The organism is Stenotrophomonas sp. NRRL B-14846 (assembly GCF_050473585.1).
Lineage (GTDB): Bacteria > Pseudomonadota > Gammaproteobacteria > Xanthomonadales > Xanthomonadaceae > Stenotrophomonas.
Genome location: NZ_JBFLUN010000022.1, coordinates 1,361,151 through 1,418,292, shown reverse-complemented (window position 1 = coordinate 1,418,292; position 57,142 = coordinate 1,361,151). Strand labels below are relative to the sequence as shown.

Here is a 57,142-nt window from a genome sequence, read left to right as displayed (position 1 = left end):
CACCGGTGCGCCGAGGTCGCCTTCCGGCAGCTGGCCGAAGCGCGCCCAGGCGGTGGTCGAATCCAGGTACAGATCGAACTCGGGGATGTAGGTGATGGCGTGGTTGAAGCGGCCCAGCACCGGAATCTTCGGCAGCGTCGGGCCACCGCCGGCACCGATCAGCACCGGCGAGCTGGCGATGCCCTTGGCCGCCAGCAGCGCCTCCAGGATCGTCACATGGTCCTTGCAGTCACCATAGTGGTTGTCGAGGATGCTCTGCGCGCTGTTCGGCTCCAGGCCACCATTGCCCAGGTACACCGCCACATAGCGGATGTTCTGCGCGACCCAGCGGTACAGCGCATCGGCCTGTTCGCGGCGGTCGCTGATGCCGGCGGTGATCTGGTCGGCCAGCGCCTGCAGTTCCGGCGTGACCTGCGCAGCCGGGCCGGCCTTGAGCTGGTAGGCGCGACCCATCTGCGACCAGTCACGATAGGTGCTGGCCATGATGTTGGGGCCGAACTCCCAGCCCGCCGCCGACCAGTTCTGTGCCGGCATGGCTTCGCGCCGCTGGTAGCGCCAGCGCCACTGTGCCTGGCCGTTCTTCACCGTCGGGCGATCGCTGCCCTGCACGCCGCGGCTGTCGACGAACATCGGCAGGTTGGCTGGCGCACTCAGGGTGACCTCGGCGTCCTCGTACTCGGTGAACACATTGAAGGTCTCCCACAGGCCGAAATAGCCCGGGAAGTACGGCGTGGCCTGGGTGCGGCGCACCTGGTAGAACAGGCGCGTGCCCGGCGCCAGGTTCGGGAACACGATCACCCGCACCTTGCGGTCGGCATACATCGCCGCCGAGGCGCTGGAATAGCTTTCCTGGGTGTAGATGCGGTCGGCCGGCACGTCGCGGCGCTGGCCGTCGGCGGTGATGGTGTAGGCGCCAAGCACTTCCAGCGTTTCCATCTTTTCGCTGTAGCTCAGCCGCACCTGGCTGAACTGCTCGACGGAGGCCTTGGTCTTGAGCAGGACTTCGTAGGTTTCGGTCTGCACATTGCCCGCATCCGGCCGCACCTGGTAATCGGCGCGGTAACGGACAATGCTGAAATTATTGCTGGCTTCGGTATCGCCGCTGGTGGAAGGCGGCGCCGTGGCGGGCGCGGAGGTGGCGGTTTCTGCCAGTGCCGGGCCGGCAGCCATCAGGGCTGCCAGCGCCAGTGCCAGCGCGCTTGGTACGGGGTGAAGCATGCGTCGGTTCCTTGGACGTCGTGGGGGATACGTCGGGCCTTACTTCGGCGGCGGCGGTGCCAGCACCGTGCGGTCGCCGTTGTGCTCGGGCGGGCTGACCACGCCGGCCGCTTCCATGGCCTCGATCAGTCGCGCTGCACGGTTGTAGCCGATCTTCAGCCGGCGCTGCACGCCGGAAATGGAAGCGCGGCGGGTCTCGGTGACCACCCGCAGCGCTTCGTCATACAACGGGTCGGACTCATCGCCGGCAGAGCTGTTCTCGGGCAGGCCGGTGGCACCGACGACCACGCCGTCGCCCATCGTCTGCACTTCGTCCAGCACGCCGTCGACATAGTCGGCCGGGCCCATCGCCTTGAGGTGTTCGACCACGCGGTGCACTTCCTCGTCGGAGACGAAGGCGCCGTGCACGCGCTCGGGCATGGCGGTACCCGGCGGCAGGTACAGCATGTCGCCGTGGCCCAGCAGGGTTTCCGCACCCGACTGGTCGAGGATGGTGCGCGAGTCGATCTTGGAGCTGACCTGGAAGGCGATGCGGGTCGGGATGTTGGCCTTGATCAGGCCGGTGATCACGTCCACCGACGGGCGCTGCGTGGCCAGGATCAGGTGGATGCCGGCCGCGCGCGCCTTCTGTGCCAGGCGCGCGATCAGTTCTTCCACCTTCTTGCCGACGATCATCATCATGTCGGCGAATTCGTCGATGAAGATGACGATGAACGGCAGCGTCTCCAGCGGACGCGGCGCCTCGCCCAGTTCCGGGTTCGGCTTGAACAGCGGGTCCATCAGCGGCTGGCCAGCGTCCTGCGCTTCCTTCACCTTCTTGTTGAAGCCGGCCAGGTTGCGCACGCCCACCGCGCTCATCAGCTTGTAGCGGCGCTCCATCTCGGCCACGCACCAGCGCAGGCCGTTGGCGGCCTCCTTCATGTCGGTGACCACCGGCGCCAGCAGGTGCGGGATGCCCTGGTAGACGCTCAGTTCGAGCATCTTCGGGTCGATCATCAGCATCCGCAGGTCTTTCGGCGAGGCCTTGAACAGCAGGCTCAGCACCATCGCATTGACCGCCACCGACTTGCCCGAACCGGTGGTACCGGCCACCAGCAGGTGCGGCATGCGCGCCAGGTCGGCCACGGTGGAGCGGCCGGCGATGTCCTTGCCCAACGCCAGGGTCAGCACGCTGGCCGACTTGTCGTATTCCTTCGAGCGCAGCAGCTCGGACAGGTAGATCATCTCGCGGGTGACGTTGGGAATTTCCAGGCCGATCACCGATTTGCCCGGAATCACGTCGACCACGCGCACCGACTTCACCGACAGGCCGCGCGCGATGTCCTTGTCCAGCGAACTGATCTGGCTGACCTTGATGCCCGGCGCAGGCTCGATCTCGAAACGGGTGATGACCGGGCCCGGGTTGGCGCCGACCACCTGGGCGTCGATGCGGAAGTCCTTCAGCTTGAACTCGATCTGCCGCGACAGCGCGTCCAGGGTTTCCTTGTCGTAGCCCACCGGCTGCGGCTTGGGGTCGTCCAGCAGGGCCAGCGGCGGCAGGTCCGAGCCGTCGCCGTTGACGCCACGGAACATCGGGATCTGCGTGTCGCGCTTGGCCCGGTCACTCTTCTCGATCACCGGCTCCGGGCGCGGCTCGATCTTCACCGGCTCGCGCTTGGCGCGTACCTCGGCATCGGCCTTGCGCACTTCCTGGCGCTCCTCGCGCATCACCCGGGTCTGCTGCCACTCGGTGACTTCTTCCTTCTTGCGCGCCAGCAACGGCGCCAGCGACATCACACCGCGACCGATCTTCTCCATCACCGTGAACCAGGACAGCCCGGTGGCCAGGGTGATCGAGGCCAGCAGCAGCACCAGCACGAACAGGTTCGCGCCCAGCGCGCCGAAGCCCACCGTGAGCGAATTGCCGACCAGCTTGCCGAGGATGCCGCCGGCGCTGGAGACGTCGCCACTGAACAGGCGCACATGCAGGAAGCCGGTGCCGGCGATCAGGAAACCGACCAGGCCGACCAGGCGCAGCGCCGGGTCCAGGTCGTTCTCGCCCTTGCTCTCGCGCTTGAGGCCAAACATGGCGATCCACGCCAGCGCGCCCAGCACCACCGGCAACAGGAAGGCGATGTAGCCGAAAAGCTGCAGCAGCACATCGGCGATCCAGGCCCCGGCGCGGCCACCGAGGTTGTGCACCGGCGCGACCACGCTGCCGGTATGCGACCAGCCCGGATCCGTGGCTGAATACGTGAAAAGACTGGCCGCCAGGTACAGCAGGGCCGGCGCGATCGCGATCAGGCCCAGATCGCGCCAGAGGCGCTGGCGGCGTGGATTGTCGGTCGTCGCCGCCGCGGCCGTGCGACGTGACGCCTTGCTGTCGTCGGACTTGGAGCGTTCGGGGACCTGCTTCGCCACCTTAGACCATACCTTTGGAATGCGCTGTTAGTGATTGATAATAAATGAGACGGCGTCAGTTTTCAGTTATGCGACATCTGACAGGGCAATCGGAGGGCCGGAACCACCGCTGGATGACGGCGTTCTGTTCATCGGCTTGAATCGCCCTGCCCCAGCCGCCACTCTATGACCAGCCACGGATGCTGCGCAAACATCGCCAGCGCCTTGTCCCATCTACCTTTTCGCGAGTCTACATGAGCACCAGCCTGCCCTCCCGCCACCAGCGCCTCGTCATCCTCGGTTCCGGCCCGGCCGGTTGGACCGCCGCCGTCTACGCCGCCCGCGCCAACCTGAAGCCGGTCGTCATCACCGGCCTGCAGCAGGGCGGCCAGCTGATGACCACCACCGAGGTGGACAACTGGCCGGGCGACGCCCACGGCCTGATGGGCCCGGACCTGATGGCGCGCATGCAGGCCCACGCCGAGCGCTTCGAGACCGAGGTCATCTTCGACCACATCCACACCGCCGATGTGTCGCAGCGCCCGTTCAAGCTGATCGGCGACAGCCACGAGTACACCTGCGATGCCCTGATCATCGCCACCGGCGCCACCGCCAAGTACCTGGGCATCCCGACCGAGGACGAGTTCAAGGGCCGCGGCGTGTCCGCCTGCGCCACCTGTGACGGCTTCTTCTACCGCGACCAGGACGTGGTCGTGGTCGGCGGCGGCAATACCGCCGTGGAAGAGGCGCTGTACCTGTCCAACATCGCCCGCAAGGTCTACCTGGTCCACCGCCGCGACACCCTGAAGGCGGAAAAGATCATGCAGGACAAGCTGTTCAAGAAGGTGGCCGAAGGCAAGATCGAGACCGTCTGGCACCACCAGGTGGAGGAAGTGCTGGGCAACGACGCCGGCGTGACCGGCGTGCGCGTGAAGTCCACCCTGGACGGCAGCACCCGCGACATTGACGCCCACGGCTTCTTCGTGGCCATCGGCCACCACCCGAACACCACCCTGTTCGACGGCCAGCTGGCGATGAACAACGGCTACCTGGAAATCCGTTCGGGCCTGGGCGGCAATGCCACCCAGACCTCGGTGGAAGGCGTGTTCGCCGCCGGCGACGTGGCCGACCAGCACTACCGCCAGGCGATCACCTCGGCCGGCTTCGGCTGCATGGCCGCTCTGGACGCCGAGCGCTACCTGGACGCGCAGGGCAAGGCCAGCTGAGTCGAGCCATGCTCGATCCAGACCAAAGGCCGGCGCGAAAGCGCCGGCCTTTGTGCTTTCAGTAGTGCCAGGCCATGCCCGGCAGACCGAAGCCTGCCCTCACGCTCGCACGCACGCCTGCGAGAACTCGACGGGTGTCGTGGCAACCCCATCCGCATCGCGCAGCACAACACTCCAGCGCGCGGCGCCTGGACTTGGGCCATTGCAGGCGAGATTGATGGTCAGCGGCTTGGCGGGGTCATCGAATGTCGTCGCCCAGGGCGTGCATGCGCCTGCCTCCGAACAGGATGCCAGCGAGAGCTCCACAGACAACGGATACTGAGGATTCCCGGCATAACCCAGTTCAACGTCCCGGGCCGCCTGAATCGGGACATCGATATCCGGGATCGGATGCAGGGCCAGCGGCTCGCACGTCTTTCCAGTTGCCCATAGCCGATAGCCCTTCTCCACGCCTTTCATCGACGCCGAGCGGAAGACGGGGTCCTGCAAGGCAGCCACATCGTCAGGATTGGAGTGGTAGGCGGTTTCGACGATCACCGAGGGCATCTTCCCAATGCGGTTCTCGCCGTGCCTGGCCGAGGTCGAACTCTCGCGAATCGGGAAATCCCGATAGCCCGGTTGCGCTCGGATGATTTCACGCATCCCACAGAGAATGCTATCCGCCAGCGCCTTGTCCTGCGGTTTGTCCTGATGATAGTAGACCTCGGTTCCACGCAGGCTGGCTGAATCGCTGCCATTGGTGTGCAGGCTCAGCATCACATCCACACCCAGATGGTTTGCGTAGTTGGGGCGAGCCCGTATGTCCTCTTCCTTTTCGCGAGCAGACTCTGGGCTGTTCGGAAACTCATTCCACATGTCGGTGCGTGCGGGGAAAAGCGCCTTGAGGTGGTAGCGGGATGACATGTGCTCCCATGGCTTCCCGGACTCCGGATGGAGTTCCGTGGAGCGGCTGCGTGCCCGGTGCACCGTCAAACCGCTACGTTGTTCGATCAATCCTTGCAGTTCGTCACCAAACAGTGGACTCAGCGTGTCTTCCTGGATGCCGAGAGGCGCTGGGCGCTGGAACTTCCATTCTCTGCTGGGATGCAAGCTGATGTAGCCATGGCTTGCTGACACCAAAGCTGATGTATGCGTCGACTTCTCTTTCTTCTTCGGCGGAACGGCCAGATCCTCGGGGTAGTATTCCTCAAGGGTTTTTCCGTCAAACAGGAAGTCAATATCATTCACATCCAGTCCCGACTTCTCGGCGTAGTACCTCAACGTAGACGCCATCGGAATCAGGAAGAGCTCGTCATAACCGCGATCCGGGCCGGGAAGGTATCCAGGCCCAAAGCTGATCACCATCGACCTTGCCTTCACATCCAGACGGATGCTGACGCTGATTTGTCGCAGCTCACCCCTGTCCTGCAAATGACGCGTCAGCTGGTTCGCAGCTTCACGCTCCAACAGCGCAACCGCCTCCGCGTAGGCACCTGGATCCTCAAGCACTTTTGCCGGCTGATCTCCAGAAGCCAACACGGGCGGCGCAAAGATCAGGCTGCACGCGACCGCGGCAGTTGCAAGCTTCAATCCCTTCATCGTTGATTTCTCCATGTGGTGGGATGCGCGCCGCTCATGCAGCGCCCCGCCACCCTGCCGCCCCGTGCGCCGGTGATTCCGCACCCAGCGCACACGGATGGAGATTTCAAACTTCCCTCACCCCCAACCGGAACAAACCAACCCAGCCCCGCCAACACCGTTCGCGATCCACCTGGCCTATCCTTGCCAACCATGTCCTCAGCCCGCTTCCTCGACTCCCTGCAGTCCATTCCCGCCACCGACTGGGATGCCCTGCACGACGGCCAGAACCCGTTCGTCAGCCATGCCTTCCTTTCCGGGCTTGAACAGCACGGTTGCCTGCGCGAGGACTGGGGCTGGCAGCCCCGGCACTTCACGCTGTGGGAGGGTGACACCTTGGTCGGCGCCATTCCGGGCTACCTGAAGACCAATTCGCACGGCGAATTCGTGTTCGACCATGCCTGGGCCAACGCGTATGCCCGTCATGGCCGCGACTACTATCCGAAGTGGCTGGGCGCGGTGCCGTACTCGCCGGTCACCGGCCCGCGCCTATTGGCCCGTCACGATTCAGAGCGCACCGCATTGCTGTCGGCGTTGCGTGCTGCGCTGCCGGCACTGGACGTGTCGTCGGCCCATATCAACTTCCACACCGCAGCGGACGAAGCGCTGTTCGGCGAGGACTGGCTGCTGCGCGAGGACGTGCAGTTCCAGTGGCAGAACCCGGGTGACTGGGCGACCTTCGATCAGTTCCTCGGTGCGATGGACCACAAGCACCGCAAGAACATCCGCCAGGAACGTGCCAAGGTCACCCGCCAGGGCATCACGTTCCGCGTGGTGCATGGCGACGAGGCCAGCCGCGCCGACCTGCAGGCCATGTACCGCTTCTACCTGCAGACGTTCCTCGAATACGGCAATGCCCCGGCGCTGACCGAGGCCTTCCTGCGCCATCTGGCCATTTCATTGGGGCGCGGGCTGGTGCTGTTCCTGGCCGAGCAGGAGGGCCAGCCGATTGCCGGTGCACTTTGCCTGCGTGGCGGTGACACGCTGTATGGCCGCTACTGGGGTGGCGCCACCCTGCCCGGCCTGCACTTCGAGGCCTGCTATTACCAGGGCATCGAGTACTGCCTGCGCGAAGGGCTGACCCGTTTCGAGCCCGGCGCGCAGGGCGAGCACAAGCTGGCGCGCGGATTCCTGCCTGCACTGGTGCGCAGCCGGCACTGGGTAGCCGACCCGGAGTTCGCCGAGGCACTGCAGCAGTGGTGCCGGCAGGAGCGGCGCGATGTGCGGCGTTACCAGCAGGAGCTGCAGGGGCATGGGCCGTTCCGCGCAGAGCCGTAGCGGAAAAGCGTGCCAACCAAGGTTGGCACCTACCAGGGCATCTGACCGAGGCAGGATTGGCACCCACCAGGGCATTGGGCGGGGGCGAGGTTGGCACCGCCCAGGGCGCTGGGCCAACCAAGGTTGGCGTCTACCAGCGCGATGGCGCGCGTACTGCGCTCAGGTGCACTGCCAGAAATGCCCACTCACCCGGCAGGTCGCGCACCAGAACGTATAGAGCATGCCGCCACTGCCCCACAGCAGCGTGCCCTCGCCCGTGGTCGGCAGCGTCGAATCCAGCTGCATCACGAACGGCATCTCCTCGCCGCAATCGATGCACGCCGGGTACCAGGCGCTTTGAACCCAGCTCGGCGCACCGCCCACGCGCGACAGGTTCTGCCGATGGTTGGACTGCCCCCAGTCCTGTTGCTGCCAGCGCACGCTTTCCAGGGCCACAAGACCCACCTCGGCCTGCATCAGGTCGCCGCTGTCGGTGGGCGTGTTCGGCACCTCGCGGTACTGGCTGGGATGGCAGTTGGGCAGACCGCCGGCATCGTGGCGATAGAAGCGCACCGGCGGCTCCTCCCAGCCGCAGCAGTCCAGGCAGAGCCCCAGCGTAACCTCGCCACCCGCGCCGGCCTGCAGTGCGGCAGCATCGGTCTGCAGCAGGCGCTGCAGCGGTGCGTGACAACCACCGCACTGCGCGTCCAACAGCCCACCCATGCGCCCCGTGTGATGCACCTGTCCGCCATTCCAGGTCGGATGCAGGCGCCAGATGCGCTTGCGCCAGCTTGGCTCGTCGGCCAACTGCGCGCGGTGCTGCTCCCGGCCGAAGCGGATGTGCAACGGCCTCTCGCCGTGCAGGCGACGCGGCTGCGGACCGTTGGCCACGCCAGCCCAGTGCGCCCAGACCTCGGCATCCAGCCGGCCCCAGTCGACGAGGTAGCCCCGGGCAACGGCGTAGGTTTCGGGCTGAGCAGCAAGCAGCAGTGCCCTCGCGCGCGCCATCTCCCGATCATCCCCGGCCTCGGCCAGCCTCTGCGCCCAGTGCGCAGCGGTCGCGGCGGGCAGGCCCTGCCAGACCTGCGAGGCCAACTGCACCTCATCCTCGTGGGCCACCACCAGCAACGCCTCCCAATCTTCCTGCAGCACCTGCGGCGCCTGGTAGCTGGCGAACTCCATTACGCTGGCCAGCAGCTCGCCTCGCTCGCCCTCGCGATAGCGGCGCCATGCATCGGCCGCGACCGCGGGCACCGCCTCGTCCGGCAACAGGTCCAGCGCCATGTCGAGGAAGGCCGAGCCGGGCGAGCGTCGCGCCACGGCCTGCAGCATCAACTCACCCAGCTGGCGCGGATGCTCGGCGGCCAGCGACAGCAGCATGCCCTGGCTGTCGTTGCGCGTGCGCGGGGTGTCATGCAGGTCGAGGATGGCTGAGATCGGGTCGCTCATTCGCAGGCTCCTTGCCGGTGAAGCGTGATGGTGCCAGACATCACCCATCACCACGGCGAATACAATGGCAGCATGACCCGCCAGCTGCCCTGGCGCCTGGCCGACGCGCCGGACGCCCCCTTCCCGCCGGCCGAGACCGCACTGCGCCAGCCCGACGGCCTGCTGGCAGTGGGCGGCGATCTGCATCCGGCACGCCTGCTCAATGCCTACGCCGGCGGCATCTTTCCATGGTTCAGCGAGGGCGAGCCGATCCTGTGGTGGTCGCCCGACCCGCGCATGGTGTTCCGTACCGATGGCGTGCATCTGTCCAGCCGCTTCCGGCGCCAGTTGCGCGGCAGCACATGGGAGGTCACCGCCGATACTGCCTTCAGCCGGGTGATGCGCGCCTGTGCGGCGGCACCTCGCCCTGGCCAGGACGGCACCTGGATCAGCCCCGACATGGTCGAGGCCTACAGCCAGTTGCACGACCTCGGCTTTGCCCATTCCTTCGAGGTCTGGGACCGGCAGACGCTGGTCGGCGGCATCTACGGGGTGGCGATCGGAACGATGTTCTTCGGCGAGAGCATGTTCAGTGGCGCCAGCGGCGGCTCCAAGATCGCCCTGGCCGCGCTGGCATCCACGCTTCACGGCTGGGGCTGGGCGCTGATCGATGCCCAGGTGGAGAATCCGCACCTGCTGCGGATGGGCGCCGAACACCTGCCGCGCGCGGCGTTTCTGGAGCACGTCCGCCACGCGGTGCGCCATGACGGCCGTGAAGGCCCGTGGACACAGGCGGTCGGACGCTTGCCGGCACGGCGTTTGGCCGGGGGTTAACACAAACTTTGCAAGCTGGGCCCGTCACGCGTAAAATACCGCGCCTTAGGCCCAGCGTGGCCGTTTTCTGAACCGCACAGGACTACATGTCGAAAGACGATTCCATCGAGTTCGAGGGCACCGTCAGCGAGACGCTGCCGAACACCACTTTCCGCGTTCGTCTGGAAAATGGGCACGAAATCATCGCCCACATCTCCGGCCGCATGCGCAAGAACTACATCCGCATCCTCACCGGTGACCGGGTCAAGGTTGAAATGACCCCGTACGACCTGACCAAGGGTCGTATCACCTACCGCATGAAGTAAGCGGTCGGCGCGCTGCGCCACTTCGACAAGGCCAGCCCTGGTTGCTGGCCTTTTGTCATGCCTGCAATCCGGCCCTGCCGGAGGTCATCGTGACCGAACTCACCGTGACGTCGGTCAGCCCTGCTTGCGGCAGATTCGCCCCTGCACGCATGGCGGCATCGTGAGACCCGATCCAGTCCGGATCGCCATCCCCCTGCCCCGCCATGAACATGCTCCCGCTGACCGCTCTGCTCGTCGCCGTTGCCGCGTCCGCCAGCGCACCGCCTGCGCGCGCCGCCGATACCCCCTCCACCACCAGCGACTGCGTCCAGCTGGGCAGCGACCAGCAGATCGTGCGCGCCGGCGTCTCGCGCAACATCCTGCTGCGCAATGGCCAGGACCACTATGTCGTGCACTTCCAGAACGACTGCTCCACTGCGGGCTATTCGCGGAAGCTGAGCTTCTTTACGGAGGGCCAGCCGGGCCTGCTGTGCGACGCTGGCCGCAGCCAGCTGCGCACCGACTCCGACCATTGCAGGGTGGCGCAGATCGAACCGATCGACGCGGCCACCTTCAACAAGAAGGCCCGCCAGCGCAGCCACTGACAGCGCATATGACAAGGGCGGCCGAAGCCGCCCTTGTCATTTCAGGTCCACCGGGCCGGGCCCGGCGTCAGCTCACTCCACGGTGACCGGCAGCAGGCGCTCCGGCTCGGCCTGGGTCTCGACCACCAGTTCGTCGTCGCGGACATCGATGTTCACCTTGCCACCGTTGACCAGCTTGCCGAACAGCAGCTCGTCGGCCAGCGGACGCTTGATCTTGTCCTGGATCACGCGGGCCATCGGGCGCGCACCCATCAGCGGGTCGAAGCCGTGGTGGGCCAGCCAGTCGCGCGCGGTCGGGGTGGCCGACAGGCTGACGTGCTTGTCCTGCAGCAGCATCTCCAGCTCGATCAGGAACTTGTCGACCACGCGCAGGATGTGCTCGAAGCCCAGCGCCTGGAACTGCACCACCGCGTCGAGGCGGTTGCGGAATTCCGGGGTGAAGCTGCGGCGGATGGTCTCCATCGCGTCGGTGGCGTGGTCCTGCTTGGTGAAGCCGATCGAGCGCCGCGAGGCCTGCGCCGCGCCGGCATTGGTGGTCATCACCAGCACCACGTTCTTGAAGTTGGCCTCACGACCGTTGGTATCGGTCAGCACGCCGCGGTCCATCACCTGCAACAGGATGTTGAAGATGTCCGGGTGCGCCTTCTCGATTTCGTCCAGCAGCAGCACGCAGTGCGGCGTCTTGACGATCTTCTCGGTCAGCAGGCCGCCCTGGTCGAAGCCAACGTAGCCCGGAGGCGCACCGATCAGGCGGCTGATCGAATGCGGCTCCATGTACTCGGACATGTCGAAGCGGACCAGCTCGATGCCCAGCTGCAGCGCCAGCTGCTTGGTCACCTCGGTCTTGCCGACACCGGTCGGGCCGGCGAACAGGAAGTTGCCGATCGGCTTTTCCGGATTGCCCAGGCCGGAGCGTGCCAGCTTGATCGCAGAGGACAGCGTCTCGATGGCCGGGTCCTGGCCGAAGATCACCATCTTCAGGTTGCGCTCCAGGTGCTGCAGCACATCCTTGTCGGTGGCGCTGACCTGCTTGGTCGGGATGCGCGCCATCTTGGCGACGATCGCCTCCACTTCCTCGACGTCGATCAGCTCCTTGCGCTGGCCTTCCGGCAGCAGGCGCTGGCGGGCACCCGCCTCGTCGATCACGTCGATGGCCTTGTCCGGCAGCAGGCGGTCGCCGATGTGCTTCACCGACAGGTCCACGGCAGCCTGCAGCGCCTCGTCGGAATAGGTCACGCCGTGGTGCAGTTCGTACTTGGACTTCAGGCCCTGCAGGATCTCGTAGGTCTCGCCGACAGTCGGCTCGACGATGTCGATCTTCTGGAAGCGGCGGGCCAGCGCCCGATCCTTCTCGAAGATTCCACGGTATTCCTGGAAGGTGGTCGAGCCGATGCAGCGCAGCTCACCGGAGGCCAGCGCCGGCTTGATCAGGTTGGAGGCATCCATGGTGCCTCCCGACGCCGAACCGGCACCGATGATGGTGTGGATCTCGTCGATGAACAGCACCGCATTGGGCACCTTCTTCAGCGCGGTCAGCACGCTCTTCAGGCGCTTCTCGAAGTCGCCACGGTACTTGGTGCCAGCCACCAGCGCGCCCAGGTCGAGCGAATAGATCACCGCGTCGGCCAGCACGTCGGGCACCGAGCCCTCGACGATGCGGCGGGCCAGGCCCTCGGCAATCGCGGTCTTGCCCACGCCGGCCTCACCCACGTACAGCGGGTTGTTCTTGCGGCGGCGGCACAGGACCTGGATGGTGCGCTCGATCTCATCGGCACGGCCGACCAGCGGGTCGATGCGACCGGCCCGGGCCTGTTCGTTGAGGTTGCTGGCGAACTCGGTCAGGGCATCGCCCTTCGGCTCACCCTCCCCGCCTTCCATGCGGCTCTCGCCCTCGGAGGAAGAGGACGGCTGCTCGCCCTCCTCACCCAGCTTGGCGATGCCGTGGGACAGGTAATTGACCACGTCCAGCCGGGTCACGTCCTGCTGGTTGAGGTAATAGACGGCGTGCGAGTCCTTTTCGCCGAAGATGGCGACCAGCACGTTGGCGCCGGTGACCTCCTTCTTGCCCGAGGACTGCACGTGGTACACGGCCCGCTGCAGCACGCGCTGGAAGCCCAGGGTCGGCTGGGTATCGCGGCCGTCATCTTCGGCCAGGCGGGACACGGAAGCCTCGATGGCCTGCTCCAGCTCCTGGCGCAGGCGTTCGGCGTCGGCACCACAGGCCTTCAGTACGGCCTGGGCGGACGGGTTGTCGAGCAGTGCCAACAGCAGGTGTTCGACCGTCATGAACTCATGCCGGGCCTCACGGGCGCGCTTGTAGCACTGGCCGATGGTGTGTTCGAGGTCTTTGCTGAACATGGATTACTCCGGCGGCAGATGGGGACAATATGCGGCCTGACTACGCGATTTCCATCACCCTAGCGGATTGCTGCGTTCAGATGGCGTTAGCAGTGCGAATCGCTTGATCTTCATTCACTCCAGGACAGCCCACCCAGCATGAGCGAACCCTACCTGAGCCGCTGGCGATTGCGGCGTGATGGCCCGGCCATCGAAACGCCCCGGGCCCAGCTCTGGCCGGTGCTGACCGCCGCCGGCGAACCGGCGATGCTGAAGGTCAGCAGCGAAACCGAAGAGCAGAACAGCCATCGCCTGCTGCGCTGGTGGGACGGTGACGGCGCCGCCCGCCTGCTGGCCCGCGAGGGACCGGCGATCCTGATCGAGCGTGCCGGCGGCGACTCGCTGCGGCAACGTTCGATCGACGGCGATGATGACGCCTGCATCACCCTCCTGTGCCAGGTCCTGCAGCGGCTGCACCGGCCACGGAGCGCGCCGCCAGACGACCTGGTCTGCCTGCGTAGATGGTTCGTCGACCTGCTGCAGCCAAGGGCGGCGCTGCCACCACTGCTGGAACAGTGCAGATCGCTGGCGGAAGGCCTGCTGCAGGACGAGCGCGAGATCCGGCCGCTGCACGGCGACCTGCATCACGACAACGTGCTGGATTTCGGCGCGCGTGGCTGGCTGGCGATCGACCCGAAGCGGCTGCTGGGCGACCGCGCGTTCGACTACACGACGATGTTCAGCAATCCGGACCTGTGCGGCCCCGGCATCCATGTGGCCACCCGGCCCGAGCGGTTTGCCGCCCGGCTGGAACAGGTGAGCGCACTGGCCGGCCTGGAGCGCACGCGCCTGCTGCGCTGGATCGCGGCCAGCATGGCGCTGTCGGCAGTGTGGTTCAGGGATGACGGCGACCCGGCCGACGTGGACGAGGCGGTAGCGCGGATGGCGCTGGAGGCGCTGGCGGAGGCGTGAGCCAGCGTTCTGGTAGATGCCCACCTTGGTGGGCACGGCCGCCCGGGATCGATACAGGCCTCATGCCCTGGTAGGTGCCCACCTTGGTGGGCACACCCGGCCGGTGCCGATACGCCCGGGCAGAAAGCAGTCGAGCATGGCTCGACTCTACAGATTTCCGCTTGGAAGGTGCCCACCTTGGTGGACACGCCCATCCGGGAACGATGCGCCTGGACGAAATTCGGCAGCCGCTCAGGCCTTTTCCATCGTGCACAGCAGCGGGTGCTGGTTCATCCGCGAGTACTCGTTGACCTGGGCGACCTTGGTCTCGGCCACTTCGCGGGTGAACACCCCGCAGACGCCGCGGCCGCGGGTATGGACGTGCAGCATCACCTGCGTGGCCTTGTCCAGGTCCATGCTGAAGAACTGCTGCAGCACATCCACCACGAAATCCATCGGGGTGTAGTCGTCGTTGAGCAGCATCACCTGGTAGAACGGCGGCGGCGCCACTTCCGGGCGCGCGGGCTCCACGGCAACGCCGTGCTCGTGCTGGGAATCGGGGGAGGACTCATGGGGCATCCACCCATTATAGAGGCAGCGCCGGGCCTGCGTCGGCCTGCCGCAGATTGGACGGCACGCACGCCCACCGTCACAATTGCACCTTCTTTCAACGTTGCTTCACAGGATCTTCATGAAAAGGACCCTTCTCCCCGCCCTGCTGATCGCCCTGACCGCTGCCGGCTCTGCCGCCGCCGCGACCAGCGCCGACAAGTCCGTGGCCCGCCATCTGGACAAGCTGGGCTACACCTACGAAGTCGACGAGGATGGCGACTACCGCATGGTCTTCGACGTCGAGGGTGACCGCACCCAGATGGTCTACGTGCGCTCGGCGGTGGAAGATTTCGGCAGCCACAACATCCGCGAGATCTGGTCGCCGGCCTACAGCGCCAAGACCAAGCAGTTCCCGGTGGCCGTAGCCAACCGCCTGCTCGAAGATTCGCAGGACGCCAAGATGGGGGGCTGGGTAAAGCAGGACACCACCGCCATGTTCGTGGTGAAGATCGACGCCGATGCCACTGCCGACCAGCTCAGCGACGCCATCGATGCGGCCATCCGCACCGCCGACGCGATGGAGCTGGAACTGACCAAGAAGGACGAGTTCTGAGTTGAACGCCACGCCGGAACCGCGCTGGGCACCGCACGCCACCGTCGCCACGGTGGTGGTCGACGGCGGCCGCGTGCTGCTGGTCGAGGAGACCATCGACGGCCGCCAGGTGCTGAACCAGCCGGCTGGCCACCTCGAGCCGGGCGAAAGCCTGGCCGAGGCGGCCCTGCGCGAGACCCGCGAGGAAACCGGCTGGACCGTGCAGCTGACCCATTTCATCGGCTGCTACCAGTGGACCGCCGGCGACGGCACTGCCTTCCTGCGCTTCTGCTACGCGGCGCGCCCGGTCTCGCATGACCCGGCGCAGCCGCTGGACACCGGCATCGACCGCGCGCTGTGGCTGACCCCGGCCGAGCTGCAGGCCGCCGGCGAGCGCCAGCGCAGCCCGCTGGTCTGGCAGGTGGTGGCTGATTACCTGGGTGGCCAGCGCCATCCGCTTTCGCTGGTCCGGGAGGTCGCATGAGCACTCCGCGTGTAATGGTGGGCGTCTCCGGTGGCGTCGATTCCTCGGTCGCCGCCTGGCGCCTGGTACAGCAGGGCGAGGCCGTGGCCGGCCTGTTCATGCAGAACTGGGCGGACGACGGCAGCGGTGACTGCCGCGCCGAGGATGATCGCCGCGATGCGGTGGCCGTCTGCGGCCTGCTGGGCATCCCGTTCCACTTCCGCGACTTCTCCAGCGAGTACTGGCAGGGCGTGTTCGAGCACTTCCTGGCCGAGTACGCGTCCGGCCGCACCCCGAACCCGGACGTGCTGTGCAACCGCGAAGTGAAGTTCAAGCACTTCCTGGATGCCGCCCGCGAGCTGGGCGCCGAGCGCATCGCCACCGGCCACTATGCGCGGGTGACCCAGCGCGGCCACCAGTGGCTGCTCTTGCGCGCCGCCGACCGCTCCAAGGACCAGAGCTACTTCCTGCACCAGCTGGGCCAGGAACAGCTGGCAGCCACCCTCTTCCCGATCGGCGACCTGGAAAAGACCGACCTGCGCCGGATCGCACGCGACGTCGGCCTGCCGACCCACGCCAAGAAGGATTCCACCGGCATCTGTTTCATCGGTGAGCGGGATTTCCGCGAGTTCCTCGGCCGCTACCTGCCGGCCAAGCCGGGCCAGATCCTCGACCCGGCCGACGGCAGCGTGATTGCCGAGCATCCGGGCGTGTTCTATTTCACTCTGGGCCAGCGCGAGGGTCTGAACATCGGCGGCGTGCGTGGCCGTCCGGCCGCGCCGTGGTACGTGGTCGGCAAGGATGTGGCCAGCAACGTGCTGTACGTGGACCAGGACCGCGACAGCCCATGGATGCTGTCCGAGCGCCTGCGTTCGGAAACCGCGCACTGGATCGCCGGCTCACCGCCGGCACGGCGCTTCGAATGCACCGCCCAGACCCGCTACCGCCAGCCCGACGAGCCGTGTACGGTCGAGGTGCTGGACGACGGCAGCGTGCTGGTCACCTTTGCGCGCCCGCAGCGCGCCGTTACCCCTGGTCAATCGCTGGTGCTGTATGACGGTGATGTGTGCCTGGGCGGCGCGGTGATCGCCGCCACCGATGCGCCGCTGGAACAGCGCCTGCGCACCACCCCTTCCCCTTTTGAGGTAATCGCTGCATGAGTTTCACTGTCGACGACCGCGTCCTGGCTTTGGCCGGCATTGCCCAGGCCCTGCAGCAGGTACGCCGCATCGCCGATACCGGCCATTCCGACGCCGCCGCCGTGCGCACCGCCGTGGACAGCGTGTTCCGCGTCGATGCGTCCTCGCCGCAGGAGGTGTTCGGTGACCGCCATGCACTGAAGGCTGGGCTGCGCCTGCTGCACAACTACTTCCGCAGCCAGGGCCAGGACCCGATCCTGCCCAAGCTGGCCCTGTCGGTGCTGCAGCTGGAGCGCCGCTTCGTGCAGGACGGGGCGACCGTGAACAAGGTCGCCTCGGGCATCGAGCGCGCCCAGCGCCAGGCCGTCGAGCTGGGCGACAGTGGCCACCCGGACGTGCTGGCCAACCTGGGCGGCCTGTATGCCGACACCATCAGCCACCTGAAGCCGCGGGTGATGGTGCAGGGCAACCCGCACTACCTGGGCCAGGCCGGCGTGGTCGCCGAGATCCGCGCCCTGCTGCTGGCCGCGGTGCGTTCGGCGGTGCTGTGGCGCCAGCTGGGCGGCAGCTACTGGGACTTCCTGTTCAGCCGCAAGGCGATGATCGAGGCCGTGGACCGCCAGCTGGCGTGAGGGCGTGGGGTCAGAGCCCTTTTCCGTGGAAAAGGGATCCGACCCCGTCGCTGCCTGCCCAAGGGGTCGAATCCCTTTCCGGCACGGGAAGGGCTCTGACCCCCAAGCCGCCAAGGCGCCGGAAAACCGGCGCATTCAGAATGCACTTCGAGGCACATCGACGTTAAAGAGAAAGGGGGTACGGCCGATACATCCTCCGTGCACCTCCCGAGAACGTCCATGTACTCACGCATTTTCATCCGTCTGGCCGCCCCCCTGGCTCTGACCCTGCTGCTCCCCTTCGCCATCGGTTTCGAATGGCCGGCCGCCCTGCGCTGGGCGATCCTGACCACGATGACGCTGAGCTGGCTCGGCTTTGCGTGGTGGACCACCCGCGCCCAGGCGCATCGCTCCCCGGAACATGCCCGTGTCCTGCGTGAGCAGGACCAGCTGCTGACCGAACTGCGCAGCTTCGTCGGCAACGAGATCGACGGCTCGCGCGGCGAAGTGGAACGCGCCCGTGACCTGATCCGCCAGGCAGTGTCCAGCCTGGGCGGCAGCTTCGATGCGATGAACCGCAAGTCGCGCCAGCAGAGCCAGGCCCTGTCGCGCATCGTCGACCGCGCCGGTGATGAGGGCAATGCCGGCCTCGACGTTGCCCGTTTCGCCCAGCACGCCAGCCACCGCATGGAGCAGCTGGTGGAAGCGCTGGAACAGGTCAGCGGCCAGAGCAGCACCACGGTGCAGCACATCGACCAGATGGCACAGCACCTGGACGGCATCTTCGCGTTGCTGGAAGACGTCAAGTCGATCGCTGACCAGACCAACCTGCTGGCACTGAACGCCGCCATCGAAGCCGCGCGTGCCGGTGAAGCCGGTCGTGGCTTCGCGGTGGTGGCCGACGAAGTGCGCAACCTGTCCGAGCGCTCGACCACCTTCAACGAGCAGATCCGCAAGCTGGCGCACAGCTCCAAGGACGCCATCGCCAAGGTGCGCGAGACGGTCTCGCACATGGCCTCGCGTGACATGGACCGCTCCCGCGAAGCGCGCCAGGAAGCAGCGGCAATGCTCGACAACGTCGCGCAGATCAACGCCTCGCTGGGCGATGGCATGCGCGAAGTCTCCGAGTGCGCCCGTTCGATCGACGGCAGCGTGGCCGAAGCCGTGCGCGCCCTGCAGTTCGAAGACATCGCCACCCAGGCGCTGGGCGGCGTGCACACCCACCTGGACCGCCTGACTGCGATCAACCGCGAAGCGGTGGCCCTGCAGGAACTGCTGCACCGCAATGGTGGCGTGTTCGACGAAGAGATCGCCACTGCCCTGCAGCGCACCGGCAGCCGCCTGCGCGAACTGCGCAGTGAGTGGGAGCGCCCGCCGCACAAGCCGGTCGCCCAGCAGACCATGGGTGCTGGCACGGTCGAGCTGTTCTGATCCTGATGTCCGCTGCCGTTGCCGGCAGCCCGCAAGGCCCCGGTTCGTCCGGGGCCTTTGCCTGTAACCTGCCGTTGGATGCATCCTGTACGCGCACCATGACCCTGATCCGCGCCCTGCCCTCCCTCGCCGACACCGAGCGCCCGCGCAACGCGAGCGTGCGTGAGCAGCTGCAGCAGCTGGAAGAGGTGGCACGCGAGGAGATCCGCGAACTGCAGCAGCTGGCCGATGCGCGGCCTGCCCCGTCGCGGGCGGACGACGCGCTGCTGGGTCTGGCGTGGGACCTGGGCCTGGACGGCAACTCCCTGTAGATCCACGCCATGCGTGGATGGCCTTCACCACCACCCGCTCCAAACCCATGGCATGATCCGCCCATGCCCCCTACGGCTGGACACGGAGTGTCGTCGCATGAGCACCACGTTCATGACCTGGCTGGGATTTGCTGCGATGGTGCTCATCGCGGTCACCTTTACCTGGCGTCCCGCCTACGCCACATTGCGGCCACCCCGGCATCGACCTGTCGCGTTCCTGTTCGGCAGCCTGCTCTTCCTGCTGATGGCCTTTCTATGCGCCTGGATGGCGGCAAGTGCGCTTAATACCGGGCATGTCCATCTAAGCCATCACCGCGCCGGCACCATTGACGTATGGCGGGAGATCGAGCCGGTGACGTATTGGCTGATCATCGTGGCGGCGTATGTGTTCGGACTGCTGATCGCCAGCTATTCGATCGCAGGCATCGCATTGATGAAGCGGTAGATCCACGACTTGCGGGATGGCGTTCATCTGCCGGTGTGGCACCTGGATCTCGCTGCGACATCCACGCATGGCGTGGATGTCGCAGCGTGGCGTAATCGCTGTGGCATGATGCCCCGGTCCCGCTCATGGAAGACCGATGGCCATCGCCCTGATCGCAGTACTTTTGATCGAGACCATCCTTCTGATGGCTTGGGTGGCCGGCTATTTCAGCTGGGGCATCACCCTGTTCAACGAACGCATCGCGGCGCCGCCGGCCATGCAGGCACGGCTCTCGTTGGGCAGCCTGGAACGTGACCTGCCGCAGGACAAATGGCTGCGCCTGGCCTTCCATGCGCTGCCCGACGGCAGCATGGCATTCCGCGAGAGCTTTGCGCCGAGCTTCGGCCTGCGCTACTTCCCGGTGATGCGTGGACGCATCGTACTCAACGCGCGACGGCACGAAGTGCGGGTGATCGGCCTGTGCAGCTGGTTCGTGGCGATCCTGTCGCTGCTGCTGCTGCCGCTGGTGGCGATGCGCCCGATGGTGGCGCCCATGCTGCTCGTGCTGCCGTTGTTCCTGGCCAGCTATCTGGTCCAGAAGCGCCGCTATGCGGCCATCGTCGAGGCGCTGCGCATGCAGTTGAAGACAGAATTTCCGAAGTAGATCCACGCCATGCGTGGATGATCGCGAGGTGCCGGCATCCGTGCCGACCAACGGTCGGCACCCACCAGAGCAGGTGCCTGTATCTGAAGTAGATCCACGCCATGCGTGGATGATCGCGAGGTGCCGGCATCCGTGCCGACCAACGGTCGGCACCCACCAGAGCAGGTGCCTGTATCTGAAGTAGATCCACGCCATGCGTGGATGATCGCGAGCGCGGGCATCAGTGCCGACCAACGGTCGGCACCCACCGGAGTCGGCACCCACCAGAGCCGGGCTACACCAGCGTCCGGCTGTCAGCGCACCAGTACGGCTTCGCCGCTGGCGTCGGTACGCATCGGTGCCGGGTGCTGCTGGCGCAGCCATTGCGCCAGGTCGCGCGGGCTGAGCGGGCGCGAGTACAGGTAGCCCTGGATCTCGTCGCAGCCCTGGCGGCGCAGCATGTCTTCTTCCTGGTGCGTCTCCACGCCCTCGGCCACCACCTTCATGCCCAGCGCGTGGCCCAGGTGCACGATGGCCTGGGTGACTTCGGCCGTGCCAGAGTCATGCAGCATGCCCTGCACGAAACTGCGGTCGATCTTCAGGCGCCCCACCGGGAATCGATTGAGGTAATTGAGGTTCGAGAAGCCGGTACCGAAGTCGTCCACCGCCAGCGGTACGCCATGCCGTTCCAGCACATCGAAGCAATGGCGCAGGATGTCGGTGTCACGGATCAGCGCCGACTCGGTCAGCTCCAGCTCCAACCGCTGCGGCGGCCAGCCGTGGGCATGGCAGATCTCGATCACGCGTTCGGCGAAACCGCGATCACGCAGCTGCACCGCCGATACATTGACCGCGATGCGGTCGAAGCGCAGTCCAGCGCGGTCCCACGCAGTCGCCTGGCGGCAGGCTTCATTCAGCACCCAGTCGCCGATGCGCACGATCTCACCGCACTTCTCGGCAATCGGTATGAACTCGGCCGGGCTGCAGTAGCCGATGCCGGGCCGGTGCCAGCGCAGCAGGGCTTCGATCGCTGGCGGCTCGCCCTGGTGCGCATGCAACAGCGGCTGGTAGGCCAGGCTGAACTCTTCGCGCTCGATCGCACCGTGCAGCGCGTGCTCAAGTTCCAGCTTGCGCTGGATGCGGGCCAGTGCGTCCTGGCTGTAGTACTGATACGTGTTGCGCCCGGCTTCCTTGGCCGCATACATCGCGGCGTCGGCGGCGCGCAGCAGTGAATCGAAATCGGTCTGGGCATCGCCCAGCATCGCGATGCCGACGCTGGCGCCGACCTTCAACGTAGTCTCGCCTCGGCGCAGCGGCTCGGCCAGCGAGGCAATCAGCTTGCGGGCGACATGACCCGCATCTTCAGGCTCGGCCAGGTCGCGCAGCACGACGATGAACTCGTCGCCACTGAAGCGGCCGAACAGGTCGTTGTTGCGCAGGTTCTGGTGCAGGCGGGTGGCCGCGGCCTTCAGCAGCGCATCGCCGGTGGCGTGACCGAAGCTGTCGTTGATGGTCTTGAAGCCGTCCAGGTCGATGAACAGCATCGCCAGCGAGGTACCGCGGTCGCGCGCTTCCTCGATGGCTTCGGCGGTCTGTTCGCCGAGCAGCACACGATTGGGCAGGCCGGTCAGCAGGTCGTAGTGGGCCAGCAGCTCGATGCGCTCGTTGGCCTCGCGCTCGCGGGTGATGTCACGGAACAGCACCACGAAGCGCGGCGGCAGGCCATCACGACGATCCAGCTCGATCAGCACCTGCACCCAGACACGCAGGCCGGACTGGCGGTAGAAGCACAGGTCCAGCTGCTCGGGCAGGCCGCCGCCGGCGATGCGGACCAGCGCTGCTTCGAACGCATCGCGTGAGTCTTCGGTATACAGCGCCATCGCCTGATCGAGGGTGATCGGCTCTTTGCGCAGGCCGTGGATGCGATAGCACTCCTCGGTCCACTGCATGTGCCGGGTCTGTACCTCGATCTCGCAGCCGCCGATGCGGCCCAGCGCGGAAACGCGGTTGAGCAGCTCGGTGCGCCAGCGGATCAACGCGTCGGTCTGGTGCTGCTCGGTGATGTTCTGCACCTGGCCGAGCAGGCGCTTGGGTTGCCCGTCCATGTCCAGCAGCGGCTGCATCCACAGGCGCAGATGCTGCGAAGGTTCATGGCCGCGGGTCAGCTCCAGCTCGAGATTGGCGGCCCGGCCGTCACGCCACAGGCGCCGCCATGCCGCGCGCAGCACTCCTCGGGAACGCGGGTGCAGCTGCTTCAGCCAGCGTCGCTGGCCGGGCACGGCGCCCTGCTCCAGCGCCAGCAGCGAGCGCAGTTCCGGCGACCACCAGAAGTGGCCGCTGTTGGGGTCGAACGACCAGCTGCCCATGCTGGCGATGCGCTGGGCCTCGCTCAGGTGCAGCTGCTGTTCCTGCAGCAGCGATTCGAGCTGCTTCTGCTGCTCGATATCGGTATGTGTACCGACCATGCGCAATGGCTGGCCATCGGCGGTGCGCGCAACCACACGGCCGCGATCCAACACCCAGCGCCACTGCCCGTCGGCCTGGCGGAAGCGGAACTGCGCGCTGTACTGCTCGCTGCGCCCACGCAGGTGCTCGTCCAGCGCGGCACGCACCTGGGCGATGTCCTCGCTGTGCACCCGCGACAGCATTTCGGTGGCGGTCTCGTCACCCAGCGCCGGCGTGCGCGCCACGCGGTCACTGGGAATGTCCCAGTCCCACAGGCTGTGGCCGGCGCTGTCCAGCGCCAGCTCCCAGCGCCCACCACCGTCGACCGGCACCGGCTCGGGAATGCTCAGGGTGAACGCCAGCAGATTGCCGGCGCCGTCGTGCACGGCGCGCAGGTGACCGTCGTAGTGTCCACGCGGGCCACCCGGCAGCGTGCAGGCCACGATGCCGCCATCGGCAGCCATCAGGCGCAGATCTTCCAGCATCGGCGCATAGGCAGCCACGGTGGCCGGCAGGCCATGCTCGCGCGCAGCCGGATTGGCCGCCAGTGGGCGCCCGGTACGGTCGACGATGACCAGCGCCGACGCAAGCGGGTGCTGCAGCAGGCTGGCGATGATCCCTTGGTCCACGCGATCTTGCTCCGGATGACACGCCCGTCAGCGGGGCACGCAGTGGTTAACGGCGCCTGCGGCGGATAATTGAGTGGTCACGGCACGCTGCGGGGTAAGATGACCGGCGCCCCTTTCACCCGCCCCGTCCATGCCCGCAGAACCGACCGGCAACGCCCCAGTTCCCGACCCGCGGATGGCGCAGGCGCTGAGCCGCGACCGGCGCCGGGTGGTGCTGAGCTACCTGGCGATGGCGCTGGCCTGGATGATCTCCACCGACAGCGTGGTGCAGGCGCTGGTGCCGGACCCGCAGCAGGCAGCCCTGTGGCAGGGCCTGAAGGGTTCGTTCTTCGCGCTGGCCAGCGCGGGCCTGCTCTATCTGCTGCTGCGCCCGCTGGCCGAACACGTGCTGCATACCCATGCGCGCCAGCAGGCCTCCGAGCTGCGCCTGCGGCAGATGTTCGAGGGCAACCCCGGCCCGATCCTGGTCTACGACCTGGACACGCTGGCGATCCTCGATGCCAACCCTGCCGCCTGCACCGCTTTTGGCTGGGACCGCGACGAGCTGCTGGAACAGACCATCGATGCCTTGTGGCCGCCTGGCCAGGACCAGGCGCTGCAGACCAAGCTGGAGGCGATCCGCGAGGCACCCGAGGAGCTGTGCATCCTCCGCGCGCAACTGCAGCTGCGTGATGGCTCGCTGCGGCAGATGGAACTGCGCTCCAACGCGATCAGCTACGACGGCCACAACGCCCGCCTGCTGATCGCCATCGACCGCACCGCCGAGGACCTGGCCCAGCTGCGCCGCGACCAGGCGCTGGCCCGGGTGGAGGAAGCCCATGAGCTGGCCCGCATCGGCGCCTGGGAGCTGGACCCGTCCACCGGGCTGGGCCGCTACTCCAACCAGGTCTATCGCCTGCTCGGCCGCCGCCCGCCCGAGGCCCGCCGTTGGCACCGCTTCGACGAGCTGCTGGTGCCGGCCGACCCGGCCACGGCCACCCAGACCGAACAGCTGCTGGCCGAACTGTGCTGCGGCGAGCCGGTACAGGTGGACGTGCTGCTGCCGCTGCTGTCGATGGACGGCCGGGCATTGATGGTGCACCTGCGGGCGGCCAGCGGTATCGATGAAGCCGGCCGAAGCCGCGTGCTGGGCACGCTGCAGGACGTGACCGAGCGCGAGCAGTCGCGGCGCCTGCTGCGCGAGCGCGAGGAACAGTTCCGCGAGCTGGTGCGGGTGCTGCCCGACGGCGTGGTGATCCTCTCCGACGAACATGTGCTGTACGCCAACGCCTGGGCCGCCGGCCTGTTCGGCTACGGCAGCCACACCCTGCTGGGCGAGCCGCTGTCGGCCCTGGTCGCTGCCGCCGACCTGCCACGGGTACGCAGCCAGCTGCGCGCCGGCCAGCCCCACCTGGGGCCGGGCCACAGCAGCGTGGTGGCCATGCAGCGTGGCGACGGCCGCAGCTTCCATGCCGGCCTGGCGGTGGGCGAAGTGCGCTACGGCGGCCGCGACTGCAAGCTGCTGATCGTGCGCGACCTGAGCGATTCCGAACGTACCCGCAGCGCGCTGGAAACCAGCAACCGCGAACTGCAGGCGATGGCCGGCCGGCTGTTCTCGCTGCAGGAGGATGAGCGTCGTGCGATCTCGCGCGACCTGCACGATGACATCGGCCAGGCCATCACCGCGATCAAGCTGTCGGCGCATGCGGCACAGGATGAGGACGATCCGAAGCGCCGTGGCGAGGATCTGGCGCAGATCGTCAGCCTGGCCGACACCACCGTGGCCAAGCTGCGCGACATCTCCACCCTGCTGCGCCCCCCGCAGCTGGATGCACTGGGCTTGGAGGCGGCACTGAGCTGGCAGGCGCGGGTGCTGTTCCGCTCTTCGCCGGTGGAGCTGCTGGCCGAGATCGAGCCGCTGCCGCACCGCCCCGACAACAGCATCGAACAGGCCTGCTTCCGCATCGCCCAGGAAAGCCTGACCAACGCGCTGCGCCATGCGCGCGCCAGCCAGGTCCTGCTGCAGCTGCGCGACGTCGGCCAGCGCGGCCTGCACCTGCAGATCCGCGATGATGGCGAGGGCTTCGATCCGGACGGCCCGCGCGGCCTCGGCCTGATCGTGATGCGCGAGCGCGCACAGAGCGTCGGTGGCCACGTGCGGATCGAGTCCGCGCATGGTGAAGGCACCCTGATCGACGTCCATCTCCCCTACCAGGCGGCCAGCATGGCCGCCGTCGATTCACCGGAATACTGAGCCTATGTGGAATCCCAACCTGCCCCCGGTCAGCATCGATGATGCCCCCGACCGCCTTGGCGCCGGCAACCCCGAGCTGCAGGCGATGGTTGCCGAGGCGGCCTCCGGCGGCGTCGCGCTGATGCTGATGCACGTGGACATCGACCACTTCGCATCGGTCAACGAGAACATGAGTGCCGAAGTGGGCGACCAGGCGCTGGTACTGGTGGCGCAGCGCCTGCAGTCCTACCTGCGCGGGCGCGGCAAGCTGTGGCGGCATGGCAGCGACGAATTCCTGATCGCAGTGCCCCGCACCACCGATCTGCCGCTGCCGGAGGATTTCGCTGAAGAGATTCGCCAGCAGATGGAGCTGCCGCTTTCAGTGCTGCCGTACACGCTGTTCATGACCGGCAAGCTGGGCGTAAGCCTGTGCCCGGAGCATGCCAGCAGCACGTCGCGCCTGCTCGACCATGCCGAGGATGCGCTGTACCAGGCCGCCCGCGAAGGCGGCAATGCCGTGCGCATCCATGCGGTGGACACTCCGCCGAGCGCACACAGCGAGAGCATCATCGCGCGCCAGATCGTCGATGCCATTCCCAATGGCGAACTGAAGCTGCGCTACCAGCCGCTGGTGAGTGCCCGCGACGGCCACGTGGTGGGCATGGAAGCGCTGCTGCGCTGGCAGTCCCCTACCCTGGGCATGCTGGTGCCGGAGCGCTTCATGCGCACCGCCGAGCGGCTGGGCATCATCGTGCAGATCGGCACCTGGGTGCTGGAAGGCGCATTGAAGCAGGCGCGGTTGTGGCGCGACCAGGGCTTCGATGACTTCACCATCGCGGTGAACGTGTCCACCCTGCAGCTGCTCCGGCCGAACTTCTTCGCCGAGGTGATGTCCCTGCTGCAGGCGGCGGGCGTGCCGGCACACATGCTGACGCTGGAGATCAATGAGAGCGCGCTGACCAACAACGTCAATTTCGTCCATGAAACGCTGGCCAACCTGCGCAACGAAGGCATCAGCCTGAGCCTGGACAACTTCGGCACCGGCGATTCCAGCCTCAGCGCGCTGGTGCGCTACCCGGTGGACAAGCTGAAGATCGACCGCAGCTTCATCAAGAGCGCACCGGCCGGCAATCGCGAGGCGGCCATCGCCCGCGCAATCATCGCCATGGGCCACCAGCTGGGCATGACCGTGATCGCCAACGGCGTGGAGTCGCAGGCCCAGCTGGGCTTCCTGCGCCGCAACGACTGCGATGTGTTCCAGGGCTACCTGTTCGGCGAACCGATGTCGGCCGATGCCGCCGGCATGACCCTGCGCCGCCGCTACCTGCGTCCGGAAGCCTTCGCCGAGACGCGCCCGGACCGTACGCTGCTGCTGCTGGACGATGAGGAAAACGTGCTGCGCTCGCTGGTGCGCCTGTTCCGCCGCGACGGCTACCGCATCCTGGCGGCCGGCAACGTACGCGATGCGTTCGATCTGCTGGCGATCAACGACGTGCAGGTGATCCTGTCCGATCAGCGCATGAGCGACATGAGCGGCACCGAGTTCCTGGGCCGGGTGAAGATGCTGTACCCGGATACGATCCGCCTGGTGCTGTCGGGCTATACCGATCTGAACACGGTGACCGACGCGATCAACCGCGGCGCGATCTATCGCTTCCTGACCAAGCCGTGGAACGACGACGAGCTGCGCAAGCACATCCACCAGGCGTTCCGCACCTACGAGGAACAGCGCCGCAGCAATGCCGGGCCGGCGCCGGTGGAAACCGGGGATGGTGGCGAGGATCGGCCGCTGCGGTGATGATCCCTTCCGGTAGAGCCGGCCGCTGGCCGGCTGTTCTGGGGTGTCGGGTTGGATGAGGTTGCCGGCCAGCGGCCGGCACTACCAGATGCGGTCAGCGCGGCTGCTTCACCGGCAGCACCACGCGGAAGCGCGAGCCCACGCCGGGGGTGCTGTCCAGGTCGATGCGGCCGTGGTGCTTGTTGATGATGCTGTAGGAGATCGACAGGCCCAGGCCGGTGCCGCTGCCCACCGGCTTGGTGGTGAAGAACGGGTCGAAGATGCGCTGGCGCAGTTCCGGCGAAATGCCGCCGCCGGTGTCTTCGAATTCAACCCACACGTGATCGCCATCGACGCCGGTGCGCACGGTGATCGTGCCGCGCTCGGCGATGGCATGGCCGGCGTTGAGCAGCAGATTCATGTAGACCTGGTTCAACTCCGACGGCAGGCACTCCACCAGCGGCAACTGGCCAAACTCGCGCACCAGGGTGACCTTGTACTTGAGCTCGTTCCAGATGATGTTGATGGTCGATTCTAGGCCCGCGTGCAGGTCGACCAGCTTCCACGATTCGTCGCGGCCGGAATACGAGAAGTCCTTCAGGTCACGCACGATGCGGGTGACACGCTCGATGCCTTCGCGCGATTCCGCCATCAGCTGCGGCAGGTCGCGGCTGATGAAATCGATGTCCAGGCGGTCACGGATGTCGTCGATTTCCGGAATCAGTGCCTTCGGGTCCGGCGCGCGCAGGGCGCGCTCATAGGCTTCGATCACGGTGAACAGGCTGCGCAGGTACTCCTGCAGGCTGCCCAGGTTGGAGTGCACGTAACCGATCGGGTTGTTGATCTCGTGCGCGACGCCGGCGGCCAGCTGGCCGATCGAGGCCATTTTCTCGGACTGCAGCAGCTTTTCCTGGGTGCCATTGAGGCGCAGGTAGGCCTGGCGCAATTCGGCGTGGCGCTGCTGCAGTTCGCGCTCGTAGTCTTCCTGCCCTTCGATGTGGCGGAACAGCGCAAGGAAATGCCCTTCGCCGACCGGACCATGGTGGTACAGGTGGGCGATGACCACGCCCTCGCCCAGCGGCAGGCTGCCATTCCAGTGGCCGTGCTGGCGGGCCTGTTCCAGTGCATCGGGGGGCAGCAGTTCGCGCAGCCGCTGCGGCGGCGGCAATCCGCCGTCCTCGCCACTGGCCAGCAGATTCTGTGCGGCCGGATTGGCCAGGGCCACCTGCCCGTCATCGGTGAACAGCAGCAGGCCTTCGCGCAGGCGCTCTAGCAGGGCCTGCAGCACCGGCTGCGGCGGAAGGGGGGCGGTAACCAGGGCGTTGGCAGCGGACACGGCGACTCGGGGCGTTCGAACAGGCGCCCAATATACGCGGTCATGCAGCGGGCTTCAGCCCGCCGGGAGGTGTTGTGCGACCGCCGTCGCGTCAGGCGACGGCGAGTGGCCGGCCGATGCTGACCGTGTGCGACTGGCCCTTGGCATCGTAGGCCGAGGCGTCTTCGGTGCGGCCGAGCTGGCGCAGCGCCCAGTTCACCTCGCGGCGGCGGCGCGACAGCAGTACGCCGTTGGCGCGGTTGCGCTCGGCCAGTTCCTGCAGCTGTTCGCCCTCGCCCACCGGTGGCGCGCCTTCCAGCGCACGCAGCGCTTCCAGCTTGGCGCCTGTGGCCCGGATCAGGGCGTGCACGTCGTGCTCGACCAGGGCCTGGCGCTCAACGTCCAGGGCCTGGGCGAGACGCTGCAGCGGCTCGCTCATCGCCGCAGTCATCCGTGCAGCTGCTGGTCCAGATCGAGCATGCGCGATGCGATCGCGTCCGGATTGATCCTGTAGGTGCCGTTCTGCAGCGACTCGCGCACGGCCGCCACGCGCTGGGCGTCGATCGCCGGGGCGGTGGTCAGCTCACGCTCGATGGCCTGCAGATTGGTGGCCTCGCCGGTCAGGCGCAGGCTGTCGGCCGCCTCGACCGGGCGCGCCGCCGCATCGGTGCTGACGCCGGGCTTGCTGGCCGGGGTCGTCACGCTGCGCAGTGCCTGGGGGACCTGCAGGTTGCCGTCGATTTTCTGGCTCATGGGGTGTCCTGGAGTTGCCGTTCACAAGGGATAACGGCCGCAGGGCCGTGATCTTTAGGGATATTTTGCGGTAATTCAACGCGCCACGATTACGTCACCTGCAGCGTCGACCGTGCCCTGCACGATCCGCCGCGAGGACAGGTTCTCGACCGAAACCCGTTCGTTCTCACCGGCATCACCCATCGCACGGCCGGCAATGCGGACCTCGACCGAGCCGCGACGCGACACCAGGGCCACATTGTCTCCTCGCTTGATGAGACGCTGAACCACCAGATCGTTGTTCGACAGCAGGGCTCCGGCCTGCAACGGACGGCGGGCGATGCGGCCGATCGCTGCATTGGGATCGGACAGCACTGCGCCGGCAATCCGGGCAGCGTCACGCTGGGCAGTGGTGATATCGGCGGCAGTGAGGGTTTCTCCAGTGCCGATTCCGCGGTTGAGCACCAGCACGGTCTGGTTGCGCCGCACCTTCACCGGCACGAACAGGCGCCAACCGCCCGCATCGGGGCAGCTGACCTCCACCGTGGTGGTGGCGGTGGGTTGCACCTGCAGCGCGCCGCCACATTTCGGCAGGCGCAGCGCATCGGCCACCTGCGCCTCGCCTTCACTGCCAGCCGGCAGTGTCGACAGCGCTGCTGTGCGGATGCTGGCGACCGGCTGCCAGTCCGCAGCGGTCGCCCACGGCGCGGCCACGGCGAGCACGATGGCGAGTAGGGATGTGACCCGGCGCATGGCGCCTCCTTCAATCGGCAAGACCTGGCCCTGGTGCGTGCAAGGGGTGTGCCAGATCGACGGGGTCGCCGTTTGTAGTGTCGAGCCATGCTCGACTGCTCTTCCCCCGAACAGCCAGTCGAGCATGGCTCGACTCTACAAGAGCCTCGGTCGAGCATGGCTCGACTCTACAAGAGCCTCGGTCAAGCATGGCTCGACGCTACAAAAGCGCTCAAGTTCCGCACCCACCACGCCGATACAGCAGCCATGTCCCATGACCTGCTCAACCGGATCGACCAGCGGACCCGACTGGCCGGCCACAACCGCCTGGCGCTGCTGCTGTTCCGTCTCGGCGGACGTCAGCTTTTTGGCGTCAATGTCTTCAAGGTGCAGGAAGTCCTGCGGCGCCCGGAGCTGTTCCAGGTGCCCGGCCTGCCCAGCCAGTTTTCCGGCGTGGCCGACGTGCGCGGCCGCTCGGTACCGGTGCTGGACCTCGGCCTGGCGATCGGCCACCCCGAGCGCGAGCCCGATGCGGATACCTCGCCGGGCTACCTGGTCGTCACCGAATTCAACCGCTCGATCCAGGGCTTCCTGGTCAGCGGCGTCGAACGCATCGTCAACATCGCGGTGGAAGACATCCACCCGCCGCCGGAGCTGGGCGCCGAGTCGAGCTACCTGACCGCGGTGACCCGCTTCCAGGGTGAGCTGATCCAGGTGATCGACGTTGAGAGCGTGCTGGCCGATATCGCCCAGGTGCGCGGTGAAGCGGTACTCGACCCGGCGATGGCCATGCCCGCCGACGGCCCACAGCTGCAGGTGCTGGTGGTGGACGACTCGCGCGTGGCCCGCCAGCAGATCCGCAGCGTGCTGGACCAGCTGGGCGTGGGTGCCACCCTGCTTTCCGACGGCAAGCAGGCGCTGGACCACCTGCTGCAGGTCCACGCCTCGGGCGAGAACCCGGCCGAGCGCTATGCCATGGTCATCTCGGACATCGAGATGCCGGCCATGGATGGCTACACGCTGACGACGGAAATCCGGCGCCACCCGGGCCTGGCCGGCCTGTACGTGCTGCTGCACACCTCGCTGTCGGGCGTCTTCAACAACGCCATGGTCGAGCGCGTGGGTGCCAATGCCTTCGTCGCCAAGTACTCGCCGCACGAGCTGGCCGATTTCGTGCTGGACCGCCTGCGCAAGGTGGCGCTGGCGGCCTGACGGCCTCCTGATCCGGTAGTGCCGGCCGCTGGCCGGCAACCGCAGGCACAACGGGGAGCCGGCCAGCGGCCGGCACTACCCCCTCGGTTTTGGCACACCCCTTGCAGCTTCCCGGGCAACGTTCCCGTGGGAGTGCACCGTGCGCAACCTGATTACCGACTACCTGGGCGTCCACGCCCAGGCCATGCCGTTGCGCGAACAGCGGATGAAGCTGATCGCCAGCAACCTCGGCAATGCCGACACTCCCGGCTACAAGGCCCAGGACCTGGACTTCGATGCCGCCCTGCGCCACGCCCAGGGGCAGGATGCCAATGGCCTGATGGCCACCACGCATGAGCAGCACTACGAGATCAGTAGTGGCCTGAACCCGTTCCAGATCGCGCGCGAAGGCGTGCAGCCCAGCCTGGACGGCAACACCGTCGACCCCGATGCCGAGCGTGCCGCCTATGGCCGCGCCGCACTGGAATACCGCGCCTCGCTCAGCTTCGTCGAGAGCAAGGTGCGTTCCATGCTGACCGCGATCACGGGGCAATAAGCCATGAGCAACCTGCCGATCTTCGATATCGCCGGCTCCGCGCTGCAGGCGCAGTCGGTGCGCATGAGCACCATCGCCTCCAACCTCTCCAACGCCGACACCGTCGCCGGTTCCGCCGACGCCGTGTACAAGCCGCTGGAACCGATCTTCCAGGCCGTCACCAGCAAGAACGATCCGAACATCACCTCGGTGAAGGTGAAGGAGATCACCCAGAGCGAGGCTGCGCCGATCAAGCGCTACGAGCCGGGCCACCCGCTGGCCGACGCCGATGGCTACATCTACCAGCCCGACGTCGATCCGGTGGCGCAGATGGTCAACCTGATCTCGACCTCGCGCAATTACCAGGCCGGCGTGGAGATGTTGACCACCGCCAAGGAACTGGCCCTGGCCACCCTGACCATGGGCCGCTGAGGCCCGCAGCACCGGATACCGCCATGACCACCGCCGTCAACAACCAGACCAGCCAGGACGTCTATTCCGCGCTGGGCCTGAACGCCCCCAACAGCAACGCCACGAAAAAGAAGAACACGCTCGACCAGGCCGACTTCCTGCGCCTGATGACCGAGCAGCTGCAGCACCAGGATCCGCTGAAGCCGATGGACAACACGCAGATGGTCGCGCAGATGGCGCAGATGTCCACCGTGCAGGGCATCACCGATCTGAACAAGACGGTGAAGGGCTTCCAGGAATCGATGGCCAGCGACCAGGTGCTGCGTGGCGCGGCGCTGGTTGGCCACCAGGTGCTGGTGCCGTCGGAAAAGCTGGTGCTGGAGAAGGAAGGCAATGTCGAAGGCACGGTGGCCGCACCGTCGGCCGGCATCATCACCGTGGACATCACCGACGCCAACGGTGCCAAGGTCACCTCGCTGAGCGTGGAAGCCAAGGCCGCCGGCGAAACCGCCTTCCAGTGGGACGGCAAGGATGCCAACGGCAAGCGCATGGAGCCGGGCAAGTACTCCATCGTCGCCAACCATGTCGACACCGCCGGCAAGAACACCAAGCTGTCCACCTACGTACAGGCGCCGGTGGAGAGCGTGACCGTCGGTTCCGACGGCCTGTACCTGAACCTCAAGGGCCTGGGCACGGCCCCGATCGACTACGTGCTCCGCGTCAGCTGAGCCGCACATTCCGCATCAACCAGGAGCATCCCATGGGCTTCAATGTCTCGCTGTCCGGCATCAATGCCGCCAACACCGACCTGAGCGTCACCGCCAACAACGTCGCCAACGTCAACACCACCGGCTTCAAGCAGTCGCGCGCGGAGTTCGCCGACCTGTTCGCTTCGACCAGCTACGGCCTGTCGAAGAACCAGACCGGCTCGGGCGTGCGCGTTTCCAACGTCGCCCAGCAGTTCATCCAGGGCCACAACGAGCAGACCGGGCGCAGCCTGGACATGGCCATTTCCGGTGAAGGCTTCTTCACCATGAACATGAATGGTTCGCGCGTGTACTCGCGCGCCGGCAACTTCCAGACCGACTCGGCCGGTTACGTGGTCAATCCGCAGGGCGCACGCCTGCAGGTGTTCGCACCGAATGCCGATGGCACCAACTTCGATGCAGGCCGCCTGGTCGACCTGCAGCTGCTGACCACCGACAGCCCGCCGAAGCAGACCAGCGAAGTGAAGGTTGGCTTCACCCTGCCAGCCAACGCCAAGCAGCCGACGGTGGCGACCTTCGACCCGACCGATTCGAACAGCTACAACTACTCCAGCGGTGGCATCACCGTGTACGACTCGCTGGGCGTGAGCCACATCCAGGTCTCGTACTTCGTGAAGGGCGCCAACCCCAACGAATGGACCGTGCGCAACTATGTCGATGGCCAGCCGGCCGGCGCACCGACCCCGGTCACCTTCGACAACAGCGGCAAGCTGGTCGCACCCGCCAACGGCAAGGTCAGCCTCGGCACCTTCACCCCGACCACCGGTGCCGGCCAGTTGAACATGACGCTGGATATCAGCGGTTCGACCCAGTACGGCGAGAAGTTCGCGCTGCGCAACACCCAGCAGGACGGCTATGCCGCCGGCAAGCTCAATGAAGTGACCGTGTCCGAATCCGGCGTGGTCTACGCCCGCTATTCCAACGGCGACGACAAGCCGCTGGGCCAGGTCGCACTGACCACCTTCAACAACACGCAGGGCCTGGAATCGAAGGGCAACAACCTGTGGGTGGAGACCTTCGAATCGGGCACGCCGCGCACCGGCATGCCGGACACCTCCAACCTCGGCAAGATCCAGGCCGGCTCGCTGGAAGCGTCCACCGTCGATCTCACCGAGCAGCTGGTCAACATGATCACCGCGCAGCGCAACTTCCAGGCCAACGCGCAGATGATCACCACGCAGGACCAGATCACCCAGACCGTCATCAACATCCGTTGATGAGCTGCTGACCCTGTCACGGAACTCCCCGCATGGATAAAGCCCTTTACGTGGCGATGACCGGTGCCCGCGCCTCCCTGCAGGCGCAGGGAACGCTCAGCCACAACCTCGCCAACTCGGACACCCCTGGCTTCAAGGAAGCGCTGGCCAACACCGAAGCCTTCCCGATCAAGGGCCCGGGCTTTGCCTCGCGGGTGGATGCGCTGCACGTCGACGCCGGCTTCAACCGCCGGCCCGGCGCGCAGCACATCACCGGCAAGCCGCTGGATCTGGCGCTGCAGAGCGGCACCTGGCTGGCGGTGCAGTCCAGCGATGGCAGCGAAGCCTACACGCGCGGCGCGGCCCTGTCGGTGACCCCGAACGGCCAGCTGGTGACCTCCGGCGGCCGCACGGTACTGGATGACAACAACAACCCGATCGCCATCCCGCCCTACCAGGCGATGGAGATCGGCGGCGACGGCACGATCTCGATCATCCCGCAGGGTGAAGGCCCGCAGACGATGGCGCAGATCGGCCGGATCAAGGTGGTGCAGGCGCCGGACGAGCGCCTCGAGCGCGGCCTGGATGGCCTGTTCCGCAACACCGACCCGCGCCAGCCGTTCGCTCCGGCGCAGGGCACCGCCGTGCACAGCGGCCAGCTGGAAGGCAGCAACGTCGATGCCGCCGGTGCACTGGTGCAGATGATCCAGCTGCAGCGCCAGTACGAAATGCAGGTGCAGGTGATCAAGCACGGCGACGACAACGCGCGCAGTGCCAACAGCCTGCTGCGCCTGGGCAGCTGACGGAATTCCGGCGCCGCCCTTGCATGGCGCTGGCACACCGCTTGCACACCCGATACCAAGGGCCGCATCGCGCGGCCGGCTTCACCCAGACAGGACACCGAAGATGAACCAGGCATTGTGGATCGCGAAAACCGGACTGGATGCGCAGCAGATGCGCATGTCGGTGGTTTCCAACAACCTCGCCAACACCAACACCACCGGCTTCAAGCAGGACCGTGCCAGCTTCGAGGACCTGCTGTACCAGCAGGTACGCCAGCCTGGCGGCTCTTCGTCGGCGCAGACCCAGCTGCCGACCGGCCTGCAGCTGGGTACCGGTGTGCGCGTGGTCGCCACCGCCAAGAATTTCGAACAGGGTGGTCAGCAGCAGACCGGCCGCGCGCTGGACGTGATGGTCAACGGCCGCGGCTTCTTCGAAGTGCAGATGCCGGATGGCAGCTCGGCCTATACCCGTGATGGCTCGTTCAAGATCAACCAGGACAGCGAGCTGGTCACCAACAGCGGCTACCCGGTGCAGCCGGGCATCCAGATTCCCGAGGGTGCGCAGTCGGTGACCATCGGCAGCGACGGCACCATCAGCGTAAAGATGGCCGACAACGCCGCCTCGGTGGAAGTGGGCGCGCTGACCCTGACCGACTTCGTCAATCCGGCCGGCCTGCAGGCACGCGGCGAGAACCTGTTCCTGGAAACCACGGCATCGGGCCCGGCGCAGAACGGCAACCCCGGCCTGAACGGTCTCGGCACCGTGGTGCAGGGCGCGCTGGAAGGCAGCAACGTCAATGTGGTCGAAGAGCTGGTGTCGATGATCGAAACCCAGCGCGCCTACGAAATGAATGCCAAGGCGATCTCCACCACCGACTCCATGCTCGGCTACCTCAACAACAAGATCTGACCGGCCCAACCGGAAAACCGCCATGTCGCCCCTTTCCAGACTCCTCCGCACTGCCCTCGCCTGCACCGTGGTCGCCCTGCTCGGTGGCTGCGTGATCGCCGGCGACGTGCGCCCCTACGCGGCGATGGCGCCGATCCAGCCGATCATGCCGCCGCAGGCCGCGCCGACCGCCGGTGCGATCTACGCCGCCGGCCCGACCCTGCAGCTGTACTCGGACCGCCGCGCACGCGATGTCGGCGACCTGCTGACCATCACCCTGCTGGAAAACACCACCGCGCAGACCAGTGCCAACACCGCCACCAACAAGGAATCCAACCTGAGCCTGGGCACCCCGTCCATCCTCGGCGCGCCGGTCACCCTGGGCGGCAAGGACATCCTCAGTGCCACGGCAGCGGGCAAGCGTGACTTCACTGGCAAGGGCAACAGCGCGCAGAGCAACCGCCTGCAGGGCAGCGTCACGGTCACGGTGATCCAGCGCCTGCCCAACGGCAACCTGGTGGTACAGGGGCAGAAGAACCTGCGGCTGAACCAGGGCGATGAACTGGTGCAGGTGCAGGGCATCGTGCGCCCCGGTGACATCAGCCAGGACAACACCATTCCTTCCAGCCGCGTGGCCGAAGCCCGCATCGTCTACGGCGGCCGCGGCCCGGTCGCGCAGTCCAACGCGATGGGCTGGCTGAGCCGCTTCTTCAACTCCGGCCTGACGCCGTTCTGAGTATGGCCATGAAAATCCTCCTTTCTTCTTCCTGGCAGCGCCGCGCGGCGTCGTTCCTCGCGCTGATGCTGCTGGCCGTGGCTGCGCCTGCCAGCGCCGAGCGCATCAAGGACCTGGCCCAGGTCGGCGGCGTGCGTGGCAATGCCCTGGTGGGCTACGGCCTGGTGGTCGGCCTGGACGGCAGCGGCGACCGCACCAGCCAGGCGCCCTTCACCGTGCAGAGCCTGAAGAACCTGCTCGGCGAGCTGGGCGTGAACGTGCCGGCGAACGTCAATCCGCAGCTGAAGAACGTGGCGGCCGTCGCGATCCATGCCGAACTGCCGCCGTTTGCCAAGCCGGGCCAGCCGATCGACATCACCGTGTCCTCGATCGGCAACGCGGTGTCGCTGCGTGGCGGTTCGCTGCTGATGGCCCCGCTGCGCGGCGCCGACGGCCAGATCTATGCCATCGCGCAGGGCAACCTGATCGTCGGCGGCTTTGGTGCACAGGGCAAGGATGGCTCGCGCGTCTCGGTGAACGTACCCAGCGTCGGCCGCATTCCCAATGGCGCCACGGTTGAACGTGCCCTGCCCGATCCGCTCGCCAATGGCGGTGACATCACCCTGAACCTGCACAACAACGATTTCACCACGGTCTCGCGCATGGTCGCCGCGCTCAACAACGCGTTCGGCGAAGGGGCGGCGCGTGCGGTTGACGGCGTGACCGTGGCCGTGACTGCGCCGACCGATCCGGGCGCACGCATCGGCCTGCTGGCGCGCATCGAGAACCTGGAGCTGACCCCGGGCAGCGCCCCGGCCAAGGTGGTGGTCAATTCGCGTACCGGCACCGTGGTCATCGGCCAGCAGGTGCGGGTCGGCCCGGCGGCGATCGCGCACGGCTCGCTGACAGTGACGATCCAGGAAAACACCAATGTCAGCCAGCCCAATGCCCTGTCCGGCGGCCGCACCGTGGCCAGCCCGCAGTCGACCATCACCGCCACCAACGACGGCAGCCGCATGTTCAAGTTCAGCGGCGGCACCACCCTGGACGAGATCGTGCACGCGGTGAACGCCGTGGGCGCGGCACCGGGCGACCTGATCGCGATCCTGGAAGCCCTGAAGCAGGCCGGCGCACTGAGTGCCGAGCTCGAGGTGATCTGACATGCGCATCAACCCCACATTCGACCTGCACCCGGCGCAACAGAACGACCCGGCCAAGATCGACAAGGTCGCGCGCCAGCTGGAAGGCCAGTTCGCACAGATGCTGGTCAAGAGCATGCGCGATGCCAGCTTCGGCGACTCGCTGTTTCCCGGCGAGAACAAGATGTTCCGCGACATGTACGACCAGAAGATCGCCGAGGCGATGACCCGCGGCAAGGGGCTGGGCCTGTCCGGCATGATCACCCGCCAGCTGTCCGGCCAGGCCGCCGAAGGCCCGGCGCTGGATACCCGCGTGGACCCGGCCAAGGCCAGCCGCGCCTACCAGCTCAACGCACCGGACAAGCCCGCACCCTCGCTGCCGCTGGAAGATGGCAGCCAGGCCGTGCGCATGCTGCAGCAGATGGCGGCCGGCGCGCAGCACGGTGCACAGGCTGCGCTGGCACCGATGGAACAGGCACTGGACCTGATCGCCGGTCGCGAAAGCAGCAGCCTGCACCGCTCGCTGGGCACCGAAGATCCGTACATCGGCAACCTGCAGGGCGAGGACTGGTCCGCCAACAACGACCAGTGGTCGGCGACGGCCAGCAATCGCGGTACGGCCATGAGCCCGGCCGATGCGATGGCTACCCGCACCGCCGTGGCCCAGCTGGGCGCGCACACCCCGGAAGGTTTCGTCGCCAGCATCTGGCAGCACGCGCAGAGCGCGGCCAGGGAACTGGGCGTGGATGCCCGTGCGCTGGTCGCCCAGGCCGCATTGGAAACCGGTTGGGGCAAGCGCCACATCCGCCAGTCCGACGGCAGCACCTCGCACAACCTGTTCGGCATCAAGGCCACCGGCTGGAATGGCCAGCGCGTTGAAGCCGGCACCCACGAATACGTGGATGGCGTGCGCCGCAACGAAACCGCCAGCTTCCGCGCCTACAGCTCGCCGGCCGAAAGCTTCGCCGACTACGTGCGCCTGCTGAAAACCAGCCCGCGCTACCAGCAGGCCCTGCAGGCCGGCACCGATGTGCAGGGCTTCGCCCGTGGCCTGCAGCGCGCCGGCTATGCCACCGACCCGCGCTATGCCGCCAAGATCGCCGCGATCGCCGGCGGCCCGACCATCGAGCGCGCCGTCGCCGCCGTGGCCGACGCCGGCTCGCGCCTTGGCCAGACCTTCGCCAGCACCGCAACCGCGGCGCTGGGTATCACTCGTCGTTGAGGAACACCATGTCCAGCGTACTTTCCACCGGTACCGGTGCCCTGCTCGCCTTCCAGCGTGCGTTGGCGACCACCAGCCACAACGTGGCCAACCTCAATACGCCCGGCTACAGCCGGCAGAAGGTCAACTTCGCCACCGCCGATCCACAGAACTACGGCTATGGCACGGTCGGCAACGGAACCCGCATCACCGACATCCGCCGCACGGCCGACCAGCTGGCGATCTCGCGCCTGCTCGACAGCAGCGGTGAACTGGCGCGCCTGAAGCAGCTTTCGGGCATGGCCGACCGGGTCAATGCGCTGGTTTCCGACCCGGCCACCAACGTGGCCGGCGTCTGGTCGAACTTCTTCGATTCGGTCAGCGGCCTGTCGTCCAACGCGGCCGGCACCGCCGACCGCCAGAACATGCTCGACGGCGGCAAGGCGTTGGCCAACCGCTTCGTGCAGCTCAACACGCACCTGAACAACCTCAACAGCGAGGTCAACAACGGCCTGCTGGCCGGTGCCACCGAGGTCAACCGCCTAGCGCAGGAAATCGCGCAGATCAACGGCGCCATCGGCACCAACATCGCCTCTGCCGCACCCGACCTGCTCGACCGCCGCGACCAGCTGATCACCCAGCTGATCGGCTACACCGGTGGCACGGCGGTGATCCAGGACGGCGGCATCATGAATGTCTACACCGCCGGCGGCAACGCGCTGGTGGTGGGTACCACGGCGACCAAGGTCACCACCGTGGCCGACCCGTACCAGCCCGAGCGCCTGCAGCTGGCGCTGGAGACCCAGGGCAACACCATCCGCTTGGACCCGAAGGCGGTCGGCGGCCAGATCGGTGGCCTGCTGGAGTTCCGCGACACCGTGCTGACCCCTGCCCAGGCCGAACTGGGCAAGCTGGCGGTGGGCCTGGCCGAAACCTTCAACCAGGCGCACCACCAGGGCGTGGACATGTATGGCCAGATGGGCGGGGACTTCTTCAACATCGGCAACCCGCGCGTCACCGGCAACAACAGCAATACCGGCACCGCCAGCCTCAGCGCGACCTACGGCGACCTGGGCAAGCTGGACGCGCAGAACGTGGTGCTGCAGTTCGATGGCACCAACTGGAAGGCCAGCCGCGCCGACACCGGCGCCAGCGTTCCGCTGACCGGAACCGGCACCGCCGCCGATCCGCTGGTGATCAACGGCGTCAAGCTGGTCGTGGGCGGTACGCCGGCTGCAAATGACCGCTTCCTGCTGCAGCCGACCGCCGGCGTGGCCGGCAGCATGGAAGTGGCGATCACCGATCCGTCGCGCATCGCCGCCGCTGCAGCGGTGAAGGGCGCCGCCGCCACCGCCAACACCGGTACCGGCAAGCTGAGCGGCGTCACCGTCACCGATTCGACCAACGCCAACCTGCGCAATCCGTCGGCGATCGTGTTCACCTCGGCCACCACCTACACCATCGACGGTGGCCCGCCGCAGACCTACACGCCCGGCCAGACCATCAGTGCCAACGGTTGGAGCTTCGTGCTGGACGGTGCACCGAAGGTGGGCGATACCTTCAACATCACCCCGACCCCGGCCGGTTCGTCGGACAACAGCAACGCCTCCAAGCTGGCCAAGGTGGAAAGCGCGCAGGCGTTCAACGCCGGAACGGTGACACTGAACGGTGCGCTGGGTGGCCTGACCACCCAGGTCGGCGCCGCCGCCCGCTCGGCCGAGTACTCGCTCGACGCGCAGCTGGTGATCAATGACAAGGCGCAGGAAGCGCGTGATGAAGTCTCCGGCGTCAACCTGGACGAGGAAGCCGCCGACATGCTGCGCCTGCAGCAGGCCTACCAGGCCGCCTCGCAGCTGATCTCCACCGCCGACAGCATGTTCCAGACCATCCTGGGAGCCGTCCGCCGATGAGCAGCCGCATCTCCACCAGCATGATGTTCAACCAGTCCGTGTCGCTGATGATGGCCAAGCAGGCCAAGCTCAGCCACCTGGAGCAGCAGATCGCCACCGGCAGCAAGATCGTCAGCGCCAAGGACGATCCGGTTGCCGCCGGCACTGCGGTCGGACTTGACCGCAGCCTGGCTGCACTGGACCGCATGAAACTCAACGCCGGCAACGTGCAGAACCGCCTGGGCGTACAGGAAAACACCCTGGCCCAGGTCAACGACCTGATGGCGCGCGTCAACGATCTGACCATCCAGGCCAGCAATCCGGCGCTGAGCGCAGCGGACAAGAAGACGCTGATCACCGAGGTCAACCAGATCCGCGACGGCCTGCTGTCGCTGGCCAACGCCGACGATGGCACCGGCCGCTACGTGTTCGGTGGCACCAACGATGGTGACCCGCCCTTTGCCAAGATCAACGGCAAGGTCGTCTACCGCGGCGACCAGACCCAGCGCCAGGTTGAAGTCGGCCCCGATACCTATGTGCGCGACGCCCTGCCCGGCAGCGAGATCTTCATGCGCATTCCCACTGGCGATGGCTTCGTCGACGGCAGCGCCGCTGCAGGCAACACCGGCAACGGCGTGCTGACCAATGTCACCCGCGACGGCAGCGACAGCTGGAACGGCCAGGGCTTCAGCGTGCGCTTCACCACCGGCAACCAGTACGAGGTGGTGGACGGTGCGGGCAACGTGACCGGCACCGGCACCTACAAGGCCGGCGACGATCTGGAAGTGAACGGTGTACGCCTGCGCATCGCGGGTGCACCCGCGGCGGGTGACAGCTTCAACGTACAGGCCGCCAGCAGTCGCGACATCTTCTCTACCATGGACAACCTGGTGGCGGCGCTGGGTGCCGACACCGGCACCACCGCGCAGATGGCCGCGCAGCAGAACCAGCTGCAGAGCGCACTGCGCGACGTGGCACGCGCGTCCGAGCGAATGATCGATTCGCGCGCTGCCGGTGGTGCGCAGTTGAAGGCATTGGACAACGCGGCCGACATGCGCGAGGCCAATGGCGTGACCCTGAAGACCACGTTGTCGCAGATGCGCGACCTCGATTACGCCGATGCGCTGAGCCAGTACCAGCTGCAGAGCACCGCGCTGCAGGCGGCACAGACGATCTTCTCGCAGATGCAGTCGATGTCGCTGTTCAACAAGCTGCGCTGACGCTTCTCCCGCGTCACCCCTGAAAAGCCGCGATGCCCTGCATCGCGGCTTTTTCCGTTTGCGGGTTCTGCTACCGCTGCGCACGCCGTGCATGCCCCGGCGCTGGCGCCATCTGGCCGTCTCCGGCCGAATTTCCGTGATTGCCCATCAAGCCCGGCCGCACCCCGCCGATACCTTCATCAGCGCTGGTCAGGCCCCGCCCGACCGCCCCTTCCGGGGCCGCTTCCACCCTGGCAACCGGGCGGAAAACCCCGGAAAAACAGCTTCCGGCAACGAATTCTGGCTCCAGCGGAATTCACGGCTAAAGGTTGTTGACAAAGCGCCGTTATTCATTTGGCAACAGCGAAGCACACAGCCACACAAAAAAACAGGCGGCGCTTCGTTTCATTCACCAACGGGTTCCATATAAGAGGAGACGACCCCATGGCACAGGTAATCAACACCAATACGATGTCGCTCAACGCTCAGCGCAACCTGAGCACCAGCGGCAGCTCGCTCGCTACCACCATCCAGCGCCTCTCGTCCGGCCTGCGCATCAACAGCGCGAAGGACGACGCGGCCGGCCTGGCCATCAGCGAGCGCTTCACCACCCAGATCCGTGGTCTGGACGTGGCCATCCGCAACGCCAACGACGGCATCTCGCTGGCCCAGGTCGCCGAAGGTTCGCTGAACGAAGTCGGCAACAACCTGCAGCGTATCCGCGAACTGGGTGTGCAGGCGTCCAACGCCACCAACTCGGCCAGCGACCGCAAGGCCCTGCAGGCTGAAGTGACCCAGCTGGTCAGCGAGATCGACCGCGTCGCCAAGCAGGCCGACTTCAACGGCACCAAGCTGCTGGACGGCAGCTTCACCAGCCAGCTGTTCCAGGTGGGCGCCAACGCCGGCCAGGCCATCGCCATCAACAGCGTGGTCAACGCCAAGGCTGATTCGCTGGGCGCGGCCACCTTCGCCAACGGTTACACCGGCACCAGCCTGGCAGCGGCCGACAAGGCCACCGCCGACACCACCTACTCCGGCCTGCAGGTCTCGGTGACCCCGCCGGGCGGCACCGCCACCACGGTCACCATCAGCGACTTCACGGTGAAGGCCGGCGAGTCGATCACCTCGGCCACCGCGGCGGCGATCAACAACAAGCTGGGTGAAACCGGCGTGGTTGCCTCGGTCAATGCCGGCGTCATCAGCCTGGCCTCGGTCAAGGATGGCCAGACCTTCGCCCTGGGCGTCAGCGCGGCGACCCCGCCGGCCGGTGCCACCGCCGCAACCATCGCCGGCCTGGGCCTGACCGAGACCAGCACCAACGGCGGCACCCTGACCGGTGCAGCAGCCAGCTTCGTCAAGGATCTGAACGTCACCACCGCCGAAGGCGCACAGAAGGCGATGTCGATCGTCGACAAGGCCCTGGAATCGGTCAACAGCGTCCGCGCCGACCTCGGCGCGATCCAGAACCGCTTCACCTCGGTGGTGGCCAACCTGCAGACCTCCTCGGAGAACCTGTCCGCATCGCGCAGCCGCATCCGCGATACCGACTTCGCCAAGGAAACCGCCGAACTGACCCGCACCCAGATCCTGCAGCAGGCCGGTACGGCCATGCTGGCCCAGGCCAACCAGGTACCGCAGAACGTGCTCAGCCTGTTGCAGCGCTGACATGAGCCGCCCCCGGGGCACGTCGGGGGCGTCTAACCCAACTCACGTGCAACCGCTCAAGGACCTCTCCTCATGGCACAAGTCATCAACACCAATACGATGTCGTTGAATGCTCAGCGTAACCTGAGCACCAGCGGCAGCTCGCTGGCTACCACCATCCAGCGCCTGTCCTCCGGTTCGCGCATCAACAGCGCCAAGGACGACGCCGCCGGTCTGGCGATCTCCGAGCGCTTCGGCACGCAGATCCGCGGTACCGACGTCGCCATCCGCAATGCCAACGACGGCATCTCGCTGGCCCAGGTCGCCGAAGGTTCGCTGACCGAAATCGGCAACAACCTGCAGCGCGTCCGCGAGCTGTCGGTGCAGGCCTCCAACGCCACCAACTCGGCCAGCGACCGCAAGGCACTGCAGGCCGAAGTGACCCAGCTGGTCTCGGAAATCGACCGCGTTGCCAAGCAGTCGGACTTCAACGGCACCAAGCTGCTGGACGGTTCGTTCTCCAGCCAGCTGTTCCAGGTCGGTGCCAACGCCGGCCAGGCCATCGCCATCGACAAGACCATCGATGCCAAGGCCAATGCCCTGGGCGGCGCCAAGTTCGACACCAACTCGCTGGCCCTGGCCGACCCGGGCACCAACGCTGATTTCAGCACCAGCGGCCTGTCCATCAACGGCGTGGCCATTGCCGATGTTTCGGTCAAGCAGGGCGCCGACGCTGCTGCCACCGGCAAGGCCTCGCGTGAAGCGCTGGTGACCGCGATCAACGCCAAGATCGGCGAGACCGGCGTCTACGCTGAAGTGAATGGCACCACCGGCGTGACCCTGACCTCGGTCAAGGACAGCACCAACGCCGACGGTTCCTTCAAGGCCATCACCGCGACCCCGGGCACCTGGACCGGCGCCACCGCACCGACCTTCACCGCCACCACCGCTGCTACGGCCCCGGCTGCGAAGTACGCCAGCAACCTGGACGTCAGCACCGTGAAGGGCGCCCAGCAGGCGATGGAGATCGTCGACAAGGCCCTGGGTGCGATCAACAGCACCCGCGCCGACCTCGGTGCGGTCCAGAACCGCTTCACCTCGGTGGTGGCCAACCTGCAGACCTCGTCGGAGAACCTGTCGGCTTCGCGCAGCCGCATCAAGGACACCGACTTCGCCAAGGAAACCGCCGAACTGACCCGCACCCAGATCCTGCAGCAGGCCGGTACGGCCATGCTGGCCCAGGCCAACCAGGTGCCGCAGGGCGTGCTCAGCCTGCTGCGCTGATCCGCTCGCTGATCGACCTCCGGGCGCCGCATGACGCGGCGCCCGGATCCTGAAACACGTTCCACCTTCGCCAAAGGAAAAGCACCATGGCACAAGTCATCAACACCAATACGATGTCCCTGAATGCTCAGCGCAACCTGAGCACCAGCGGCAGCTCGCTGGCTACCACCATCCAGCGCCTGTCCTCCGGTTCGCGCATCAACAGCGCCAAGGACGACGCCGCCGGCCTGGCGATCTCCGAGCGCTTCGGCACGCAGATCCGCGGTACCGACGTCGCCATCCGCAATGCCAACGACGGCATCTCGCTGGCCCAGGTCGCCGAAGGTTCGCTGACCGAAATCGGCAACAACCTGCAGCGCGTCCGCGAGCTGTCGGTGCAGGCCTCCAACGCCACCAACTCGGCCAGCGACCGCAAGGCACTGCAGGCCGAAGTGACCCAGCTGGTCTCGGAAATCGACCGCGTCGCCAAGCAGTCGGACTTCAACGGCACCAAGCTGCTGGACGGCACCTTCTCCAGCCAGCTGTTCCAGGTCGGCGCCAACGCCGGCCAGGCCATCGCCATCGACAAGACCATCGATGCCAAGGCCGGCTCCCTGGGCACCTCGACCTTCGCCACCGGCGCAACTGCCGCTCTGGCTGCCAGCACCGACGGCGCCCGCTTCTCCGGCACCGTGATGGGCGTGGATATCGGCACGGTTGAAGTGAAGGCCGGCGCCACCACGGCCGATGCCTCCAAGGCCGTCGCCACCGCCATCAACGCCAAGATCGGCGAGGCCGGCATCTACGCCGAAGCCAATTCCGACGGCACCCTGAAGCTGAGCTCGGTGAAGGAAGGCAAGGCTGTCGCCACCGCCGATATCGCCCTGATGCGCAGCGACTACGACGCGACCGCCAAGACCTGGGGCACCGCGGCGGCTGCGGGCGCCTACACCGCCGGCACCGATACCTCGGCCAACGTGCAGAAGCTGGACGTGAGCACCGTGCTCGGCGCCCAGCAGGCGCTGGAAGTGGTCGACAAGGCCCTGGGTGCGATCAACAGCACCCGCGCCGACCTCGGTGCGATCCAGAACCGCTTCACCTCGGTGGTGGCCAACCTGCAGACCTCTTCGGAAAACCTGTCGGCTTCGCGCAGCCGCATCAAGGACACCGACTTCGCCAAGGAAACCGCCGAACTGACCCGCACCCAGATCCTGCAGCAGGCCGGTACGGCCATGCTGGCCCAGGCCAACCAGGTGCCGCAGGGCGTGCTCAGCCTGCTGCGCTGATCCACGGCAAGAAGGCGCCGCTACCGTCGGGTCGAACCGACGGTAGCGGCAACCAGGAAGCCACGATGCACGAAGGCGCGGGCCATGCCCGGCCCGGGATCACTCCCGAACCGGCTTGGCATCGCCCGCTCCTGCGGACCTCTCTTTCAGCGCTGTACCTTTGACTGTACGTACCGGGCGGCTTCGTCTCCCCCCGATTGTCAGTAGCCTGATCCCTCCCCTGCATTGGGGGAGGGCTTTTTGCAGACTCCCGGCAGCCCGCGGTGAACCTACCCGCACCCTGCCCCAACCCTCCTGCAACCCGCGTGCCAGAAACCGCGCCAGGCGATTGGCACGGCACATGCATCAACGAAGTCCTCAAGACCCAGCGGCGCAGGCCGCTATTTTCGTTGACGACGGGCCACCGCACGGCGGCCAGGCCCGGATACCAGGAGAAACGACGTGGCAGACTTTGGATACGGTGGCATTGGCTCGGGACTGAACATCTCGGACATCGTCAACAAGCTGGTCGCAGCCGACCGCAAGCCCGCCGACAATGCGCTGAACCTGCAGCAGTCGAAGACCAAGATGCAGCTGTCGTCAGTCGGCACCGTCACCTCGGCGTTCGACAAGCTGAAGACGGCCTTGACCGCGCTGAAGGCCACCACCGCCTTCGATACCCGTACCGTGACCGCGACCGGCAAGGGCGGCCCGACCAACGCCGATGACGTGCTGACCGCATCGGTGGCGCTGTACGACGTGGGCACGACCAAGGCAGCAGCCTCCAACGGCACCCACCTGGTGGAGGTGAAGTCGCTGGCCACGGCCAACAAGTGGATTGCTGACACTTCGGTACCCAAGACCGACACCTTCGGCGCCGGAACCTTGACGCTGACCGTTGGCGTCGGCGACAAGGCCAAGGCGTTGAAGGTCGAAGTGGAAGATGGCGACACCCTGACCACGATCCGCAACAAGATCGACGCTGCCGGGCGCAAGGAAGGTGTGCAGGCCACGTTGATCAGCTCCGGTGACAACCAGTACCTGTCGATCGCCCAGGAAAAAACCGGTGCCGCCAGCGCAATCAAGCTCGAGTACGGCGGCAGCGATGCGAAACTGGGCGCACTGGTCGGCAGCCTCAAGGAGAACACCCCGGCGGCCGACGCCGAGCTGACCATCGATGGCGTGAAGGTCATCAGCCCCAGCAATACCGTGGACAACGCGGTTCCGGGCCTGACCCTGAACCTCAAGGTCAAGGGCACGAGCACGGTGGTGATCAGCACCGACACCGCTGCTGCCACCAAGGTGATGCAGGAATTCGTGACCGCGTACAACGCGGCGATCGCGGCGATCAACACCGAAACCAAGTACGACCTGAAGACCAAGGAGGCGTCTGCGCTGACCGGCGACGCGCAGATGCGCGGCGCATCCAGCCAGTTGCGCTCGGTGATGGCCGGCGTACTGAAGGATCTCTCCGCGTCCGGCCTGGACCCGAAGGCGATCGGCCTGCAGACCCGCGGCTACCCCAATGCCGACGGCAGCCTGGTGCTGGACACCACCAAGTTCGCCGCCACACTCGCCGCGCAGCCGGAAAAGGTGCGCCAGGCGATCACCGGTGATACCGGCGGCGCCGGCCAGCTGTACACGCTGGTGGACGGCTACGTCAGCACCACGGTCGGCAAGGAAGGCGCCTTCGTTGCCCGCACCAAGGGCCTGAACAACACCCTGGACAACATCGACAAGCGTCGCAAGGATCTGGACACGCGCATGAAGAGCGTGGAAGAGCGCTACAAGAAGCAGTTCATCGCGCTGGACAGCCTGATGGGCAAGCTGCAGCAGAGCAGCAGCACGCTGTCGCAGCAGCTGGCACAGTTGAACCGCTGACGATGCATGCGCGGCACTCAAGTTTGCCGTGCAACGCACCGATAACGGACGCAACAGCAATCATCGCCGCGCCGTCGGCACCGATCGCCACGATCACCCGACGGCACCCCGCGCAAGGAGAATCACGAATGTACGGTTCCAGCCGTCAATATGCCGAGCAGTACCGCCAGGTGGGAGTGACCAGTGCGGTCGCCGATGCCGATCCGCACAAGCTGGTGGCGATGCTGCTGGCCGGTGCGCTGGAGCGCGTGCGGCGCGCCCTGGCCAGCCTCGAGCGTGGCGACCAGGCCGGCAAGGGCAAGGCGATCGGGGAAGTCTGCGCGATCGTCGGCCACCTCAACGGCTCGCTGGACCATGAGGCCGGTGGCGAGATCGCCGGAAACCTGTCGGCACTCTACGACTACGTGCTGCAGCGCCTGACCGAGGCCAACCTGCACAACGACCGTGCCGCGCTGGATGAATCGCTGCAGCTGCTGGGCGAGATCGACAGCGCCTGGAATGCGATCCCGCACGAACAGCGCCGCCCGGCCGCGGTGGCGCCATGAGCCTGCACGAACTGCATGCGCAGCTGGATGCCTTCGAGAAGGCCTTGGGCGAAGAATCCCTCGACCAGGCCGACAGCCTGCTCGACGGCCACGACAGCACCCTGCACGCCCTGCTCAGCCAGCCGCTGACCGCCGCCGACCACGCTCCGCTGACGGCCCTGTTCGAGCGCCAGCAGAATCTGCTCGGCCTGCTGCGCCAGCGCCGTGATGCCGTGGCCGCACTGATGAACGACGGCCAGCGCTCCCTTCGCGCCGCGCATGCCTACCTGCAGGCAGAATCGCTGGCATGACCTCGCTGCCGACCACCTCGCTGCACCACCCGGCCGAAAGCGAGCTGTTCGACGAGACGCTCAGCTGCGAACTGGCCCTGCCCGTCGAATTCCAGGCGGGCAGCGCGGCCGGCCGCACCAGCAGCGCCGAAGGCCTGCTGCGCAGCCTGGCGCTGGTCGAGGACAGCCGCGTCGACGAGCATGACGAACGCAACGAAGCCAGCCTGCAGCTGCAGCGCCTGGAAGCCAAGCTGGACCTGGCGATGGTGCTGCTCGGCCGGCTGGTGCGCCAGCAGGGCCAGGAGCTGACCCTGCGCCCGGTGCGCTGGTCGCGCCGTGGCATCCGCCTTCAGCTGGGCCCGCGCAGTGGTGCCACCCCCGGCCAGGCCGGCGTGGTGCGCCTGCAGCCCAGCGACTGGCTGCCCGACCACATCGACCTGCCGGTGGAAGTCATCGCCGAGGCGGCCGACGGCAGTGGCGGCCACTTCCTGTGGCTGCGCTTCCAGCGCCTGGGCGACGGCCTGGAGATGGCGATGGAGCGGCACCTGTTCCGCCTGCACCGCCGCCAGGTGGCCGAGGCGCGCCGCGCACGTTGAAACCCACCACCCAGGCACTGCACGGCCGACCCTTGGCGCGCCCGTTCAGCTAAGTTAAGGTGGACTCCCCTACACGGATCCGTTGCGTGCCTGTGCGAGTTCTCATCGTCGACGATCACACCCTCGTCCGCGCCGGCCTGGCGCGGCTGCTGCAGGGGTTTGCCGACGTGCAGCTCGTCGCCGAGGCCAGCAACGCCGAGCAGGCCCTGCAGCTGGCCCTGCAGCACGCACCGGACGTGGTGCTGATGGACCTCTCGCTGCCCGGCCGCACCGGCCTGGAAGCGCTCAGCGATATCCGCCTGCGCGCACCCGGCACCCGGGTGGTGATGATGACCATGCACGACGACGCCGCGCACGTGCGCGACGCGCTGGATCGTGGCGCAGTCGGTTTCGTGGTCAAGGATGCAGCACCGCAGGAGCTGGAACTGGCGCTGCGCGCCGCGCACGCCGGCCAGGTGTTCCTGAGCCCGCAGATCTCGGCCAAGATGCTGGCGCCCATGCTGGGCCGCGAGAAGCCCACCGGCATCGCCGCGCTGTCGCCGCGCCAGCGCGAGATCCTGCGCCGCATCGGCAAGGGCGAAAGCAACAAGGAAATCGCCGCCGATCTCGGCATCAGCGTCAAGACGGTGGAGACCCACCGCGCACGCATGATGGAGTCGCTGGGTTGCCGGCGCGCCAATGACCTGTTGCTGCTGGCCGCGCGCCACCAGCACGAGCTGGAATGATTGTCTGCTGGTGCGGTCAGATCCCTTTCCTGTGGAAAGGGATCTGCCCCCTGCCCGGCACTGCACGGGCGACGAATTCCCGTCACCCTGACAGGCCCTGACAGGAATCCGTATATGGCGCCCCGCGAACACGGCCGGTTCGGCACCACGAATCAATGACTTGGCGACGGCCTTCGTCAACATCCCGCGCCAATGTAGGGGAAACCCTTACATCCTGTAGGGATATCTACGAAAGCCCTCAGGAACCCCCCGATTCCGCCCCCGCCGGATCAAAAGCAAGATGCGTTCCACAAGGCGCCGGGGAGCGGTGCCGGGGAACCACGATGAAGGCTGCACTCTCGACCCAGCTGGGCCAACAACTTCACCTCACCCCGCAGTTGCTGCAGTCGATCCGGCTGCTGCAGCTCGATGGCCTGCACCTGGAACAGGAAATCCAGCGCCTGCTGGACTCCAACCCGCTGCTGGAGATCGAAGAGGCCGAAGCGCCCGCGGCCGAGGCCACCGAAGCGAGTGCCACCACCCTCGACACCGCCGCCTTCGACGAACTGCCCGAGTCGTCGATGTGGGACGTGGCGGGTGCCAACTGGCAGGACGGTGACGACGACCGCATGGCGCGCATCGCCGCCGGCGAGTCGACCGACCCGCAGCTGCGCGTGCTGCAGCGCCTGTCGCTGGACATGGACGACCGCCAGCTGGCGGTGGCCGCGTTCTGGCTGGACCACTGCGATGAAGCCGGCTACCTGCAGGCACCGCTGGACCAGCTGCAGCTTCTCGCCAGCGCCCAGTTCGACATTGCCGCCGACGGCGTGGAAGCCATCCGCCAGCAGCTGCTGCACGGCGAGCCTGCCGGCATGGCCGCGCAGGACCTGCGCGAAGGCCTGCAGGCCCAGCTGCGCAGCCTGCAGGGCGTGGTGCCGGCCCGCCACCTGGCGGCCCGCATTCTCGATGGTGCGCTCGACGCGCTGGCCGCCCACGACTACCCCGCCCTCGCCCGCCAGCACGACGCCGAGATCGACGACGTGCGCGAAGCGGTGCGCCTGATCCTCTCGCTGCAGCCGCGCCCCGGCGACAGCCTGCTGCCCGAACGCAACGCCGTGGTGGTGCCGGACGTGGTCGCCTGGCACGCCGATGGGCAATGGAAGGTCGCCCTGAACCCGGCCACCAGCCGCCGCGTCTCGATCAACAGCCAGTACGAACAGGCCCTGGCCGAAACCAGCGAAGCTGCACCGGCGCTGCGCGAGATGCTGCAGGAAGCGCGCTGGTTCAGCCGCGGCCTGTCGATGCGCTACGACACCCTGCTGCGCACCGCGCGGGTGATCGTCGAGCGGCAGGCCGCCTTCCTGGTCCGTGGCGAAGAGGCCATGGCCCCGCTGACCCTGAAGGAAGTAGCCGAAGAAATCGGCATGCACGAATCCACCGTCTCGCGCATCACCACCGGCAAGTTCCTGCAGACCCCGCGCGGCACCTTCGAACTGAAGCACTTCTTCGCCGTGCGCCTGGAAGGCGCCAGCGTCTCCGGCCAGGCGGTGAAGGCCATGGTCCGCCGCCTGATCGACGCCGAACCGGCCGGCCGCCCGCTGGCCGATGAGGCCATTGCCGGCCTGCTGTCACGCCAGGGGGTGAACATTGCCCGCCGAACCGTCGCAAAATACCGAGAACAACTGGATATCGCCCCGGCCCGCGAACGGCGCCGGCTCAGCGCCAGGCAACCCCAGCTGGCCCGGGTGGGCTGAAAAGGATGTTGGACATGAACAAGCTCACGGTCCTGCTGGTCGATGACCACGAGGGCTTCATCAACGCGGCGATGCGCCATTTCCGCAAGATCGACTGGCTGCAGATCGTCGGCAGTGCCGGCAACGGCCTGGAAGCGATCGAGCGCTCGGAAACGCTGCGCCCGCAGGTGGTGCTGATGGACCTGGCGATGCCGGAAATGGGCGGCCTGCAGGCCACCCGCCTGATCAAGTCGCAGGACGATGCACCGTACATCGTGATCGCCAGCCACTTCGACGACGCCGAACACCGCGAACACGCGCTGCGTGCCGGCGCCGACAATTTTGTCAGCAAGCTGTCCTACATCCAGGAAGTCATGCCGATCCTGGAAGGCCTCAGGGAGGATCGATCGTGAGCGAATCGCGCATCCTGGTGCTGGACAACGACGCCGTGCGCGCTGAGCGCACCGTTGCCCTGCTGGAATTCATGGACTTCAACCCGCGCTGGGTTTCCGACGCGGCCGACTTCGACCTGGGCCGCCAGCGCCAGAACGACTGGATGGCCGTGATTGTCGGCAGCCTGGACGACACCGCTGCCAGCACGGCGCTGTACAACTGGCTGGGCGGCAGCAGCCTGCCGCCGCCGGTGCTGCTGGCCGATGGTGATGCCGCAGCGTTTGCCCAGCAGCACGGGCTGCACGAAGCCAACATCTGGCCGCTGGAAACGCCGCTGCGCCACGCGCAGATGGAGGCCCTGCTGCGCCGCGCCAGCCTCAAGCGCCTGGACGCCGAGCACCAGGCCGGCGCCGCGCAGGACCAGGGGCCGACCGGCAACGGCCCGGCGGTGACCGAGCTGCGCACCATGATCGAACAGGTGGCCGCGTTCGACACCACCGTGCTGGTGCTGGGCGAATCCGGTACCGGCAAGGAAGTGGTGTCGCGCGCGATCCACCAGCGCTCGCCGCGCCGCGATGGCCCGTTCGTGGCGATCAACTGCGGCGCCATTCCGGCCGACCTGCTGGAAAGCGAACTGTTCGGCCACGAAAAAGGCGCCTTCACCGGTGCACTGACCGCGCGCAAGGGCCGTTTCGAAATGGCCGAGGGCGGCACCCTGCTGCTCGACGAAATCGGTGACATGAGCTTGCCAATGCAGGTGAAGCTGCTGCGCGTGCTGCAGGAACGCAGCTTCGAGCGTGTCGGTGGCAACCAGACCATCCGCTGCAACGTGCGCGTGGTCGCTGCGACCCATCGCGACCTGGAAACCCGCATCGCCGAGGGCAAGTTCCGCGAGGATCTGTTCTACCGCCTCAACGTGTTCCCGATCGACGTGCCCGCCCTGCGTGAGCGCCGCGAGGACCTTCCTGCGCTGGTTGAAACCATCGCCGCACAGCTGGCCCGTACCGGCCGTGGCGAAGTGCGCTTCACCCCGGAAGCGCTGCAGGCCCTGGCCGGTTACGAATGGCCCGGCAACGTGCGCGAGCTGACCAACCTGGTCGAGCGCCTGGCGGTGCTGCATCCGGGCGGTTCGGTGCGCGTGCAGGACCTGCCGGCGCGCTATCGTGGCGATGCCGCGCTGGCCGTCCCGGCACCGGCACCGGCGGCTCCGGTCGCCAGCGAAGAACGCCTGGACCTGCGCAGCTTCTCGTTCCATACCCCGGGCAGCGGCGGCCAGCCGGCCCTGGAACATGGCATCGCGGTCAATCGCGCCGCCGCCCCGGCGGCATTGCCCGACGACGGCCTGGACCTGCGCAACCACATGGCCAACATCGAACTGGGCCTGATCAACGAAGCACTGGAGCGCACCCAGGGCGTGGTCGCCCATGCCGCCCAGCTGCTTGGCCTGCGCCGCACCACCCTGGTGGAAAAGCTGCGCAAGTACGGCATCGAACGCGAGCAGGCCGAACTGGCCGGCTGAACCGCGTTGCCAGCACGAAGGGGGCACGAACGCCTGGGCTTGCCCGGGCGTTGGTGTTTCCAGTGCCTGGGGTCAGAACCCTTTCCGCAGGAAAGGGCTCTGACCCCGTTTCATTTGCACGTTTTCCTAGAGACAACGCGGCCGCACTGCGGAGCATGGCAAGGACACCCCAAGGAGGTTCCACCATGCATCGCCTCACCCTGCTCGTCGCCCTGCTCTGCCCTGGCGTTGCCAGCGCCGCCACCTGCACCCTTCCCGCCACGCTGGACCAGCGCCAGTTCACCAACCTCAGCGACCCGCTGTACGCACCGGACAACCCCAATGCCGGGCGCATGGTGCAGGTCAGCTTCGCCGGCAGCCAGTACATGCTGGACATCCTCGGCACCGACCTCCGCATCGGCGGCAGCTACCGCTACCAGCGCCTGGCCCCGCATATCGGGGAAATCCAGATGACCGAAAACCACCCGGCCGGCCCCGCCCGCTACACCCTGCTGCTGACCTGCCTGAGCGACCGCCAGGGTCGTTTCATCTACACCCAGCACGACGGCCCCATCGCACCGCGCCAGCGCCAGAATTCCGGCCGCTGGACCCTGCAGCCGTAGGCCAGAAAACCGACGCCGGATAAATGGCGCCTTCAACGGGGTCAGAGCCCGTTGCGTCGCAACGGGATCTGACCCCGTGCCGACCAACGGTCGGCACCCACCATCAGCAGCAGGTTCCAACAGATCGCGGCCAACTGTCGAAGGCGGGGTGGGTCCGGTTGCGGGGGCGTGAGCGCTATGGATGGCGCGACCGAGCCTACAGGGACGTATTTACGGCGTCCCCCGCAACCGGACCCACCCCGCCATCCCACGGATAGCCCGCCGTTGACGTTGACGTTGACGTTGATGTTGACGTTGATTCGGCGGGTGCAGGGCGCAGCCCTGCCAGCACATCCACAACCCTCACTTCACTGAATCGAAAACCGGTTTCGGCACGGCACTTGCACCTGCTCCAGCAGACAACCCCATCCCCTGTTTCTGGAACCGTTGCAGATGTCCCACTCCGTCACTTCGATCCTTTCGCAGATCCGCTCCTATCAGACCCAGATGGGACAGCCGGCGCTCAACCCGCTGGGCGAAACGCCGCGCAGCAATGCCCTGCCGGGCACGGTGCTGGATGCGCCGCAGGTGCAGCCGGCCAGCTTCACCGAAACCCTGCGTGGTGCGATTGCCGGCGTCAACGACGCGCAACAGAAATCCGGCGCCCTCGCCAAGGCCTTCGAAATGGGCGACCCCAGCGCCGACCTGGCCAAGGTGATGGTCGCCTCGCAGCAGTCCCAGATCGCCTTCCGCGCCACCGTGGAAGTCCGCAACCGTCTCGTCCAGGCTTACCAGGACGTGATGAACATGCCGCTGTAAGGAACGTTGACGCATGGCACTGACGCTCTCCAAGGACAGCCTGAACGCCGAGAAGGCCGGGCAATGGTTCGACCGCCTGCAGAGTCTGCAGATCACCCGTCGACTGGGCCTGATGGCGATGATCGCAGTGGCGGTGGCGGCAGGCCTGTCCGTGTTCTTCTGGTCGCAGAAGCCGGGCATGGTCCCGCTGTACACCGGCCTGGACCAGAAGGCGACCGCTGAAGCGACCGACCTGCTGCGCGCCGCGCAGATTCCGTTCGCGCTCGACCCCGCCACCGGTGGCATCACCGTGCCGGAAAAGAACCTGCACGATGCCCGCCTGAAGCTGGCCGGCTCCGGCCTGACCGACAGCGGCAAGCTCGGCTTCGAGCTGATGGAACGCGATCCGGGCTTCGGCGTCAGCCAGTTCGTGGAAAGCGCGCGCTACCAGCACGCGCTGGAAACCGAGCTGTCGCGCACCATCAACACGCTGCGCCCGGTGCGCGATTCGCGCGTGCACCTGGCCATTCCCAAGCCCAGCGCGTTCACCCGCCAGCGTGACGTGGCCAGCGCCTCGGTCACCCTGGAACTGCGCGGCGGCCAGCAGCTGGAACGCAGCCAGGTCGATGCCATCGTGCACATGGTCGCGGCCAGCATTCCGGACCTCGCCCCGGAACGGGTGACCGTGGTCGACCAGAGCGGGCGCATGCTCAGCATCACCGACCCGAACAGCGAGGCGGCGGTCAACGCGGCCCAGTTCGAGCAGGTGCGCCGCCAGGAAACCTCGTTCAACCAGCGCATCCGCGAACTGCTGGAACCGATGACCGGCCCCGGCCGTGTCAACCCGGAAGTGAGCGTGGACATGGATTTCTCGGTGACCGAGGAAGCCCGCGAGCTCTACAACGGTGAACCGCAGAAGCTGCGCAGCGAGCAGATGAGCGAGAACACCACCAGCACGCCGGGCCCGCAGGGCGTGCCGGGCGCGACCAGCAACAGCCCGCCGGGCCAGCAGGCCGCACCGGCCACCGCGCAGACCCCGACCGAAAGCAGCAAGAACGCGACCCGCAACTACGAGCTGGACCGCACCCTGCAGCACACCCGCCAGCCGGCCGGCCGCATCAAACGCGTGTCGGTGGCGGTGCTGGTGGACAACGTGCCGCGCGCCGGTGCCAACGGCAAGGTGGCACCGCAGCCGCTGTCGGCCGCCGAACTGACCCGCGTCGAGGCGCTGGTCAAGCAGGCCGTCGGCTTCAACGCCGAGCGTGGCGACACCGTGTCGGTGATGAATGCCCCGTTCGTGCGTGACACCACGCCGGTCGAAGGCCCGGCCTGGTGGGAACTGCCGTGGGTGCACGATGCCGGCCGCATGCTGCTCGGCGCGGTGGTGGTGCTGGCGCTGCTGTTCGGCGTGCTGCGCCCGGCGCTGCGCGCGATCACCGGCCAGGGCAAGAAGAACGACGAGCAGGCACTGGAACCGCACACCGCGGACGTGCAGCTGGTCGATGACGATGGCATGCCGCTGCCGGCGCTGGGCGCCGACCGGGCCAGCCTGGGCGGGCCGGATGCGCTGGCCCTGCCGGTGGATTCATATGAGGAACGACTGCGGATGGCGCGTGAAGCCGTGAAGACCGACTCCAAGCGCGTGGCCCAGGTGGTCAAGGGTTGGGTGGCCAATGACTGAGGCACCACTGACCGGCGTGCAGCGCGCCGCCGTACTGCTGCTTTCGCTGGGTGAGCTGGATGCGGCCGAAGTGCTGCGCCATATGGAACCCAAGGAAGTGCAGAAAATCGGCATCGCCATGGCCACCATGACCGACATCACCCGCGAACAGGTGGAAAGGGTGATGGACCAGTTCGGCCAGGAGCTGGGCTCGAAGACCTCGCTGGGCGTGG

Annotated in this window: 54 protein-coding genes (2 of these 54 only partly in view); 43 read left to right on the top strand and 11 right to left on the bottom strand. The window is 66.9% G+C overall.

The features are described 5' to 3' along the window. Positions 1 to 1,218 carry the 5' portion of a DUF3857 domain-containing protein gene (locus AB1281_RS08795; RefSeq protein ID WP_430345606.1) on the bottom strand. Its footprint begins 726 nt before the window's first position, so only the first 1,218 of its 1,944 coding nucleotides appear in the window; its start codon is at positions 1,216 to 1,218; the stop codon falls past the left edge of the window. Between the two features lie 39 nt (positions 1,219 to 1,257). Further along, positions 1,258 to 3,618: a DNA translocase FtsK gene (locus AB1281_RS08790; protein WP_032127351.1), complete on the bottom strand. Its 2,361-nt coding sequence runs from the start codon at positions 3,616 to 3,618 to the stop codon at positions 1,258 to 1,260. Positions 3,619 to 3,851: 233 nt separating this feature from the next. Between AB1281_RS08790 and trxB the strand changes: the two genes are divergently transcribed. Further along, positions 3,852 to 4,823: a thioredoxin-disulfide reductase gene (trxB, locus tag AB1281_RS08785; protein WP_014037154.1), complete on the top strand. Its 972-nt coding sequence runs from the start codon at positions 3,852 to 3,854 to the stop codon at positions 4,821 to 4,823. Positions 4,824 to 4,922: 99 nt separating this feature from the next. On the opposite strand, the gene AB1281_RS08780 is transcribed toward trxB, so the two are convergent. Beyond that, a complete protein-coding gene (locus AB1281_RS08780; protein ID WP_430345605.1) occupies positions 4,923 to 6,401 on the bottom strand; it encodes an N-acetylmuramoyl-L-alanine amidase family protein in 1,479 nt (492 codons plus the stop codon). A gap of 192 nt (positions 6,402 to 6,593) precedes the next feature. Between AB1281_RS08780 and AB1281_RS08775 the strand changes: the two genes are divergently transcribed. Further along, positions 6,594 to 7,718 (top strand): GNAT family N-acetyltransferase, encoded by a 1,125-nt coding sequence (locus tag AB1281_RS08775; protein WP_430345604.1) that lies wholly within the window; start codon positions 6,594 to 6,596, stop codon positions 7,716 to 7,718. 159 nt (positions 7,719 to 7,877) lie between these two features. Here the strand turns inward: AB1281_RS08775 and AB1281_RS08770 are convergent, their stop codons facing one another. Next, positions 7,878 to 9,146, bottom strand: coding sequence for a hypothetical protein (locus AB1281_RS08770; RefSeq protein WP_430345603.1), 1,269 nt, complete (start codon positions 9,144 to 9,146; stop codon positions 7,878 to 7,880). A gap of 72 nt (positions 9,147 to 9,218) precedes the next feature. On the opposite strand from AB1281_RS08770, the gene aat reads away from it, so the two are divergent. The 3 genes from aat to AB1281_RS08755 all read left to right on the top strand — a co-directional run bounded on the left by aat (position 9,219) and on the right by AB1281_RS08755 (position 10,848). Further along, positions 9,219 to 9,959 carry a leucyl/phenylalanyl-tRNA--protein transferase gene (aat, locus tag AB1281_RS08765; RefSeq protein WP_075676519.1) on the top strand — a complete coding sequence of 247 codons (741 nt, stop codon included), beginning with the start codon at positions 9,219 to 9,221 and terminating at the stop codon, positions 9,957 to 9,959. A gap of 86 nt (positions 9,960 to 10,045) precedes the next feature. Further along, positions 10,046 to 10,264, top strand: a complete 219-nt coding sequence (gene infA / locus AB1281_RS08760; protein WP_005409596.1) for a translation initiation factor IF-1 — start codon at positions 10,046 to 10,048, stop codon at positions 10,262 to 10,264. Between the two features lie 203 nt (positions 10,265 to 10,467). After that, a complete protein-coding gene (locus AB1281_RS08755) occupies positions 10,468 to 10,848 on the top strand; it encodes a hypothetical protein (RefSeq protein WP_075674512.1) in 381 nt (126 codons plus the stop codon). Between the two features lie 72 nt (positions 10,849 to 10,920). Here AB1281_RS08755 and clpA read toward each other — a convergent pair whose 3' ends face one another. Continuing rightward, positions 10,921 to 13,206 carry an ATP-dependent Clp protease ATP-binding subunit ClpA gene (clpA, locus tag AB1281_RS08750; protein WP_014037145.1) on the bottom strand — a complete coding sequence of 762 codons (2,286 nt, stop codon included), beginning with the start codon at positions 13,204 to 13,206 and terminating at the stop codon, positions 10,921 to 10,923. 138 nt (positions 13,207 to 13,344) lie between these two features. On the opposite strand from clpA, the gene AB1281_RS08745 reads away from it, so the two are divergent. Then, a complete protein-coding gene (locus tag AB1281_RS08745; RefSeq protein WP_430345602.1) occupies positions 13,345 to 14,157 on the top strand; it encodes an APH(6) family putative aminoglycoside O-phosphotransferase in 813 nt (270 codons plus the stop codon). A 231-nt stretch (positions 14,158 to 14,388) separates the two neighbouring features. Here AB1281_RS08745 and clpS read toward each other — a convergent pair whose 3' ends face one another. Next, positions 14,389 to 14,715, bottom strand: coding sequence for an ATP-dependent Clp protease adapter ClpS (gene clpS, locus AB1281_RS08740; protein ID WP_005416477.1), 327 nt, complete (start codon positions 14,713 to 14,715; stop codon positions 14,389 to 14,391). A gap of 112 nt (positions 14,716 to 14,827) precedes the next feature. On the opposite strand from clpS, the gene AB1281_RS08735 reads away from it, so the two are divergent. From AB1281_RS08735 to AB1281_RS08700, 8 genes are all read left to right on the top strand, one after another. Then, positions 14,828 to 15,301 (top strand): hypothetical protein, encoded by a 474-nt coding sequence (locus AB1281_RS08735; protein ID WP_075674515.1) that lies wholly within the window; start codon positions 14,828 to 14,830, stop codon positions 15,299 to 15,301. A 1-nt stretch (position 15,302) separates the two neighbouring features. Beyond that, positions 15,303 to 15,764, top strand: coding sequence for an NUDIX hydrolase (locus tag AB1281_RS08730; RefSeq protein WP_430345601.1), 462 nt, complete (start codon positions 15,303 to 15,305; stop codon positions 15,762 to 15,764). Next, positions 15,761 to 16,903: a tRNA 2-thiouridine(34) synthase MnmA gene (gene mnmA, locus AB1281_RS08725; RefSeq protein WP_430345600.1), complete on the top strand. Its 1,143-nt coding sequence runs from the start codon at positions 15,761 to 15,763 to the stop codon at positions 16,901 to 16,903. The genes AB1281_RS08730 and mnmA overlap by 4 nt, the downstream gene beginning before the upstream one ends. Continuing rightward, complete coding sequence (gene hflD, locus AB1281_RS08720) at positions 16,900 to 17,514, top strand: high frequency lysogenization protein HflD (protein WP_032127363.1); 615 nt, start codon at positions 16,900 to 16,902, stop codon at positions 17,512 to 17,514. Before mnmA ends, hflD begins: the two co-directional genes overlap by 4 nt. Positions 17,515 to 17,733: 219 nt before the next feature. Beyond that, the gene (locus AB1281_RS08715) at positions 17,734 to 18,924 is read left to right on the top strand and encodes a methyl-accepting chemotaxis protein (protein WP_049445390.1); all 1,191 of its coding nucleotides are present in this window, start codon (positions 17,734 to 17,736) and stop codon (positions 18,922 to 18,924) included. Positions 18,925 to 19,022: 98 nt separating this feature from the next. Then, entirely contained in the window at positions 19,023 to 19,235 is a 213-nt protein-coding gene (locus AB1281_RS08710; RefSeq protein ID WP_430345599.1) for a hypothetical protein, read from the top strand. Positions 19,236 to 19,332: 97 nt separating this feature from the next. Continuing rightward, complete coding sequence (locus AB1281_RS08705) at positions 19,333 to 19,680, top strand: hypothetical protein (RefSeq protein WP_430345598.1); 348 nt, start codon at positions 19,333 to 19,335, stop codon at positions 19,678 to 19,680. A 136-nt stretch (positions 19,681 to 19,816) separates the two neighbouring features. Then, positions 19,817 to 20,323: a hypothetical protein gene (locus AB1281_RS08700; RefSeq protein WP_430345597.1), complete on the top strand. Its 507-nt coding sequence runs from the start codon at positions 19,817 to 19,819 to the stop codon at positions 20,321 to 20,323. A 293-nt stretch (positions 20,324 to 20,616) separates the two neighbouring features. Here the strand turns inward: AB1281_RS08700 and AB1281_RS08695 are convergent, their stop codons facing one another. Then, the gene (locus AB1281_RS08695) at positions 20,617 to 23,376 is read right to left on the bottom strand and encodes a bifunctional diguanylate cyclase/phosphodiesterase (protein WP_430345596.1); all 2,760 of its coding nucleotides are present in this window, start codon (positions 23,374 to 23,376) and stop codon (positions 20,617 to 20,619) included. A gap of 130 nt (positions 23,377 to 23,506) precedes the next feature. Here AB1281_RS08695 and AB1281_RS08690 point away from each other — a divergent pair, with 130 nt between their 5' ends. Both AB1281_RS08690 and AB1281_RS08685 read left to right on the top strand, forming a co-directional pair. After that, positions 23,507 to 25,609 (top strand): PAS domain S-box protein, encoded by a 2,103-nt coding sequence (locus AB1281_RS08690; RefSeq protein WP_430345595.1) that lies wholly within the window; start codon positions 23,507 to 23,509, stop codon positions 25,607 to 25,609. Positions 25,610 to 25,613: 4 nt separating this feature from the next. Next, positions 25,614 to 27,386, top strand: a complete 1,773-nt coding sequence (locus AB1281_RS08685) for an EAL domain-containing protein (protein WP_430345594.1) — start codon at positions 25,614 to 25,616, stop codon at positions 27,384 to 27,386. 94 nt (positions 27,387 to 27,480) lie between these two features. Here the strand turns inward: AB1281_RS08685 and AB1281_RS08680 are convergent, their stop codons facing one another. The 4 genes from AB1281_RS08680 to flgA form a co-directional block, all read right to left on the bottom strand. After that, positions 27,481 to 28,701, bottom strand: coding sequence for an ATP-binding protein (locus tag AB1281_RS08680; protein ID WP_014037133.1), 1,221 nt, complete (start codon positions 28,699 to 28,701; stop codon positions 27,481 to 27,483). Positions 28,702 to 28,792: 91 nt separating this feature from the next. Next, entirely contained in the window at positions 28,793 to 29,131 is a 339-nt protein-coding gene (locus AB1281_RS08675) for a FlgN family protein (protein WP_014037132.1), read from the bottom strand. Beyond that, on the bottom strand, positions 29,128 to 29,433 hold the full coding sequence (gene flgM / locus AB1281_RS08670) for a flagellar biosynthesis anti-sigma factor FlgM (protein WP_430345593.1): 306 nt from the start codon (positions 29,431 to 29,433) through the stop codon (positions 29,128 to 29,130). Before flgM ends, AB1281_RS08675 begins: the two co-directional genes overlap by 4 nt. 75 nt (positions 29,434 to 29,508) lie before the next feature. Continuing rightward, entirely contained in the window at positions 29,509 to 30,165 is a 657-nt protein-coding gene (gene flgA / locus AB1281_RS08665; protein ID WP_075674521.1) for a flagellar basal body P-ring formation chaperone FlgA, read from the bottom strand. Between the two features lie 246 nt (positions 30,166 to 30,411). Between flgA and AB1281_RS08660 the strand changes: the two genes are divergently transcribed. The 27 genes from AB1281_RS08660 to fliG all read left to right on the top strand — a co-directional run. Continuing rightward, the gene (locus AB1281_RS08660) at positions 30,412 to 31,356 is read left to right on the top strand and encodes a chemotaxis protein (RefSeq protein WP_014037130.1); all 945 of its coding nucleotides are present in this window, start codon (positions 30,412 to 30,414) and stop codon (positions 31,354 to 31,356) included. Positions 31,357 to 31,495: 139 nt separating this feature from the next. Next, complete coding sequence (flgB, locus tag AB1281_RS08655; protein ID WP_005409576.1) at positions 31,496 to 31,891, top strand: flagellar basal body rod protein FlgB; 396 nt, start codon at positions 31,496 to 31,498, stop codon at positions 31,889 to 31,891. Positions 31,892 to 31,894: 3 nt separating this feature from the next. Beyond that, entirely contained in the window at positions 31,895 to 32,302 is a 408-nt protein-coding gene (flgC, locus tag AB1281_RS08650; protein ID WP_005416461.1) for a flagellar basal body rod protein FlgC, read from the top strand. Between the two features lie 23 nt (positions 32,303 to 32,325). Beyond that, positions 32,326 to 33,009, top strand: coding sequence for a flagellar hook capping FlgD N-terminal domain-containing protein (locus AB1281_RS08645; protein ID WP_430345592.1), 684 nt, complete (start codon positions 32,326 to 32,328; stop codon positions 33,007 to 33,009). Between the two features lie 32 nt (positions 33,010 to 33,041). Continuing rightward, positions 33,042 to 34,265: a flagellar hook protein FlgE gene (gene flgE / locus AB1281_RS08640; RefSeq protein ID WP_075674523.1), complete on the top strand. Its 1,224-nt coding sequence runs from the start codon at positions 33,042 to 33,044 to the stop codon at positions 34,263 to 34,265. A gap of 32 nt (positions 34,266 to 34,297) precedes the next feature. Next, the gene (locus tag AB1281_RS08635; protein ID WP_014037127.1) at positions 34,298 to 35,047 is read left to right on the top strand and encodes a flagellar basal body rod protein FlgF; all 750 of its coding nucleotides are present in this window, start codon (positions 34,298 to 34,300) and stop codon (positions 35,045 to 35,047) included. Between the two features lie 103 nt (positions 35,048 to 35,150). Next, on the top strand, positions 35,151 to 35,936 hold the full coding sequence (gene flgG, locus AB1281_RS08630; protein ID WP_005416457.1) for a flagellar basal-body rod protein FlgG: 786 nt from the start codon (positions 35,151 to 35,153) through the stop codon (positions 35,934 to 35,936). Between the two features lie 22 nt (positions 35,937 to 35,958). After that, positions 35,959 to 36,651, top strand: a complete 693-nt coding sequence (gene flgH, locus AB1281_RS08625; protein ID WP_049442732.1) for a flagellar basal body L-ring protein FlgH — start codon at positions 35,959 to 35,961, stop codon at positions 36,649 to 36,651. 2 nt (positions 36,652 to 36,653) lie between these two features. Continuing rightward, complete coding sequence (locus tag AB1281_RS08620) at positions 36,654 to 37,790, top strand: flagellar basal body P-ring protein FlgI (RefSeq protein ID WP_430345591.1); 1,137 nt, start codon at positions 36,654 to 36,656, stop codon at positions 37,788 to 37,790. A 1-nt stretch (position 37,791) separates the two neighbouring features. Beyond that, positions 37,792 to 38,991: a flagellar assembly peptidoglycan hydrolase FlgJ gene (gene flgJ / locus AB1281_RS08615; protein WP_430345590.1), complete on the top strand. Its 1,200-nt coding sequence runs from the start codon at positions 37,792 to 37,794 to the stop codon at positions 38,989 to 38,991. An 8-nt stretch (positions 38,992 to 38,999) separates the two neighbouring features. Then, on the top strand, positions 39,000 to 40,880 hold the full coding sequence (gene flgK / locus AB1281_RS08610) for a flagellar hook-associated protein FlgK (protein WP_430345589.1): 1,881 nt from the start codon (positions 39,000 to 39,002) through the stop codon (positions 40,878 to 40,880). Continuing rightward, complete coding sequence (flgL, locus tag AB1281_RS08605; protein WP_430345588.1) at positions 40,877 to 42,079, top strand: flagellar hook-associated protein FlgL; 1,203 nt, start codon at positions 40,877 to 40,879, stop codon at positions 42,077 to 42,079. The genes flgK and flgL overlap by 4 nt, the downstream gene beginning before the upstream one ends. Positions 42,080 to 42,502: 423 nt before the next feature. After that, positions 42,503 to 43,723 carry a flagellin gene (locus AB1281_RS08600; protein WP_049442737.1) on the top strand — a complete coding sequence of 407 codons (1,221 nt, stop codon included), beginning with the start codon at positions 42,503 to 42,505 and terminating at the stop codon, positions 43,721 to 43,723. A 72-nt stretch (positions 43,724 to 43,795) separates the two neighbouring features. Further along, on the top strand, positions 43,796 to 44,986 hold the full coding sequence (locus tag AB1281_RS08595) for a flagellin (protein WP_430345587.1): 1,191 nt from the start codon (positions 43,796 to 43,798) through the stop codon (positions 44,984 to 44,986). A gap of 86 nt (positions 44,987 to 45,072) precedes the next feature. Further along, on the top strand, positions 45,073 to 46,251 hold the full coding sequence (locus AB1281_RS08590) for a flagellin (protein ID WP_164118199.1): 1,179 nt from the start codon (positions 45,073 to 45,075) through the stop codon (positions 46,249 to 46,251). Between the two features lie 441 nt (positions 46,252 to 46,692). Beyond that, on the top strand, positions 46,693 to 48,111 hold the full coding sequence (gene fliD / locus AB1281_RS08585; RefSeq protein WP_164118197.1) for a flagellar filament capping protein FliD: 1,419 nt from the start codon (positions 46,693 to 46,695) through the stop codon (positions 48,109 to 48,111). A 128-nt stretch (positions 48,112 to 48,239) separates the two neighbouring features. Beyond that, positions 48,240 to 48,656, top strand: coding sequence for a flagellar export chaperone FliS (fliS, locus tag AB1281_RS08580; protein ID WP_005416447.1), 417 nt, complete (start codon positions 48,240 to 48,242; stop codon positions 48,654 to 48,656). Next, positions 48,653 to 48,946 (top strand): hypothetical protein, encoded by a 294-nt coding sequence (locus AB1281_RS08575; RefSeq protein ID WP_010485909.1) that lies wholly within the window; start codon positions 48,653 to 48,655, stop codon positions 48,944 to 48,946. Before fliS ends, AB1281_RS08575 begins: the two co-directional genes overlap by 4 nt. After that, positions 48,943 to 49,521 carry a PilZ domain-containing protein gene (locus AB1281_RS08570; RefSeq protein ID WP_075674531.1) on the top strand — a complete coding sequence of 193 codons (579 nt, stop codon included), beginning with the start codon at positions 48,943 to 48,945 and terminating at the stop codon, positions 49,519 to 49,521. The genes AB1281_RS08575 and AB1281_RS08570 overlap by 4 nt, the downstream gene beginning before the upstream one ends. Positions 49,522 to 49,613: 92 nt before the next feature. Further along, positions 49,614 to 50,246 (top strand): response regulator, encoded by a 633-nt coding sequence (locus AB1281_RS08565; RefSeq protein ID WP_005413261.1) that lies wholly within the window; start codon positions 49,614 to 49,616, stop codon positions 50,244 to 50,246. A gap of 323 nt (positions 50,247 to 50,569) precedes the next feature. Then, on the top strand, positions 50,570 to 51,979 hold the full coding sequence (rpoN, locus tag AB1281_RS08560) for an RNA polymerase factor sigma-54 (RefSeq protein WP_197587520.1): 1,410 nt from the start codon (positions 50,570 to 50,572) through the stop codon (positions 51,977 to 51,979). A gap of 14 nt (positions 51,980 to 51,993) precedes the next feature. Continuing rightward, on the top strand, positions 51,994 to 52,371 hold the full coding sequence (locus AB1281_RS08555) for a response regulator (protein WP_010485922.1): 378 nt from the start codon (positions 51,994 to 51,996) through the stop codon (positions 52,369 to 52,371). Next, complete coding sequence (locus AB1281_RS08550; RefSeq protein ID WP_049442743.1) at positions 52,368 to 53,870, top strand: sigma-54 dependent transcriptional regulator; 1,503 nt, start codon at positions 52,368 to 52,370, stop codon at positions 53,868 to 53,870. Before AB1281_RS08555 ends, AB1281_RS08550 begins: the two co-directional genes overlap by 4 nt. A gap of 185 nt (positions 53,871 to 54,055) precedes the next feature. Then, complete coding sequence (locus tag AB1281_RS08545) at positions 54,056 to 54,472, top strand: hypothetical protein (protein ID WP_430345586.1); 417 nt, start codon at positions 54,056 to 54,058, stop codon at positions 54,470 to 54,472. A 432-nt stretch (positions 54,473 to 54,904) separates the two neighbouring features. Continuing rightward, a complete protein-coding gene (fliE, locus tag AB1281_RS08540; RefSeq protein ID WP_014037113.1) occupies positions 54,905 to 55,270 on the top strand; it encodes a flagellar hook-basal body complex protein FliE in 366 nt (121 codons plus the stop codon). A 13-nt stretch (positions 55,271 to 55,283) separates the two neighbouring features. Beyond that, a complete protein-coding gene (gene fliF, locus AB1281_RS08535; protein WP_101765409.1) occupies positions 55,284 to 56,930 on the top strand; it encodes a flagellar basal-body MS-ring/collar protein FliF in 1,647 nt (548 codons plus the stop codon). A gap of 7 nt (positions 56,931 to 56,937) precedes the next feature. Then, on the top strand, positions 56,938 to 57,142 hold the beginning of the coding sequence (gene fliG, locus AB1281_RS08530; protein ID WP_024958226.1) for a flagellar motor switch protein FliG. The gene runs 782 nt beyond the window's last position; only the first 205 of its 987 coding nucleotides appear in the window; the start codon lies at positions 56,938 to 56,940; the stop codon falls past the right edge of the window.

Excerpts from the sequence above, each read along its gene's own strand:
- AB1281_RS08590 (WP_164118199.1), top strand. The coding sequence starts at position 45,073 with ATGGCACAAGTCATCAACACCAATACGATGTCCCTGAATGCTCAGCGC.
- AB1281_RS08635 (WP_014037127.1), top strand. The coding sequence starts at position 34,298 with ATGGATAAAGCCCTTTACGTGGCGATGACCGGTGCCCGCGCCTCCCTG.
- AB1281_RS08710 (WP_430345599.1), top strand. The coding sequence starts at position 19,023 with ATGACCCTGATCCGCGCCCTGCCCTCCCTCGCCGACACCGAGCGCCCG.
- AB1281_RS08675 (WP_014037132.1), bottom strand. The coding sequence starts at position 29,131 with ATGACTGCGGCGATGAGCGAGCCGCTGCAGCGTCTCGCCCAGGCCCTG.
- AB1281_RS08645 (WP_430345592.1), top strand. The coding sequence starts at position 32,326 with ATGACCACCGCCGTCAACAACCAGACCAGCCAGGACGTCTATTCCGCG.
- AB1281_RS08770 (WP_430345603.1), bottom strand. The coding sequence starts at position 9,146 with ATGAGCGACCCGATCTCAGCCATCCTCGACCTGCATGACACCCCGCGC.
- flgJ (WP_430345590.1), top strand. The coding sequence starts at position 37,792 with ATGCGCATCAACCCCACATTCGACCTGCACCCGGCGCAACAGAACGAC.
- AB1281_RS08555 (WP_010485922.1), top strand. The coding sequence starts at position 51,994 with ATGAACAAGCTCACGGTCCTGCTGGTCGATGACCACGAGGGCTTCATC.
- AB1281_RS08775 (WP_430345604.1), top strand. The coding sequence starts at position 6,594 with ATGTCCTCAGCCCGCTTCCTCGACTCCCTGCAGTCCATTCCCGCCACC.
- rpoN (WP_197587520.1), top strand. The coding sequence starts at position 50,570 with ATGAAGGCTGCACTCTCGACCCAGCTGGGCCAACAACTTCACCTCACC.
- hflD (WP_032127363.1), top strand. The coding sequence starts at position 16,900 with ATGAGTTTCACTGTCGACGACCGCGTCCTGGCTTTGGCCGGCATTGCC.
- flgL (WP_430345588.1), top strand. The coding sequence starts at position 40,877 with ATGAGCAGCCGCATCTCCACCAGCATGATGTTCAACCAGTCCGTGTCG.
- mnmA (WP_430345600.1), top strand. The coding sequence starts at position 15,761 with ATGAGCACTCCGCGTGTAATGGTGGGCGTCTCCGGTGGCGTCGATTCC.
- AB1281_RS08595 (WP_430345587.1), top strand. The coding sequence starts at position 43,796 with ATGGCACAAGTCATCAACACCAATACGATGTCGTTGAATGCTCAGCGT.
- fliE (WP_014037113.1), top strand. The coding sequence starts at position 54,905 with ATGTCCCACTCCGTCACTTCGATCCTTTCGCAGATCCGCTCCTATCAG.
- AB1281_RS08620 (WP_430345591.1), top strand. The coding sequence starts at position 36,654 with ATGGCCATGAAAATCCTCCTTTCTTCTTCCTGGCAGCGCCGCGCGGCG.
- AB1281_RS08660 (WP_014037130.1), top strand. The coding sequence starts at position 30,412 with ATGTCCCATGACCTGCTCAACCGGATCGACCAGCGGACCCGACTGGCC.
- AB1281_RS08715 (WP_049445390.1), top strand. The coding sequence starts at position 17,734 with ATGTACTCACGCATTTTCATCCGTCTGGCCGCCCCCCTGGCTCTGACC.
- infA (WP_005409596.1), top strand. The coding sequence starts at position 10,046 with ATGTCGAAAGACGATTCCATCGAGTTCGAGGGCACCGTCAGCGAGACG.
- AB1281_RS08755 (WP_075674512.1), top strand. The coding sequence starts at position 10,468 with ATGAACATGCTCCCGCTGACCGCTCTGCTCGTCGCCGTTGCCGCGTCC.
- flgH (WP_049442732.1), top strand. The coding sequence starts at position 35,959 with ATGTCGCCCCTTTCCAGACTCCTCCGCACTGCCCTCGCCTGCACCGTG.
- AB1281_RS08745 (WP_430345602.1), top strand. The coding sequence starts at position 13,345 with ATGAGCGAACCCTACCTGAGCCGCTGGCGATTGCGGCGTGATGGCCCG.
- aat (WP_075676519.1), top strand. The coding sequence starts at position 9,219 with ATGACCCGCCAGCTGCCCTGGCGCCTGGCCGACGCGCCGGACGCCCCC.
- flgE (WP_075674523.1), top strand. The coding sequence starts at position 33,042 with ATGGGCTTCAATGTCTCGCTGTCCGGCATCAATGCCGCCAACACCGAC.
- clpS (WP_005416477.1), bottom strand. The coding sequence starts at position 14,715 with ATGCCCCATGAGTCCTCCCCCGATTCCCAGCACGAGCACGGCGTTGCC.
- AB1281_RS08700 (WP_430345597.1), top strand. The coding sequence starts at position 19,817 with ATGGCCATCGCCCTGATCGCAGTACTTTTGATCGAGACCATCCTTCTG.
- flgA (WP_075674521.1), bottom strand. The coding sequence starts at position 30,165 with ATGCGCCGGGTCACATCCCTACTCGCCATCGTGCTCGCCGTGGCCGCG.
- flgG (WP_005416457.1), top strand. The coding sequence starts at position 35,151 with ATGAACCAGGCATTGTGGATCGCGAAAACCGGACTGGATGCGCAGCAG.
- AB1281_RS08575 (WP_010485909.1), top strand. The coding sequence starts at position 48,653 with ATGAGCCTGCACGAACTGCATGCGCAGCTGGATGCCTTCGAGAAGGCC.
- AB1281_RS08705 (WP_430345598.1), top strand. The coding sequence starts at position 19,333 with ATGAGCACCACGTTCATGACCTGGCTGGGATTTGCTGCGATGGTGCTC.
- AB1281_RS08690 (WP_430345595.1), top strand. The coding sequence starts at position 23,507 with ATGCCCGCAGAACCGACCGGCAACGCCCCAGTTCCCGACCCGCGGATG.
- clpA (WP_014037145.1), bottom strand. The coding sequence starts at position 13,206 with ATGTTCAGCAAAGACCTCGAACACACCATCGGCCAGTGCTACAAGCGC.
- AB1281_RS08600 (WP_049442737.1), top strand. The coding sequence starts at position 42,503 with ATGGCACAGGTAATCAACACCAATACGATGTCGCTCAACGCTCAGCGC.
- trxB (WP_014037154.1), top strand. The coding sequence starts at position 3,852 with ATGAGCACCAGCCTGCCCTCCCGCCACCAGCGCCTCGTCATCCTCGGT.
- AB1281_RS08685 (WP_430345594.1), top strand. The coding sequence starts at position 25,614 with ATGTGGAATCCCAACCTGCCCCCGGTCAGCATCGATGATGCCCCCGAC.
- AB1281_RS08780 (WP_430345605.1), bottom strand. The coding sequence starts at position 6,401 with ATGAAGGGATTGAAGCTTGCAACTGCCGCGGTCGCGTGCAGCCTGATC.
- AB1281_RS08735 (WP_075674515.1), top strand. The coding sequence starts at position 14,828 with ATGAAAAGGACCCTTCTCCCCGCCCTGCTGATCGCCCTGACCGCTGCC.
- AB1281_RS08570 (WP_075674531.1), top strand. The coding sequence starts at position 48,943 with ATGACCTCGCTGCCGACCACCTCGCTGCACCACCCGGCCGAAAGCGAG.
- flgK (WP_430345589.1), top strand. The coding sequence starts at position 39,000 with ATGTCCAGCGTACTTTCCACCGGTACCGGTGCCCTGCTCGCCTTCCAG.
- flgM (WP_430345593.1), bottom strand. The coding sequence starts at position 29,433 with ATGAGCCAGAAAATCGACGGCAACCTGCAGGTCCCCCAGGCACTGCGC.
- fliS (WP_005416447.1), top strand. The coding sequence starts at position 48,240 with ATGTACGGTTCCAGCCGTCAATATGCCGAGCAGTACCGCCAGGTGGGA.
- AB1281_RS08545 (WP_430345586.1), top strand. The coding sequence starts at position 54,056 with ATGCATCGCCTCACCCTGCTCGTCGCCCTGCTCTGCCCTGGCGTTGCC.
- fliF (WP_101765409.1), top strand. The coding sequence starts at position 55,284 with ATGGCACTGACGCTCTCCAAGGACAGCCTGAACGCCGAGAAGGCCGGG.
- flgC (WP_005416461.1), top strand. The coding sequence starts at position 31,895 with ATGAGCAACCTGCCGATCTTCGATATCGCCGGCTCCGCGCTGCAGGCG.